This is a genomic window from Pseudomonas sp. B10, from assembly GCF_900156235.1.
Lineage (GTDB): Bacteria > Pseudomonadota > Gammaproteobacteria > Pseudomonadales > Pseudomonadaceae > Aquipseudomonas > Aquipseudomonas siliginis.
Genome location: NZ_LT707063.1, coordinates 3,460,649 through 3,518,319, shown reverse-complemented (window position 1 = coordinate 3,518,319; position 57,671 = coordinate 3,460,649). Strand labels below are relative to the sequence as shown.

The 57,671-nt window shown below is 60.7% G+C and carries 49 protein-coding genes (2 of these 49 running past the window's edge); 25 read left to right on the top strand and 24 right to left on the bottom strand.

Features of this window, described 5'->3' with window-relative positions; all coding sequences use genetic code 11:
• On the top strand, positions 1-577 hold the 3' portion of the coding sequence (locus BXA01_RS16005) for a LysR family transcriptional regulator (protein WP_041476539.1). 350 nt of this gene lie to the left of the window's left edge; only the last 577 of its 927 coding nucleotides appear in the window; its start codon lies off the left edge, out of view; its stop codon occupies positions 575-577.
• Between the two features lie 104 nt (positions 578-681).
• A complete protein-coding gene (locus BXA01_RS16000; RefSeq protein WP_076564722.1) occupies positions 682-1,308 on the top strand; it encodes a glutathione S-transferase family protein in 627 nt (208 codons plus the stop codon).
• Positions 1,309-1,318: 10 nt separating this feature from the next.
• On the opposite strand, the gene BXA01_RS15995 is transcribed toward BXA01_RS16000, so the two are convergent.
• From BXA01_RS15995 to BXA01_RS15960, 8 genes are read right to left on the bottom strand one after another with little or no spacing between them, the layout of a single operon-like run.
• A complete protein-coding gene (locus BXA01_RS15995; protein ID WP_076564720.1) occupies positions 1,319-2,449 on the bottom strand; it encodes a glycosyltransferase family 4 protein in 1,131 nt (376 codons plus the stop codon).
• Complete coding sequence (locus tag BXA01_RS15990; RefSeq protein WP_076564718.1) at positions 2,450-3,580, bottom strand: glycosyltransferase family 4 protein; 1,131 nt, start codon at positions 3,578-3,580, stop codon at positions 2,450-2,452.
• The gene (locus BXA01_RS15985; protein WP_076564715.1) at positions 3,564-4,928 is read right to left on the bottom strand and encodes a glycosyltransferase family 4 protein; all 1,365 of its coding nucleotides are present in this window, start codon (positions 4,926-4,928) and stop codon (positions 3,564-3,566) included. The genes BXA01_RS15990 and BXA01_RS15985 overlap by 17 nt, the downstream gene beginning before the upstream one ends.
• The gene (locus tag BXA01_RS15980) at positions 4,925-6,178 is read right to left on the bottom strand and encodes an ABC transporter ATP-binding protein (RefSeq protein WP_076564713.1); all 1,254 of its coding nucleotides are present in this window, start codon (positions 6,176-6,178) and stop codon (positions 4,925-4,927) included. The genes BXA01_RS15985 and BXA01_RS15980 overlap by 4 nt, the downstream gene beginning before the upstream one ends.
• Positions 6,178-6,975: an ABC transporter permease gene (locus tag BXA01_RS15975; protein ID WP_076564711.1), complete on the bottom strand. Its 798-nt coding sequence runs from the start codon at positions 6,973-6,975 to the stop codon at positions 6,178-6,180. The genes BXA01_RS15980 and BXA01_RS15975 overlap by 1 nt, the downstream gene beginning before the upstream one ends.
• Positions 6,976-8,418 (bottom strand): mannose-1-phosphate guanylyltransferase/mannose-6-phosphate isomerase, encoded by a 1,443-nt coding sequence (locus tag BXA01_RS15970; RefSeq protein ID WP_076564709.1) that lies wholly within the window; start codon positions 8,416-8,418, stop codon positions 6,976-6,978.
• A 3-nt stretch (positions 8,419-8,421) separates the two neighbouring features.
• Complete coding sequence (gene gmd / locus BXA01_RS15965; protein ID WP_076564707.1) at positions 8,422-9,393, bottom strand: GDP-mannose 4,6-dehydratase; 972 nt, start codon at positions 9,391-9,393, stop codon at positions 8,422-8,424.
• Complete coding sequence (locus tag BXA01_RS15960) at positions 9,390-10,304, bottom strand: GDP-mannose 4,6-dehydratase (RefSeq protein ID WP_076564706.1); 915 nt, start codon at positions 10,302-10,304, stop codon at positions 9,390-9,392. Before BXA01_RS15960 ends, gmd begins: the two co-directional genes overlap by 4 nt.
• Positions 10,305-10,731: 427 nt before the next feature.
• On the opposite strand from BXA01_RS15960, the gene BXA01_RS15955 reads away from it, so the two are divergent.
• Genes BXA01_RS15955 through BXA01_RS15930 form a run of 6 tightly spaced genes read left to right on the top strand, consistent with a single transcriptional unit; the run spans position 10,732 to position 18,939 of the window.
• Complete coding sequence (locus tag BXA01_RS15955; RefSeq protein ID WP_076564704.1) at positions 10,732-12,309, top strand: glycosyltransferase; 1,578 nt, start codon at positions 10,732-10,734, stop codon at positions 12,307-12,309.
• Positions 12,303-13,601, top strand: a complete 1,299-nt coding sequence (locus tag BXA01_RS15950) for a glycosyltransferase (RefSeq protein WP_076564702.1) — start codon at positions 12,303-12,305, stop codon at positions 13,599-13,601. The genes BXA01_RS15955 and BXA01_RS15950 overlap by 7 nt, the downstream gene beginning before the upstream one ends.
• On the top strand, positions 13,598-14,752 hold the full coding sequence (locus tag BXA01_RS15945; protein ID WP_076564700.1) for an acyltransferase family protein: 1,155 nt from the start codon (positions 13,598-13,600) through the stop codon (positions 14,750-14,752). The genes BXA01_RS15950 and BXA01_RS15945 overlap by 4 nt, the downstream gene beginning before the upstream one ends.
• Complete coding sequence (locus BXA01_RS15940) at positions 14,746-15,573, top strand: class I SAM-dependent methyltransferase (protein WP_076564698.1); 828 nt, start codon at positions 14,746-14,748, stop codon at positions 15,571-15,573. The genes BXA01_RS15945 and BXA01_RS15940 overlap by 7 nt, the downstream gene beginning before the upstream one ends.
• Positions 15,574-15,632: 59 nt before the next feature.
• On the top strand, positions 15,633-16,817 hold the full coding sequence (locus BXA01_RS15935; protein ID WP_076564696.1) for a DUF3142 domain-containing protein: 1,185 nt from the start codon (positions 15,633-15,635) through the stop codon (positions 16,815-16,817).
• On the top strand, positions 16,804-18,939 hold the full coding sequence (locus BXA01_RS15930) for a hypothetical protein (protein ID WP_076564694.1): 2,136 nt from the start codon (positions 16,804-16,806) through the stop codon (positions 18,937-18,939). Before BXA01_RS15935 ends, BXA01_RS15930 begins: the two co-directional genes overlap by 14 nt.
• Here BXA01_RS15930 and BXA01_RS15925 read toward each other — a convergent pair.
• Positions 18,936-19,565 carry a LysE family translocator gene (locus BXA01_RS15925; RefSeq protein ID WP_076564692.1) on the bottom strand — a complete coding sequence of 210 codons (630 nt, stop codon included), beginning with the start codon at positions 19,563-19,565 and terminating at the stop codon, positions 18,936-18,938. The genes BXA01_RS15930 and BXA01_RS15925 overlap by 4 nt on opposite strands.
• 146 nt (positions 19,566-19,711) lie before the next feature.
• Between BXA01_RS15925 and BXA01_RS15920 the strand changes: the two genes are divergently transcribed.
• Entirely contained in the window at positions 19,712-20,185 is a 474-nt protein-coding gene (locus tag BXA01_RS15920) for an Lrp/AsnC family transcriptional regulator (protein ID WP_041476556.1), read from the top strand.
• Between the two features lie 100 nt (positions 20,186-20,285).
• Here BXA01_RS15920 and lpdA read toward each other — a convergent pair whose 3' ends face one another.
• Positions 20,286-21,686 (bottom strand): dihydrolipoyl dehydrogenase, encoded by a 1,401-nt coding sequence (lpdA, locus tag BXA01_RS15915; RefSeq protein ID WP_076564690.1) that lies wholly within the window; start codon positions 21,684-21,686, stop codon positions 20,286-20,288.
• Between the two features lie 210 nt (positions 21,687-21,896).
• Between lpdA and hflK (BXA01_RS15910) the strand changes: the two genes are divergently transcribed.
• The 5 genes from hflK (BXA01_RS15910) (at position 21,897) to cfaB (ending at position 29,216) form a co-directional block, all read left to right on the top strand.
• Entirely contained in the window at positions 21,897-23,858 is a 1,962-nt protein-coding gene (gene hflK, locus BXA01_RS15910) for a protease modulator HflK (protein WP_076564688.1), read from the top strand.
• Positions 23,855-24,898, top strand: a complete 1,044-nt coding sequence (gene hflC, locus BXA01_RS15905; RefSeq protein WP_076564686.1) for a protease modulator HflC — start codon at positions 23,855-23,857, stop codon at positions 24,896-24,898. Before hflK (BXA01_RS15910) ends, hflC begins: the two co-directional genes overlap by 4 nt.
• On the top strand, positions 24,895-25,944 hold the full coding sequence (hflK, locus tag BXA01_RS15900; protein WP_076564684.1) for a protease modulator HflK: 1,050 nt from the start codon (positions 24,895-24,897) through the stop codon (positions 25,942-25,944). Before hflC ends, hflK (BXA01_RS15900) begins: the two co-directional genes overlap by 4 nt.
• On the top strand, positions 25,941-27,851 hold the full coding sequence (locus BXA01_RS15895) for a cation-translocating P-type ATPase (RefSeq protein ID WP_076564682.1): 1,911 nt from the start codon (positions 25,941-25,943) through the stop codon (positions 27,849-27,851). Before hflK (BXA01_RS15900) ends, BXA01_RS15895 begins: the two co-directional genes overlap by 4 nt.
• 177 nt (positions 27,852-28,028) lie before the next feature.
• The gene (gene cfaB, locus BXA01_RS15890; RefSeq protein WP_076564680.1) at positions 28,029-29,216 is read left to right on the top strand and encodes a C17 cyclopropane fatty acid synthase CfaB; all 1,188 of its coding nucleotides are present in this window, start codon (positions 28,029-28,031) and stop codon (positions 29,214-29,216) included.
• Positions 29,217-29,226: 10 nt separating this feature from the next.
• Here the strand turns inward: cfaB and cls are convergent, their stop codons facing one another.
• A complete protein-coding gene (gene cls, locus BXA01_RS15885) occupies positions 29,227-30,666 on the bottom strand; it encodes a cardiolipin synthase (protein WP_076564678.1) in 1,440 nt (479 codons plus the stop codon).
• A gap of 131 nt (positions 30,667-30,797) precedes the next feature.
• Between cls and BXA01_RS15880 the strand changes: the two genes are divergently transcribed.
• Positions 30,798-31,316 carry a DUF3617 domain-containing protein gene (locus BXA01_RS15880; RefSeq protein WP_076564676.1) on the top strand — a complete coding sequence of 173 codons (519 nt, stop codon included), beginning with the start codon at positions 30,798-30,800 and terminating at the stop codon, positions 31,314-31,316.
• A gap of 84 nt (positions 31,317-31,400) precedes the next feature.
• Here the strand turns inward: BXA01_RS15880 and BXA01_RS15875 are convergent, their stop codons facing one another.
• The 5 genes from BXA01_RS15875 to BXA01_RS15855 form a co-directional block, all read right to left on the bottom strand.
• A complete protein-coding gene (locus BXA01_RS15875; protein WP_076564674.1) occupies positions 31,401-32,276 on the bottom strand; it encodes a metal ABC transporter substrate-binding protein in 876 nt (291 codons plus the stop codon).
• An 11-nt stretch (positions 32,277-32,287) separates the two neighbouring features.
• Positions 32,288-33,157: a metal ABC transporter permease gene (locus BXA01_RS15870; RefSeq protein WP_076564672.1), complete on the bottom strand. Its 870-nt coding sequence runs from the start codon at positions 33,155-33,157 to the stop codon at positions 32,288-32,290.
• Positions 33,157-33,825, bottom strand: a complete 669-nt coding sequence (locus BXA01_RS15865; RefSeq protein ID WP_076564670.1) for a metal ABC transporter ATP-binding protein — start codon at positions 33,823-33,825, stop codon at positions 33,157-33,159. Before BXA01_RS15865 ends, BXA01_RS15870 begins: the two co-directional genes overlap by 1 nt.
• On the bottom strand, positions 33,822-34,718 hold the full coding sequence (gene folE2 / locus BXA01_RS15860) for a GTP cyclohydrolase FolE2 (protein WP_076564668.1): 897 nt from the start codon (positions 34,716-34,718) through the stop codon (positions 33,822-33,824). Before folE2 ends, BXA01_RS15865 begins: the two co-directional genes overlap by 4 nt.
• An 83-nt stretch (positions 34,719-34,801) precedes the next feature.
• Positions 34,802-35,179, bottom strand: coding sequence for a glutamine synthetase (locus tag BXA01_RS15855; protein ID WP_076564666.1), 378 nt, complete (start codon positions 35,177-35,179; stop codon positions 34,802-34,804).
• 208 nt (positions 35,180-35,387) lie between these two features.
• Here BXA01_RS15855 and zigA point away from each other — a divergent pair, with 208 nt between their 5' ends.
• Entirely contained in the window at positions 35,388-36,593 is a 1,206-nt protein-coding gene (gene zigA / locus BXA01_RS15850) for a zinc metallochaperone GTPase ZigA (protein WP_076564664.1), read from the top strand.
• Positions 36,593-37,243 (top strand): DUF1826 domain-containing protein, encoded by a 651-nt coding sequence (locus tag BXA01_RS15845; protein WP_076564662.1) that lies wholly within the window; start codon positions 36,593-36,595, stop codon positions 37,241-37,243. The genes zigA and BXA01_RS15845 overlap by 1 nt, the downstream gene beginning before the upstream one ends.
• Before the next feature lie 4 nt (positions 37,244-37,247).
• Here BXA01_RS15845 and BXA01_RS15840 read toward each other — a convergent pair whose 3' ends face one another.
• On the bottom strand, positions 37,248-37,604 hold the full coding sequence (locus tag BXA01_RS15840; RefSeq protein WP_016772443.1) for a hypothetical protein: 357 nt from the start codon (positions 37,602-37,604) through the stop codon (positions 37,248-37,250).
• A gap of 37 nt (positions 37,605-37,641) precedes the next feature.
• Between BXA01_RS15840 and BXA01_RS15835 the strand changes: the two genes are divergently transcribed.
• Complete coding sequence (locus BXA01_RS15835) at positions 37,642-38,613, top strand: CobW family GTP-binding protein (RefSeq protein WP_076564660.1); 972 nt, start codon at positions 37,642-37,644, stop codon at positions 38,611-38,613.
• Positions 38,614-38,619: 6 nt separating this feature from the next.
• On the opposite strand, the gene BXA01_RS15830 is transcribed toward BXA01_RS15835, so the two are convergent.
• Positions 38,620-39,033 carry a DUF3301 domain-containing protein gene (locus BXA01_RS15830; protein WP_076564658.1) on the bottom strand — a complete coding sequence of 138 codons (414 nt, stop codon included), beginning with the start codon at positions 39,031-39,033 and terminating at the stop codon, positions 38,620-38,622.
• A gap of 117 nt (positions 39,034-39,150) precedes the next feature.
• On the opposite strand from BXA01_RS15830, the gene pdxY reads away from it, so the two are divergent.
• Positions 39,151-40,023, top strand: coding sequence for a pyridoxal kinase PdxY (pdxY, locus tag BXA01_RS15825; protein WP_042608042.1), 873 nt, complete (start codon positions 39,151-39,153; stop codon positions 40,021-40,023).
• Positions 40,024-40,130: 107 nt separating this feature from the next.
• Here the strand turns inward: pdxY and BXA01_RS15820 are convergent, their stop codons facing one another.
• Positions 40,131-40,613 (bottom strand): acyl-CoA thioesterase, encoded by a 483-nt coding sequence (locus BXA01_RS15820; RefSeq protein WP_016772447.1) that lies wholly within the window; start codon positions 40,611-40,613, stop codon positions 40,131-40,133.
• Positions 40,614-40,891: 278 nt separating this feature from the next.
• Here BXA01_RS15820 and BXA01_RS15815 point away from each other — a divergent pair, with 278 nt between their 5' ends.
• Positions 40,892-42,655: a cation:proton antiporter gene (locus tag BXA01_RS15815; RefSeq protein WP_076564656.1), complete on the top strand. Its 1,764-nt coding sequence runs from the start codon at positions 40,892-40,894 to the stop codon at positions 42,653-42,655.
• Positions 42,656-42,676: 21 nt separating this feature from the next.
• Here BXA01_RS15815 and BXA01_RS15810 read toward each other — a convergent pair whose 3' ends face one another.
• From BXA01_RS15810 to uvrD, 3 genes are all read right to left on the bottom strand, one after another.
• A complete protein-coding gene (locus tag BXA01_RS15810) occupies positions 42,677-43,084 on the bottom strand; it encodes an SMI1/KNR4 family protein (RefSeq protein ID WP_076564654.1) in 408 nt (135 codons plus the stop codon).
• A 135-nt stretch (positions 43,085-43,219) separates the two neighbouring features.
• Positions 43,220-44,095 (bottom strand): Tim44 domain-containing protein, encoded by an 876-nt coding sequence (locus BXA01_RS15805; RefSeq protein WP_016772449.1) that lies wholly within the window; start codon positions 44,093-44,095, stop codon positions 43,220-43,222.
• Positions 44,096-44,334: 239 nt separating this feature from the next.
• A complete protein-coding gene (gene uvrD / locus BXA01_RS15800; RefSeq protein ID WP_016772450.1) occupies positions 44,335-46,518 on the bottom strand; it encodes a DNA helicase II in 2,184 nt (727 codons plus the stop codon).
• Positions 46,519-46,774: 256 nt separating this feature from the next.
• On the opposite strand from uvrD, the gene BXA01_RS15790 reads away from it, so the two are divergent.
• The 3 genes from BXA01_RS15790 to BXA01_RS15780 all read left to right on the top strand — a co-directional run bounded on the left by BXA01_RS15790 (position 46,775) and on the right by BXA01_RS15780 (position 51,076).
• Positions 46,775-49,648: a GGDEF domain-containing phosphodiesterase gene (locus BXA01_RS15790; RefSeq protein WP_076564652.1), complete on the top strand. Its 2,874-nt coding sequence runs from the start codon at positions 46,775-46,777 to the stop codon at positions 49,646-49,648.
• A 127-nt stretch (positions 49,649-49,775) separates the two neighbouring features.
• Positions 49,776-50,642 carry a transcriptional regulator HexR gene (hexR, locus tag BXA01_RS15785; RefSeq protein ID WP_007962240.1) on the top strand — a complete coding sequence of 289 codons (867 nt, stop codon included), beginning with the start codon at positions 49,776-49,778 and terminating at the stop codon, positions 50,640-50,642.
• 230 nt (positions 50,643-50,872) lie between these two features.
• Positions 50,873-51,076 carry a PA3496 family putative envelope integrity protein gene (locus tag BXA01_RS15780; protein ID WP_076564650.1) on the top strand — a complete coding sequence of 68 codons (204 nt, stop codon included), beginning with the start codon at positions 50,873-50,875 and terminating at the stop codon, positions 51,074-51,076.
• Here BXA01_RS15780 and BXA01_RS15775 read toward each other — a convergent pair.
• Positions 51,018-51,980: a LysR family transcriptional regulator gene (locus BXA01_RS15775; protein WP_076564647.1), complete on the bottom strand. Its 963-nt coding sequence runs from the start codon at positions 51,978-51,980 to the stop codon at positions 51,018-51,020. The two genes, BXA01_RS15780 and BXA01_RS15775, sit on opposite strands and share 59 nt — an antisense overlap.
• A 190-nt stretch (positions 51,981-52,170) precedes the next feature.
• On the opposite strand from BXA01_RS15775, the gene BXA01_RS15770 reads away from it, so the two are divergent.
• Together BXA01_RS15770 and oadA are read left to right on the top strand one after the other, a co-directional pair.
• Entirely contained in the window at positions 52,171-53,586 is a 1,416-nt protein-coding gene (locus tag BXA01_RS15770; protein ID WP_024014853.1) for an acetyl-CoA carboxylase biotin carboxylase subunit, read from the top strand.
• Between the two features lie 101 nt (positions 53,587-53,687).
• Positions 53,688-55,496, top strand: coding sequence for a sodium-extruding oxaloacetate decarboxylase subunit alpha (gene oadA, locus BXA01_RS15765; protein ID WP_076564645.1), 1,809 nt, complete (start codon positions 53,688-53,690; stop codon positions 55,494-55,496).
• A gap of 209 nt (positions 55,497-55,705) precedes the next feature.
• Here the strand turns inward: oadA and BXA01_RS15760 are convergent, their stop codons facing one another.
• Positions 55,706-57,671, bottom strand: partial view of an autotransporter family protein gene (locus tag BXA01_RS15760; protein ID WP_076564643.1) — the 3' portion only. 221 nt of this gene lie beyond the right edge of the window; only the last 1,966 of its 2,187 coding nucleotides appear in the window; its start codon lies beyond the right edge, outside the window — the gene reads right to left on this strand; the stop codon is at positions 55,706-55,708.

Genomic DNA, 57,671 nt, shown 5'->3' with positions numbered 1-57,671 from the left:
TTATCCGGATGTGTCGATCAACGCGCTGTTGCTGGACCGGGTCGTCAACATGGTCGAGGAGGGCATTGATGTCGCGGTACGCATTGGTGAGCTGCCGGACAGCAATCAACATGCGATCCGAGTTGGGGAAGTGCGGCGGGTAATCTGCGCTTCGCCGGGGTTTCTGGCTGAACATGGCCGCCCGGAGCATCCGCAGGCCTTGGCCGGGCTGCCGGTGGTGGCGACGTCGGCGATCGGTCAGCAACGCAACTGGCCGTTTCTCGACGGCGGTGAAGCACTCAGTGTGCGCACCGAACCGCGCCTTACCGTCACGGCCAATCAGTCGGCGATCACCGCTGCGCGCAAAGGCCTGGGCTTGACGCGAGTGCTGTCCTATCAAGTGGCGGACAAAGTTGCGGCGGGGGAGTTGGAAATCGTCCTCGCCGAGTTTGAATTGCCGCCGTTGCCGATCCATGTGGTGTATCAAGGCGGGCGCAAGGCACCGGCGCGGATCCGCAGTTTTGTCGACTTCGCCGTGAAGGCGCTGCGCGAGCATCCGGCCTTGAGCGCAGCGGCGTTATTGCACGAGATGAAATAATCGATTGCAGCGGCTGGTTATTCTGTTGTTCCGGCAACCCATAGATGATGACTCCATCGGCGCGCTCATCCCCGTAGCGACGTCACTTTCCAGCGGAGTCGACCATGCAAGCGATCAAACTCTACAACTTTCCCCGTTCCGGTCACGCCCACCGCGTCGAGTTGATGCTGTCGCTGCTGCAACTGCCGACCGAGCTGATCTTCGTCGATCTGGCCAAAGGTGAGCATAAGCAGCCGCAGTACCTGGCGATCAACAGCTTTGGCCAAGTGCCGGCGATTGATGACAACGGCGTGGTGCTGGCCGATTCCAACGCGATTCTGGTTTATCTGGCGCAGAAATATGGCAACGGACGCTGGCTGCCGGCCGACCCGGTGGGCGCAGCGCATGTGCAGCGCTGGCTGTCGGCAGCGGCGGGACCGATTGCATTTGGCCCGGCGGCGGCACGCCTGATCACGGTGTTTGGTGCGCAACTGAATGCCGAGGAAGTCATTGGCCGTGCGCACAACCTGCTCAAGGTCATGGAGCTGGAGTTGGGCAAAACGGCGTATCTGGCGGGCGAAGAGCCGACCATCGCTGACGTGTCTGCCTACAGCTACATTGCGCATGCCCCGGAGGGCAATGTCTCGCTGGACGACTACGCCAACGTTCGCGCCTGGCTGGCACGGATCGAAGCATTGCCGGGTTTTGTCGCTATGCCGCGCACGGTGGCCGGGTTGCAGAAGACGGCGTGATCTCCCGCCTTCAAGCGTAGGACAGCGCTTTTTCTGCCAACAGTTCTTGATACAACTCCGTCCACTTGCGGCCCATTTCATCGGCAGTGAATAACTGCCGATAGCGCGCTTCCGCTTTGACGCCCATCTCGGCGGCACGCTCAGGGTTGTCCCATAGCGTACGCATGGCTTCCCGAAAAGCCTGTGGATTGCTCGGCGGCACCACCAGTCCGGTTTCGTTGTGGATATTGATGAAACTGGTGCCGGTGCCGATTTCGCTGGAGATCATCGGTTTGCCGTACATCGCGCCTTCGAGCAACGAAATCCCGAAAGCCTCGGAGCGCAGGTGCGAAGGAAATACGATCGCGTAGCTCAACTGCAGCAACGCCACTTTGTCCTCGTCACTCAGGCGGCCGAGAAAGTGAATATTGCGCAGGCCCAGCGCGGCGGCCTGTGCATGCAGTTCCTGCTCCAGCGGACCGGCACCGACAATCACCACGGGATAATCGATGTCTTTGAGCGCGTCGAGCAGGATGTGCAGGCCCTTGTAATAACGCATCACCCCGACGAACAGAAAAAACTTATCCCCAAGTTGTTGGCGCCAGCGGTTCATGCGTTCGGTATCGGGCTGTGGATAACCTGCTTTATTCAGGCCGTAGGGGATAACGCGGGTCTTGTCCTGAAACTGCTGCAGGACATCGCTGGTGTGCAGATAGTTTGGCGATGCAGCAACGATGCGGTCGGCGCTGGCGAGGAAGCGATTCATCAGTGGCCGATAGAGCTTGAGCAAATGCTTCTGGCGAATGATGTCCGAGTGATAAGTAACTACGCTTGGCTTGTTCACGGCGCTGGCGAAATGCACCAGGTCCATGAACGGCCAGGGAAAGTGATAGTTGATCACGTCGGCTTCGGCGGCCAGTTCACGGAACTGCTTGAACACACTCCAGGAAAACCCGGTTGAGGCGAACTGGATATCCAGCTTCGCCCGATGTACTTCGTGCTGACCCAGTTGCACCACGGGCGGTGTCGGGTTTGTGCTCAAGGTCAGCACTTGCGCGTCGATGCCGTGTTGGGCACCGCTCTCGCACAGCTGGAAGATGACTTGTTCGATGCCGCCGACCGAATCGGGCAGGTAAGTCTTGAAGAAATGAAGAACGCGCATTCAACCTCCCATGGCCTGGCGGTAGGCACCAGCCGTAGCCTGTGCACAACGTTGCCAGGAAAAAAGTGCCGCCTGCTGCAATCCCGCTTCGCGGCAGGCCTGCCAATGCAGCGAGTCGTCGATCAGCCGGCCCATTGCATCACGCAGACCCTCGGCATCGTCCGCATCAATATAGTTGCCAGCCGCGCCAGCCACTTCCGGCATCGCCGAAGAACGAGTGGTCACCACCGGCGTGCCACTGGCCATGGCTTCCAGTACCGGCAAGCCAAAGCCCTCATACAACGACGGAAATATCAGCGCCCGGGCGCCGGCCAGCAGTTGCGCCAATTGCTCATCGGGCAGATAGCCGAGCAGGCACACGTGGCCGCTGGCCAGTGCCTGGCGTAGTGGCTCGTTGAACTGTTCGCGCTGCCATCCGGCCATGCCTGCAATCAACAAGGGAAAGCGCTGGCGCGCAGCGTCTGGCAACAGGGCGTGGGCCTGCAACGCCAGGCTCAGGTTCTTGCGCGGCTCCAGAGTCCCGACACATAGGAAATATTCCCGTGCCTGGACGGCGTGAGCCTTGAGCACACTGTCGATTTCCTCAAGTGGCCGGGGACGGAAGCGCTCGGACACACCCAACGGCGCCACAACGAATTGCTGTGCAGGGAGATTGAAGTAGGCCTGCGCCTCGTCAGCGATCGCCTGCGAATCGGTCAGAATGACCCGCGCCTGCTCCACACCGGCGGCCAGACGACGTTCGATTTCCCTCAAACGTGCTGGTGGCTGGGTTTCTGGAAAATGCAGGTGCGTCAGATCATGCAGGGTGATCACGGTCGGGCCGTCGAAGGCCAACGGCCACAGGCTCGGCTCGTGATAAAGATCGAGCCCTTGTGCACGCCCCTGATCAAAACGTTTCTGCTCCAGCCAGCGGCGTGCCTGATAGGCCCGGGGAATTTTTCGCAGCAATGGCGTCATGCGCGAGTAGCCGGGCATGGCTGCGGCCGGCAGGGCCGAACTCCAGCCCCAGCCATGAAAAAGGCTTACGTCCACATCGGGTTCGCTGCGCAACGCGTTGACCAGTTCGGCGACGTAGTGGCCAATCCCGGTGCGCGGCGCTTGCAGGATGCGGGCGTTAAGGGCAATGCGCATGCGACCTCGCTTGCACGCGCGGCGCCTGCTGGACATGGTCAAGGCTGCGTGTCGCCAATTGCTCGCTGGCCTCACGCCAGCCAATCCAGCGCCAGCCAGCGACGTCGCGGGCGGCGGGAAACTGTCCGCTGCGCTGATAGGTTTCGATCAGATCGGCAAGGCTTTGTGGATTCTGCAGATCGAAATAAGCCATGAACTCGCCACCGATTTCGCGGAATACCGCGATGTCGCTGCCCATCGCCGGCAAACCGCGCTGCATGGCTTCTACCAGTGGCAGGCCGAAGCCTTCGACGAACGAGGGGAAGACCAGCGCACTGGCCTGCGCGTATGCGTATTCAAGACTGGTGTCGCTCAGGTCATTGAACATGCATAGGCGCCGATTCAGTTCCGGATGATTGCGAATCCGCTCGAGCAGCGCCTCGCATTTCCAGCCGATACGCCCGGCGATGCACAAGCGTGCCGTCGAGCCGGCAGCCCATGCGCGTTCGAATGCGTCGAGCAGGTACCCATGGTTCTTGCGCGGCTCGATGGTGCTGACCATCAGAAATACCGGGCCGGATGCAGCGAACAGATCCTTGAGGCGTGGTTCGATCGTTGCCGCGCCGTGATGCAGGTCGAGCTCGGACCCTAGATAAAAGTAATCGAACCAGCGCTTTTCAGTCTGCTCCGCACCGATTCTGCGCTGCAATTCACGACGCACCTGATCACGCACCGTGGCGGAAATTGCCATGTAGCCATCGGCCGTGCGGGTGATCCAGTCGAACCACTCATTGAAAACTTCGACCAGTCGCGTGTCGTAAAACTGCGGATGAGTCAGCGGAATAAGGTCGTAGATCACCGCGATCATGCCGACGCCGTCGCGTTTGAGCTGCTCGACATGGGCGAAAAAGTCCGAGTGCCAGGATGAATCCAGCAGCACCAGTTGATCGCCCGGGTGATGTTGAAGCGGCGAGCAACGTTTCAGCAGCTGCCTGCGATTGATCCGTCTGACGAGCCGAATCGGCAGGCCGAGCACGGCAAACTGGGTCAACCGATAGCTGACGTAAAGGAGCCGCCGCGCCAGTTTCGAAGTGCATAGCGCATCGCGGCGCTGATGCCACTGCCAGAAACGATGGGCGAGGCGCTCCAGGCGTTCACCGAAGGTTTCGAGGCTGTTCCAGAACGGTGTATCGAGTGGCGCCAGTTGCAGCACGCGGTAGAGCTGGCCATTGATCACTACCACCGGCATGCACTCAACGCCTTCAGCGCTGGCGGGCAGCTGCTTGATGACGTTGCGCACCACGCGCTGGATCCCCGAATTGACCTTGGGGTGTTTGAATACGTGAGTGCATTCAACCAGCAGGGTCATGGCGCGCGCTCGACAGACAGGGCCTTGGTGTCGCGGGTGATAGTGGTTTTGGCGTCCAGCCAGGTACAGCCGACGAAGTCTTCCCGACGGCTGTTGATCACCTGGAACACCATCCCGTAGTCACGCCACTCGAAATTGCGATCCAGATGTGAGTCCAGACGCGACAGGCTCAGCGACACCGAATAATTGCCCTTGCCCAAGCCCATGATGAAGGCGAAGCGATAGGTGAAGCGTTCACCGGTGTGCAGATCGGTCAATGCCTTGTTCAGCCGGTGGGTATTGATGCCGTACATCATCTGGCCCAGTCGATCCTTGAGGATAAAGCCCAGCACCAGCTGTTCGATGTCCTTGCGCACTTCGACCTGCACTTCGAGCACCACCGGTTGGCCGACTTCGACAGCGTCAATGCTGCGCTGGTTTTCATCGAGCAGGCGTACGCTCAGAATCGCCGCCTCGCCGGTGCCGGAGACCGTTTGCACCTCGCCGCCGGCGAGCGTTTCCTGGCGTACGACCTGACCCTCACGTTCGGCCATCAGCGCATTGTAATAATCGAGGACCGGCTCCGGTTTGCCGCGCATGGCCACGCGCCCGTCCTTGAGCAGGATCGCCGAGTCGCAAATCGACTGAATCGCGAAGCGATCATGGGACACGATCAATAACGTCGTGCCGGATTTGCGAAAGCTGCGGATGCGTTCGAAGCTCTTGTGCTGGAAATAGGCATCGCCCACCGACAGCGCTTCGTCGACGATCAGGATGTCCGGGCGCCGGGCGGTGGCGACACTGAACGCCAGGCGCATCTGCATGCCACTGGAATAAGTGCGGACCGGGTGGTCGATCGCATCGCCAATTTCAGCGAAGTGCTCGATATCGGGCATCAGCGCTTCGATTTCCTCGAGCTGCATGCCCAGTAACTGACCCGCCATGATTGCGTTCTGCCGACCGGTAAAGTCCGGATGAAAACCCATCCCCAGCTCCAGCAGCGCTGCGACGCGACCCTGCAATTCAATCCTGCCCCGGGTGGGTTGAGTGGTGCCGGTGATCATTTTCAGCAAGGTGCTTTTGCCTGCACCGTTGGCGCCGACGATACCCACCGCTTCACCCGGAGCAATCTCGAATTCGACATCTTGCAGTACCCAGTGCTGTTGATGCCGAAGCGGCGAAAACGGAATCAGCCACTCGGCCAGCCGTGCCCAGCGGTTTGGGTATTGCTTATAGGCCTTGCCCAGGCCGGTGACACGAATATGTCCCATCAGAGTTCATCCACCATTTCGCCGACGCGCTGGCGAAACAGTCGCAGACCGATCAGACAGAACACCACGCCAGTAATGAAAACCGGCAGCAGCGAACTCCATACCGGCCACTGACCGTAGAGAAACAGGTTCTGGTAACTGCTGAACAGGTTGGTCAGCGGGTTGAGTTGCAGCAGGCGCTGCACCCATTCCGGCAGGATCGTGACCGGGTAGACGATCGGTGTCAGCCAGAACCAGAACTGCAGGCAGATGCCGAACAACTGGCCGACATCGCGAAAGAATACGTTCAATACGCCCAGGACCATGCCCAGCCCGGCGCAGAACATCATTTGCAGAGCAATCAGCGGAATCAGCGCCAGCAGAGCCATCCCTGGCCAGCGCCCGGTGATCAGCAGAAATCCGAGAAACAGGCTGATGATGATGGCGAAATTGATCCCGGCGTTGATTAGCACGATCACCGGCAGGCAGATCCTCGGGAAGCTGATTTTCTTCAGCAGATTGGCGTTTTCCAGAAACATGTTCTGACTGCGCAGGGTTATTTCGGAAAACAGCCCCCAGGCCAGCAGACCAGCGCACAGGTAGACGCTGTAGGCCATGCTGTCGTCCACACCCGGTAAACGCGCGCGCATGATCTGGGAAAAGATCACCGTGTAGACGATGATCATCGACAGCGGATTGAAGATCGGCCATAGCGCGCCGAACAGCGAATTGCGATAACGCGCTTGAAACTCGCGCTGCACGCTGCCGAGGATGAATCCACGGTAGCTGTACAGCGAGCGGTACAGGGAAAGCAGCATTCAGACCGTCCTGCCATATTGATCTTCGAAGCGAACGATATCGTCCTCGCCCAGATATTCGCCGCTTTGCACTTCAATGATGACCAGATCGATCACACCGGGGTTCTCCAGGCGATGCTTGTGGCCGGCGGCGATGAACGTTGATTCATTCTTGGCGACCAGGGTCGTGCCGGAGCCGTTGTTGGTGACCTTGGCCATGCCTTCGACCACTACCCAGTGTTCGTTGCGATGATGGTGCATCTGCAACGACAACTTGCCACCGGGTTTGACCACGATGCGCTTGATCTTGAAACGCGGGCCTTCCTCCAGAACGGTGTAGGTGCCCCACGGACGGCTGACCGTACGATGCAGGCGATAGGCTTCGTGGGACTTGTCCTTGAGTTGCTTCGCCACGCGGCGTACATCCTGCGCACGGTCGGCATGGGCCACCAGCACCGCGTCGGCGGTATCGACAATGATCAGGTTATCCACGCCGACGGTTGCCACCAGCCGGCCTTCGCTCTGCACGAAGTTGTTGTGGCTGTCGATGAAGATCGCTTCGCCGCTGGCGCGGTTGTTGTCGGCATCGGCGGGAATCAGCGCGGCGACCGCGCTCCACGAACCGATGTCGCTCCAGTCGAAACCGGCAGGTACCACCACTACTTTTTCCGAGCGCTCCATCAGCGCGTAGTCGATGGAGATGTCGGTGATTTCGGCAAACAGCGTCGGTGACAGCTCCTGTTGCAGGCAGCCGACCGTTTCGACCGGTGCGCTGACGGCCATGCAGGCGCGGGTCTGTTCCAGCAACTCGGGTGCGTGCAGTTGCAGTTCGGCAATGAGCGTCGCGGTGGTGAAGCAGAACATCCCCGAATTCCACAGGAAGTTGCCGCTCTCCAGGTAATGCGTGGCGGTATGCTGGTCGGGTTTCTCGACGAAGCGCTGCACCTTGGCCGCGCCTCTGGCGTCCAGCGGCGCACCGGTTTCGATATAGCCGAAGCCGGTTTCCGGGGCGGTCGGAACCACGCCAAAGGTCACCAGATAACCATCCTTCGCCAGATTCACTGCGTGCTCGACCGCACTCTTCAGGGCGTCCTGATTGACGATCAAGTGATCGGCCGGCATCACCACCATGACCGCGTCGTCACCATGCAGCGCCTGCAATGACAGTGCTGCCGCTGCGATCGCCGGTGCGGTGTTGCGCCCGCTCGGCTCCAGCAGAAAGTGCCCGCGATGGCGCGACACATGCGCCGCGCAGTAGTGATCCTTGCTCTGGAAGTAATACTCGCGGTTGGTCACGGTGACGATGTCGCCCCAGCCGTCCAGCAACGCCGCCGCACGCTGGTAGGTCTTGCCCAGCAGCGACTGGCCGTCGGGCAGGGTCATGAACGGCTTGGGGTGGCCCTCGCGGGACACCGGCCACAAACGGGTGCCGGCACCGCCGGACAGAATCACCGGAATCAGCATGGCCTACTCCTTGGCGACGCGTTTCATGTCCGCATCCATCATCATGCGGATCAAGGTATCCAGGTCGGTTTTCGGTTTCCAGCCCAGCACACGCTGGGCCTTGGCCGGGTTGCCGAGCAGCACTTCGACTTCGGCCGGGCGGAAGAACGCCGGGTCGATCTTCACGTAATCGCGGTAGTTCAGGCCGACGTGATCGAAGGCAATGCGGCACATCTCGCGCACCGTGGTGGTGACGCCCGTGGCGACCACGAAGTCGTCGGGCTTGTCCTGCTGCAGCATCAGCCACATGGCCTCGACGTAATCGCCGGCAAAGCCCCAATCGCGCTTGGCGTCGATGTTGCCCAGCGCCAACTCGTGCTGTTTGCCCTGCTTGATGCGCGCAGCGGCGTCAGTGACCTTGCGGGTAACGAATTCGATGCCGCGCAGCGGTGATTCATGGTTGAAGAGGATGCCGCTGCTGGCGTGCAGGTTGAAGCTTTCGCGGTAGTTGACGGTGATCCAGTGGCCGTAGAGCTTGGCCACGCCGTAAGGGCTGCGTGGATAGAACGGGGTGTTTTCGTCCTGCTGCTCTGCCTGGATCAGGCCGAACATTTCGCTGGTCGAGGCCTGATAGAAGCGCGTGTGCGGGCTGAACTGGCGAATCGCTTCGAGCAGGTGCGTCACGCCCAGCCCATCGACGATGCCGGTGGTCACCGGTTGATCCCAGGAGGCGGCGACAAAACTCTGTGCGGCGAGGTTGTAGACTTCGTCCGGTGCTGATTTGATTACCGCACGCTGCACCGAGCAGGCATCGGCCATGTCGCCGTCGAGGTAGACAATGTCGACTTCGACACCCATCTCGCGCAGGCGCCAGCGTGAATCGCTGCTGCGTCGAGCAACGAGGCCGTGAACCTTGTAACCCTTGTCCAGCAGCAGTTTGGCCAGATAGGCGCCATCCTGGCCCGTAATCCCGGTAATCAGTGCACTTTTTGTCATTGTTGTCGTACTCGCATCTCCCAGTCGGACAGGATCGCCCGCAGGGATTGTTGTGTGGTGGTGGCTGGCGCCCATCCTGTGGCGCTGGCCAGTTTTGCGTGGCTGCCGCAGACGCGGCGCTGGTCGGCGCGCCGCATGCGCGCCGGATCCTGCACAAGTTCTACGTCGACTTCGGCCAGATCGGCCAATTGCTCGATCAGGCTGCGAATGCTTTGCTCGCGGCCCGAGCAGATGTTGTAGACCTGCCCCGGTGTGCCGTTTTCCAGCAATGCGAAGTACGCTGCGATCACGTCGCCGACATCGAGGAAATCGCGGGTCGCGTCGATATCGCCGACTTGCAGTTGCGGTGCTTGCAGGCTCTGTTTGATGCGGCAGATCTGCCGGGCGGCACTGGCGATGACGAAGCTGTCTTTTTGCCCGGTGCCGATGTGGTTGAACGGGCGTGCGACCAGCACTGGCCAGCCTTCACTCAGGCCCCATTGCAAACTGAGGAACTCCGCTGAAAGTTTGCTTACCGCGTACGGATTGCGTGGCAGCGGTGGTTGTTGCTCGGTGATCGGCAGGTGCTGCTCGCCGACTTGCCCGTAGACGTCGCCGGAGCTGACGTACAAAAACGTCCCGGCAAAGCCGCGAGCCTTGAGCGCCTGCAACAGATTGAGGGTGCCGAAGAGATTGATGTCGAGGGTGCGGGCCGGGTCACGAAAGGCTTCCGGTACAAAGGTCTGGCCGGCCAGATGAATGACTGCATCCGGCAACTCCGGCCAAAGGTCGATGAGGCTGTCGGCGTTCGTAAGGTCGTAGGCCGATGCGGCAGGCAGCAGCGCCCACGACGATCCCGGCGAAGCCAGACGAGACTGAATGTGTTGTCCCACGAAGCCGCTGAGGCCCGTGACGAACAGACGGTTTTTCAAACAGCGACCCCTTGGTCATGACTTGCGCCGCCTTCCTTACACGCTTTGAGGAAAGCGCTGTCAGACCGGAGGAAATATCCGGGGAAACAGCAGGCGAAGCCTTTGTTGTAGTTGTTTGGTTGCCAATCTGTGCCAATTGCTCGGCAATTTCAACAGGGCAAACCGTGACTGGTCAGTTCTCGTCAGCATAGTCCGATTTATTCTCGTCCGGCGGTTCCCGGACTCGCGATGGATGTGTTTAGAATGGCCTTCGTCGCGAGTTGGCCGATTGTTTTCCGGACGCCGCGACGCGGGGTGAAACTGACCACTAAAACAAGAACAGAGACGTGCCCGATGATGACGGACGAGTGCCGGCCCTGCCGACCCGATCCGCCGCGCGGCCGTCATAGCATGAAGTCGCCGGGATGGCGCTTCATCGTGGGATGCCATGAATTTCATTCTCTACTCGGACGTCAACGACAGCTCCATCAGTGCCAGTCTGGGGCGTCCGGAATACAGCTATTACTTTGTCCTCAAAGCCTATCGCCCGGTGCTGGAAAGCCTGGGGCGCGTGCACGTGGCCGGATCTGTCGCCGACGTCGATGTGATTTACCGGCAATTGCTCGCCGCAGGTGAAGACACTGTGTTCCTGTCCTTCACCCCACCGCAGAAAACTCCGGTTGATCTGGAATGCCCGACGATTTGCGTGGTGGCCTGGGAGTTCGATTCGATCCCGAATGAACAATGGGACGACGATCCGCGTCAGGACTGGACACGCATGCTCGCGCGCCACGGCCGGGTCATCACCCTGTCGAGCCACACGGCAACGGCTATCCGCCGCGCCATGGGCGACGCGTTCCCGGTGCTGGTTTTGCCGACGCCGTTGTGGGACAGCTTCGCAACGATTCGTCAGCAACACCAACCCATGCCGGTCAATCCCGGGACTGCACTGGCGATCAAGGGCTGTATTTTCGATTCACGCACCCTCGGCCTGTCAGCCGATGCGCTGATCCCGACGCCAATCAGCCCTGAAGAGCAGGCTGCACTGGCCGCAGCAATTGAAGCCGCGCGCCCGCCACCGTTGACGTTCAAACGCCGACTGGTCATTGCTCGACATTATCTGCGCCTGTGGGCACTGGACTTGGGACGCGAACAGGCGGAACCGGTGCCGCGGGTGAAATTTCTGCACAACTGGTACTGGGAGGGCATTCGCGATCTGCTGCCGGACGCTTTGCATGGCTGGCTGCAACAGCGTTGGCCTGAGGTGTGCGGCGCTGCGCCGGTGCCCGTGATCGAACCGGCGCCACTCGATCTGCCGGACACCTCATCGGTGGTCGAAACCACAGTCGAGGGTGTGGTGTACGTCTCGGTATTCAACCCCAAGGATGGCCGCAAGAACTGGCATCGACTGATCAGCGCATTCTGCTGGGCGTTTCGCGAAACGCCCGACGCGACGCTGGTGCTCAAGATTACCCAGAATGATCTGGCGTCCTATTACAGCGAGTTGATGACCCTGCTGGCGCAACTCACGCCGTTCGCCTGTCGGGTCGTGGTGATGCACGGTTACCTCGACGACGCGCAGTACGCCAGGCTTTATCAGGCGGCCAGTTTCTACGTCAACGCGTCACGCTGCGAAGGGCTGTGCCTGCCCTTGATGGAGTTCATGTCCAGCGGTAAACCGGTGATCGCCCCCGATCACACGGCGATGGAAGATTACATCGATGACTCGGTGGCGCTCGTGGTCAGGTCCAGTGAAGAGCTGACGATCTGGCCGCAGGACACGCGGATCATCTACCGCACGCTGCGGCACCGCCCCGACTGGGGCTCGCTGAAAAACGCCTACGAAAACAGCTATCGAATGGCCACAGCGCAGCCGCAGGAGTATCAGCGGATGTCTGCCGCCGCCGTCGCGCGCATGCAGCAATACTGTGCCTTCGCGCCGGTGCGCAAACGCCTCGCGGAGTTTTTTGCGCTGACAGCAGGCCCCGCCGATGCTGCGCCTGTGACGGATAACGCCTCATGCTGATCATCATTCATTCGGAAACCAACCGGCACACCATTGCGCAGAACCTCGGGCGTTCGGAGTACAGCTATTACTTCGTGCTCAAGGAATATCGCCCGGTGCTCGAACGCATCGGTCGGGTCGTGGAAGTGGCCGATCCGCAGACGGAAGTCGATGCTCTGTATCTGGAGTGTCTGAGCCGTGGCGAGCCCTGCGTGTTTCTGTCGTTCTCGCCGCCGCATCGCACTCCCGTTCACCTGGCCTGTCCGACGCTGCCGGTGTTTGCGTGGGAGTTCAGCACGATCCCCAATGAAGCCTTTGCGGGCGAGCCGCGCAATGACTGGCGTAGCGTCTTGCATGCCTGTGGCGCAGCGATCACCCACTCCAGCTACACGGTCAATGCCGTGCATGAGGCGATGGGTGCCGAGTACCCGATCATCGCGGTGCCGGCGCCGGTCTGGGACCGCTTTGCTGCCCGTGGCGCAAAAATGCCCGAGCAAGCGCTGGCCGCCTACAGCCTGACGATAAAAGGACTGGTCGCGGACAGCCGCACCCTCAATCTGAATGCATTCGGGCCGGTGCACCTGCGCAGCGGCGACGGCATCGACTTCGCCGCGCCGGCCTCCGAGCAGACGCTGGTGCTTGACGGCGTGGTTTATACCTCGGTGTTCAATCCCGGTGACGGGCGCAAGAACTGGGAAGACATGCTCAGTGCTTTTTGCGTTAGTTTTCGCGATGTCGAAGACGCGACGCTGGTGCTCAAGCTCACTCACCACGACGCCGAAGAAGCGCTCAGCGATATCCTCCACCATTTGTACAAAAACCAGTCTTACCGCTGCCGCATCGTTCTGATCTACGGTTACCTCGCCGATCCGGACTACGAGCAACTGGTGCAGGCCACGCGGTACGTGGTCAATACCTCCTACGGCGAAGGTCAGTGCCTGCCGCTGATGGAATTCATGTCCTGCGGCAAGCCGGCGGTGGCGCCGCGTACCACGGCGATGATCGATTACCTGAGCACGGAAAATGCCTTTCTCATCGAGTCCACGGATGAGCTGACAGCCTGGCCCCACGACCCGCGCAAAGCCTTCCGAACCCTGCGTTATGTGACCAACTGGAGCTCATTGTGCGAGGCCTATCGGGCCAGTTACGACGTCGCGAAAAACCAGCCGCAGCGCTATGCCGAGATGTCGGCGCAGGCAGTCGTAAGTTTGCAGGCGTTCTGCAGCCAGACTGTGGCTGAACAGCGTTTGCGAGGGTTTCTGACGCAGTTGTTCGAGCATCGTGCGGCTGCCTTGGAAGCCCCCCAGGCATGAACGCCAAGCGCATCATGGACGTTGAAGTCCTGCGTGCGGTCGCGGTGCTCGCGGTGTTGTTCCACCATCTGGCGGACAATCTGTTCACTGACCCGGTGCCGTCGCTTGCCCGGATCCACGAATGGGCGCAGACGTGGTGGGGCGTTGACCTGTTTTTTGCGATCTCCGGTTTTGTCATCGCCCGCAGCTTGATCCCGGTGCTGCAAGGCTGCACGACGGGCCAGGAGCGCTGGCAACAGGTGCGCCATTTCTGGCTGCGCCGGGCTTTTCGCCTGTTGCCTTCGGCCTGGTTATGGCTGGCGGTGATCCTGCTGGCCTGCATGTTTTTCAACCGGTCCGGTGCGTTCGGTACGCTGTCCGCCAATCTTCAGGCGACCCTCGCCGGGGTACTGCAGTACGCCAATTTCCGCTTCGCCGACAGCTTTTTCCAATACGAATACGGCAGCAGTTTCGTCTACTGGAGCCTGGCGCTGGAGGAGCAGTTCTATCTGCTCTTTCCTTTGCTGATCCTGTTGGTTCGCCGACGCCTGGTCTGGGCATTGCTGGCGCTGGTCGCGGTGCAGATTCTGACCGTACGCACGCCGTTGCTGATGGTGGTACGCACCGATGCGCTGGCCCTTGGCGTGCTGTTGGCGATGTGGAGTGCGCAGCCGGGTTACCAGCGCTGGCAGCCGTCTTTCTTGCGCCGACCATGGCTTGGCATTTCAGCGTTGATGCTCATTGGAGCGCTGTTGAGCTTCATGGCCACCGACCGTTTTACCCTGGCCAATTATCGGATCGGTTCGATCGCCGTGCTCAGTGCGCTGCTGGTCTGGATCGCTTCGTACAACGGTGACTACCTGATGCCTGCCGGACGCTTGCAGCGGTTGCTGGCATGGATCGGCAGCCGCTCCTACGGCATCTACCTCATTCACATTCCGGCGTATCTATTGGTGCGTGAACTGATCTTTCGCTTGCAGAGCAGCGGTCTGCCGAGCCCGGCCGGACATCCCTTCCTTACGGTGCTGATTGCCTTCGGCCTGATCGCGCTGCTCAGCGAACTCAACTATCGCTTGATCGAAATGCCGATGCGCAATCGCGGTGCTGCACTGGTCAAGCGCCTCGACACCTCCCGAACCGCTATTACCTCACCCGGAGCCACCTCATGCTGAGCTTTTTGAAGAAACTCTCGGCGACAGCGCCTGCACAGCCTGCAGCAGAACCGGTCGCTGCGGTCGCCGACAAAGTCGACCCGTACATGCTCGGCCTTTACGATGCGAAGCTCAGCGGCTGGTTCAACCAGGAAACTCACGAGCTGTACACGGGGTTCGCCGTGAGCGCCGCCGACACGCTGCTTGATGTCGGCTGCGGTGATGGCGGCAACGTGCACTTCTGCGGTATGCGCGGGGCGAAGATCATTCTTGCCGATATCGATGCGGCCAAGGTCGAGGCCACGCGCCGGCGTCTGGGTGATACGCCGGCCCGGGACATCGAATGCCACGTTACCGACTGCAACCCGCTACCGATTGCCGAGGCAACTGCGACGCGCGTGGTCTGCACCGAAGTTATCGAACACGTTGACGATCCCGCGCAGTTTCTTGCCGAACTGGTGCGGGTTGGCAAACCGGGTGCGTTGTATCTGCTGAGCGTGCCGCATCCCAGCTCCGAGGACCTGCAAAAGGACATCGCCGCGCCGGAGTATTTCCAGAAACCCAACCACATACGCATCATCAGCGAAGACCAGTTCAAGGCCATGGTCAGCGAGGCCGGGCTGGAAATCATCAGCCACAGCCAATATGGCTTCTACTGGTCGATGTGGATGATGCTGTTCTGGGAAGCCAAGGTCGAGTTCAGCAACCCTGACCACCCGATGCTCGAGCACTGGGCCAATACCTGGCAAGCAGTGCTGGATTCCCCGCGCGGTGCACAGATCAAGCAGGCGCTGGATGCGGTGGTGGCCAAGAGTCAGGTGATCATCGCGCGCAAACCCTGATCGTCTGCGCAGGGTTTTGTGTAACCTTGCAGCCTTGTGGTTTCAGGGATTTTCAAGGTATGCGGTTGATTGTGTGTCTGTTCCTTGGCGTCTTGCTTGCGGGTTGCGAGCAACACGTCGCGCCGGCCCTCGACCAGCAACTCTACGTCTGGCAACGCCAGTGGATACCTGCGCACGAACCGGCATTGCGCGACAGTCGCACTGACTTCTCGACCCTGCGCGTACTGGCATTGCAGGCCTTTCCCGGCGAACGGTGGAGCAGGGCGCGGGTTGATCCGGCATTGTTGAAAGCCGATGGTCGCGCTCTGATCGCAGTGATTCGCCTCGATGGCCAGTTGCAGTCGCTGGACCAGCGGCAGGTCACCGCACAGATCCTGCAAGTCATCGCCGATTGGCAGGCGCAAGGCCTTACGGTGGACGGTGTCGAAATCGACCACGATGCCGGCAACGCGCGGCTGCCGGCGTACGCTGAATTCCTCAAACATTTGCGTGCGGCGTTGCCGCCTTCGTTGCCTTTGAGCATCACCGCGCTGCCGGCCTGGCTCGACAGCGTGCAGTTGCCAGCGCTGTTGCAAAGCGTCGACAGCAGCGTGTTGCAAGTCCACGCCGTGAGCGATCCGCGACTGGGTCTTTTCGACGCCAGGCAGGCGTTGAAGTGGGCCAAGGCCTGGGCACATGTCAGCGACAAACCGTTCTATCTGGCGCTGCCGGCCTACGGCGTTGCGCTGTTGAGCGATGACGGTGGCGCGCCGGTAGTGGAAAGCGAAGTGCAACTGGAGCGCGGCGGCCAGCGCCGGGAATTGCTCGCCGATCCGCAGCAACTCAGCCAATTGGCCAAAACCTTGCGCGAGGATCCGCCTGAGCATCTGGCCGGGTTGATCTGGTTTCGCTTGCCGCTGACCAACGATCGTCGCGCCTGGAGCCTCACCACTTTGCGCGCCGTGGCGCGGGGCGATGGGCTGAACAGTCGGTTGGATCTGTCATTCAAAGAGCAGGATGGACTCTATGACATCCAGCTCGAAAACCGCGGCAATCTCGACAGCCCGTGGCCCGCGAAAATTACCTTGAAGGCGCAGGATTGTGCAGGTGCCGATGCGCTCGCCGGTTACTCGTTGCAACAAAGTGCCAATCTGCTTACCTTCACCCGCCTGCGTGACGGTCGCTTGCCGGCGGGCGGGCAGCGCGCTGTCGGTTGGGCGCGTTGTGCACATATTGATCAAGGAGGTTCGCATGTTGACCCGTAACTGGCCCCGCCATCTGCTCTGCCTGAGCCTCAGCCTGCCGCTGGGTTCGGCGCTGGCCTGCGGCCCGGACTTCCCGATGCGCCTGCTCGACAATCGCGCGCAGACCCTCGCCGATCTGCCCGAAGGCAGTTTCAGCTTCGAAGTCAGTCGCCTGGGTAAAACCATTGCCGGGCTGAAAAATGTCACAGCGGCGACCCACAACCCCAACGATTATGCCGAAGACAACGCGTCAGAGCTGGCGCGCGAACAGGCTGAGCAGGTTGGCCTGAGCGCCGAGCAATACGCTGTGGTCAAGCGCCTGCGCGGGCTCAGCGATGCCCATCAGGCCGAGGAACAGGGCGCCGGTCTGCCGGCGGAAATCCGTTTGTATGTCGCCGGCGCCGTGGCCTTTGCCACCGGTGATCATCAATTGGCCAGTGAGTATTTCAACAAGGTGCTGGCGCTGCCGGCGGACCAGCGTCCTTTGCGCAGCACGTGGGCGGCGTATTCCCTCGGGCGCATCGCCTTCGCCATGAGCAACGAGGCGCACGATCGCATCGAAGCGCTGGAAGAAGCGCGCGATGCCTTCCGCCAGGCCCGGCAACTGAGCATCGACGGCTTCAGCGATCCGTTGGAACTGGGCGTTGCCAGCCTCGGTGAAGAGGCGCGGGTGCTGCGCAGTGCGGGCGACTGGAGCGGCGCCATCGAACTGTACGAAGCACAGAACCTGCACGGTTCGGCCGTCGGTTACACCTCGCTCAAGCAACTGATGAACGAGCTGGCCGAATTACCGGAATCTCAGCTGGCCAAACTGCTCCAGCAGCCAGCAGTGCAGCAACTGGTCACGGCGTCGCTGGTCAGTCGTCAAGGCTGGTCATTTGGTGAGCAGCCGCCAAACGAGAAGAAACTGGTGACGCTGTTGCAGAGCAGCACCCGTGGCAGCCTCGACAATGCCGATCGACTGGCGGCGATGAGTTATCAACAGGCTGACTACGCGTCTGCCAAGGCCTTTCTGGTAAATGCCGGGGACGGCGGGCTGGCCTGGTGGCTGCGGGCAAAACTCGCAGTGCGTGAGGGCGACACGACTGCCGCTGCCGCCGCTTATGCCAAAGCCGCCCAGGCCTTTCCGCAGAATGAAGACTGGGGTTATCGCCGCACGCCGGACTGGGCGTTTGAAACGGTACAGCCAAAATGCCGGGTGGAGGGCGAAAGCGCGATCCTGGCGCTGCATCGCGGCGAATACCTGCAAGCGTTCGTGCAGCTGTATCGCAGCAACAGCCTTTACTGGTTCGATGCCGCCACCGTTGCCGAGCGGGTGCTGACGGTCGATGAGCTCAAGCGGTACGTCGATGAGAACGTGCCGGCGCCGCCGCCATTGACGCAGCAGGAGCGCGATAACTATGTGCCGTTGTCGGTGGCCGCCAATCTGCGCAATCTGCTCGGTCGGCGCTTGCTGCGAGAAGGGCGATACGAGGACGCGGTCGGTTATTTCGCCAGTGACGATCTGCAGCACAAGGCCCGGCTCTATGGCGAGCAACGGCTCAAGGCCGAGTCGGCGTGGTGGCCGAGCAAACGCGCCAGTGCGTTGTACAACGCAGCGTGGACAGCCCGGGAGTGGGGCATGGACATCCTCGGTTATGAGATGGCCCCTGATTACGCCACCTTCGGTGGCAATTACACGCTGGAGAGCACGAAGCTGGATGTCGGCCCGCTGATTTCCACGGCGGAAGTGCAGCGCCAGCAGGCCAGCGCCGCGCAACCGGATCAGCGTTATCACTATCGTTTTGTCGCCACGGCACTGGCCAGACGCGCCGCCGATAACCTGCCGCACACCAGTCAGGCGTTTGCCGCCGTGTTGTGCAACGCGGCCGGCTGGAAGAGCAGCCTTGAGGACCAGAGTGCGCTGTATCAGCGCTACGTCAAGGAAGGCCCTTATGTGCCGTGGGCGCAAGACTTCGGCAATCAATGCCCGTACCCGGACTTCGAAAATGCCGACAAGCGTTACGTTACCCAAGTGACCGATGCCGTGCGGGGGACGCTGCGACCGTACAAGTGGCCGGTACAGATCGGCGCGATCGTCGTAGTCGCGGCCATCGCGTTATTGCTGATCACCCGTCGTCAGCGCAAGGTACGCAAGGCTTAAGTCTGCTGAAGGAAGCTCAGGCGTACGGCGAAGCCAATCAACAGGCTGCCGAACAACCATTGCTGAACGCGCTGGGCGGTTGGACTGTGTTGCAGCCAACGGCCCAGAGCCGCGCCTGTCAGGGCAACCACGCTGTCGAACAGCAGGCCGACGGCGACCAGCACCATGCCAAGCACGGCAAACTGGCTCAGCACCGGCGCGCCGTGACTGACGATGAATTGCGGCAGCAGCACTGAGCAGAACAGCAAAGCCTTGGGATTAAGCAGGTTGGTCAGCAAGCCTCGACGGATCGCATCGCGCCACTGGCCGGGAGCAGGTGCCTGCTCTTGGTTTTGCAGACTCGGTACCAGCGAGCTGCGCAAACACTGGATACCGATCCACAACAAATAGGCCGCGCCAGCGATACGCACCACGTCAAACGTCCACGGCGCCGTTTTGAACAGCGCCGCCAGCCCCAATGCCGCCAGTGCCACGTGGCTGGCGCGGGCGATGGCCAGGCCCAGCGCGGTGGCCAGCGCCGCCGCTCGACCTTGCCGCGCACCGGTTTGCAACAGCAGGATCATGTCCGGTCCCGGCAGTAGCAGAACCACAGCCAGCGTCAGAATAAACAGCCAAAGACTTGCCACATCACACCCCGTTTTCGATGTCGATTTTCTCGCGCCAGTCTAGAGCGAGACGGCAGGGCAGGTGCTTGCGTAGTCGGCTTCAATTGTTCACAGCTTTGGCATAACCTGCTGGTTTTCAACCGTCAGACTATCGGGATCTGCCAAAGATGAAACTCGATGCTTATGACCGCAAGATTCTCGCTGCGCTGCAGCGCAACGGGCGCCTGAGCAATGTCGAGCTGGCGGAAGAAATCGGACTGTCGGCTTCACCGTGCCTGCGCCGGGTGCGCATGCTGGAAGAGGCGGGGGTGATTCGAGGCTACCAGGCCAATCTGGATCGCGATGAAGTCGGGCTGGGGCTGACGGTGTTTGTCGGGGTCAAGGTCGAGCGGCACAACGAAGAACGCGCCGAGGCTTTTTATGCCGCTGTTACTGCGTTGCCTGAGGTGGTCTCAGCGTTTCTGGTGTCCGGCGAATCGGATTTTTTGTTGCAGGTAGTGGTGCCTGACTTGCGCGCTTATGACCGCTTTGTCAGCGGCCATCTGCTCAAGCTTCCGGGTGTGAGCGATATTCGCAGCAACTTTGCCATTCACACGGTGAAGGCGCCGGGCGCACTGCCGCTGGGGCATTTGCCGCTGTAGACCGGGTGGCGCCATTCGCGAGCAGGCTCGCTCCCACAGGGGGAACGCATTCCAAAGTGGGAGCGAGCCTGCTCGCGAAGACGGCGGCAAGGTTTGGAACCTACATCTGCGTCGCCATCCCCTCGACATTCATCGCTGCCTGCCGCAACGCTTCCGAACGCGTCGGGTGCGGATGGCAGGTCAGGGCAATGTCCTCGGCCGAGGCGCTGAACTCCATCGCCACACAGAACTCGCCGATCATCTCGCTCACGCTCGGCCCGACCAGATGCACGCCGAGCACTTCGTCCGTGCGCTCGTCGGCGAGGACTTTGGCAAAGCCTTCTGTTTCGTGATTGATCTTCGCCCGGCTGTTGGCAGTGAAGGGAAACTTGCCGACCTTGTAGGCACGGCCCTCGGCCTTGAGCTGTTCTTCGGTCTGGCCGACGCTGGCCAGTTCCGGTTGGGTGTAGATGACGTTAGGGATCAGCGCGTAATTGACCTCGCCGGCCTTGCCGTGGATCTGCTCGACGCAGGCCATGGCTTCGTCTTCAGCCTTGTGCGCAAGCATCGGCCCTGACGTGACGTCGCCGATCACCCAGACCCCGGCGGCTTCGGTGCGATGTTGCTTGTTGGCGAGCATGCCACGTTTGTCGGTACTCAGGCCGACGTTCTCCAGCCCCAGGCCTTGGGTGTACGGACGGCGCCCGATGGCCACCAGCACATAGTTGGCTTCGATCAGCTCAGCCGTACCACCAGCGGCAGGCTCGACGCTCAGCTGCACGCCTGTAGCTGAGCTAGTGGCGCTGGTGACCTTCGAGCTCAGTTTGAAGGCGATGCCTTGCTTGCTCAGCGCGCGCTGCAAGGTCTTGCCGGCCTCGCCATCGACGCCGGGGCAGATGCGATCAAGGTATTCGACCACGGTGACCTGCGCGCCGAGTCGGCGCCATACCGAACCCAGCTCCAGGCCGATCACCCCGGCACCAATGACCACCAGATGTTTGGGTACTTCACTCAACGACAGTGCGCCGGTGGAGTCGAGGATGCGCTGGTTGTCGATCTCGACGCCGGGCAGGGGAGTGGGTTCGGAGCCGGTGGCAATGATGATGTCCTTGGCGCTGAGCTCGCTCTTGTTGCCTTGGGCGTCGGTCACCGTCACTTTGCCCGGGCCGTCGATATGGCCCCAACCCTTGATCCAGTCGACTTTGTTCTTGCGAAACAGAAACTCGATGCCCTTGGTCAGGCCGGCGACGCTTTCGTCTTTCTGTTTCATCATCTGCGCAAGGTTCAGCGTCGGTTTGACCTCGATGCCGAGATTGGCGAACTCCGTGCCCACCGCAGCGGCGTACAGCTCCGACGCGTGCAGCAAGGCTTTGGACGGCATGCAACCGACGTTCAGGCAGGTGCCGCCGAGGGTTGCACGTCCTTCAACGCAAGCGGCCTTGAGCCCGAGCTGGCCGGCGCGGATCGCTGCGTTATAACCGCCAGGGCCGCCGCCCAGAATCACCACGTCATAGTTGCTCATGCGCTTGCTCCAGATTGCTCGATGGGGATAGCCAAGATTAGTCGCGATAAAAATTATGTGCGTAATATGAGCTTCGTCGAACATTTCGGTCAAGGCTTCAGGCAAGCGACAGCTGCGGCATCTTTGAATAAGCACAATTGTGTACGAATATTTCACAGTTTCCGTTATATCGTAACGCTATGAACGCAGGGCCTACATTTTCGGGGTGTTATGCAAGTCGATCTTGAGTTGGACGCCACGCCAGTCACCGGGCTGCCGCGCTTTCAGCAGGCAGCTGCGCAGTCACGCAAATTGCGTCGGTTGGCGTATGGACTCGGCGCAGTGGCCGCGTCGGGCTGGGCGCTGGCGTTTTTCGTCGGCCTGTTTGCGCCGCAGTCCCTGTGGTTACCGCTATTGGTCAATCAGAGCGCGGCGTTGCTGGTGCTCGTCTCCGGTCTGCAATCGGCGTGGTGGGTGGCGCAATGGCGCGCGCGGGTGATGCATCCGCCCGCTTCGCAATCGACCGTTGTGGAGGAGGGCGCTGCAGCCGAGGGCTGGTACGAAAGGCTGCTGGAGCGCTTGAGTCAGCAGAGCCGCCATCTGCTTGGACAAATCGGTGCGCCGACGTTGTGGCTCGGCGGCTGGGCGTTGCTGGTTCTGCTTGGTATTGAGCAGGGGTGGAATCTCACGTTGCCTGCGGCGGCCTTGGGGCTGTCGGCGAGCATCGGTGCGGCATTGGCGTTGTTGCTGGCGTTTGCCCTGCTGGTGCTGGAGCGGCAACTGACGCAGGAGCCGCCGGAGCAATGGCCGGAAGCGGCTGCGCTGGCACAACTGACCCGGGTGCTGATCATCACCCTGTTGATCGGTGCGCTGTGTCTGTTGTTTGCCAGCGAAGACGCAGTCTGGCCGGCGCGTGTTGCGGTATTCAGCGCAATCCTGCCGATGTTGGTTGCCATCGAACTGTTATTGCGCGCGGTGCTGTCTGTTTTCAGCCCGCGCCGCGAACAACTCGAACCGACCCTGCTGGCGCGCAGTTTTATCGCCGATATGCTGCGTTGGCCGCCGCAGCCGTGGCTGGCGTTACAGCATGAAATGCACAACCGTTTCGGCATCGATTTGCGCCAGATCTGGGCCTTCAGTTACATGCGCCGGGCGTTGTTGCCGGTGTTGGCAGTGGTCGCCCTTAGCGGTTGGCTGCTGACAGGGGTACATGAAATTCCCCTGCAAGGTCGCGGCATCTATGAGCGCTTCGGTAAACCGGTACAGGTTTTCGGCCCGGGTTTGCATAGCGGGTTGCCTTGGCCATTGGGGCGTGTGATCTCCGTTGAAAACGGCGTGGTCCATGAGCTGGCAACCAGTGTTGGCGACAAGCCAATCGCTGTGCAGTCCGACTCCGCTGAAGGCCCGGCGCCGCTGACCGCCAACCGTTTGTGGGACGCCAGCCACGTCAATGACAAATCCCAGGTCATCGCCAGCAGCCGCGGCGCGCAACAGGGCCTGCAAATCGTCAACATGGACGTGCGCTTCGTTTATCGCATCGGTTTGAACGACGAGGCGGCGCTCGCCGCGACCTATAACAGCGCCGATGTACCGACGTTGATTCGCAGCACCGCCAGCCGCATCCTGGTTCACGATTTTGCCTCGCGCACCCTCGACGGTCTGCTCGGCAACGACAGGGCAGGGCTGGCCGAGGAAATCGGTCGCGCAGTGCAAAGGGATCTGAACAGATTGAACAGTGGCGTGGAGATCCTTGCCACAGTCGTCGAAGCGATTCATCCACCGGCCGGCGCGGCGAATGCCTATCACAGTGTGCAAGCGGCGCAGATCGGCGCGCGGGCGTTGATCGCTCGCGAACGCGGGGCGGCTGCGCAGGCCACTAACGAGGCGCAGTTGCAGGCGAGTACGGCGTGGGATCAGGCAACGGCAAACGCGCGGGAGATCAACGCCGCTGCGCAAACCGCCGACCTGAAATTCAGCGCCGAACAGAAAGCCTTCGCCAGTGCTGGCCAGGCTTTTGTGCTGGAGCAATATCTCAGCCAGCTCAGTCAGGGCTTGAGTAAAGCCAGGTTGCTGGTGCTCGACCATCGATTTGGCGGCAGCGCAAATGCGCCAACCATCGATCTCCGCACTTTCACGCTGCCGACTGATCCGTCGCCCGCCCGTACCACCGCTCAACCTGGAGCCACCCATTGAGCCAGTCGCCTGTTCATGACGTTCACGACCACAGCGGCCACGATCACGGCCACGGCGGGCATCACCATCATCATGGTCATCACCACCATCACGGCGAGGTGCCAGAAGTCGGACCATTTCCGTGGCGGCGTATGAGCTGGGCTGCGTTGCTGGTGGCGTTTGCCATTGCCGCCGCGAGTCTGGTGCAAGTGCGCTCCGGTGAAGCCACGGTCATCACCCGTTTCGGTAATCCTTCGCGGGTATTGCTTGAACCCGGTTTGAGCTGGCGCTGGCCTGCACCGTTCGAAGTGGCGATCCCGGTGGACTTGCGTCTACGTACCACCTCAAGTGGTTTGCAGGACGTCGGCACCAAGGATGGTTTGCGCATCATCGTTCAGGCCTACGTGGCGTGGCAGGTGCAGGGTGATCCCGAACACGTGCAGCGTTTCATGCGTGCCGTGCAGAATCAGCCGGACGAAGCGGCGCGGCAGATTCGCACCTTTGTCGGCTCGGCACTGGAGACCACGGCCAGCAGTTTCGATCTGGCCAATCTGGTCAACACTGATGCCAAACAAGTGCGCATCGGCGATTTTGAAGCGCAGTTGCGTCAGCAGATCGACCAACAGTTGCTCGCTACTTATGGCGTGCGCGTGGTGCAGGTCGGTATCGAGCGGCTGACTTTGCCCTCGGTCACGCTCAGCGCCACGGTCGACCGCATGCGCGCCGAGCGTGAAACCATTGCTACGGAACGTACAGCGATCGGCAAACGCGAAGCGGCGCAAATTCGCTCCGCCGCCGAGCGCGATGCGCGAATCGTCCAGGCTGATGCAACGGTGAAAGCCGCTGACATTGAAGCGCAATCGCGAGTCGAGGCTGCGCAGATTTATGGGCGCGCCTACGCCAGCTCGCCGCAGCTCTATAACCTGCTGCGCTCCCTCGATACCCTCGGCACCATCGTTACGCCGGATACCAAATTGATTCTGCGCACCGATGCTGCGCCGTTCCGTGTGTTGGTCGACGGCCCACCGACTCTCGACAAAAAAGTCGGATCGCAGCCATGAGCGAAGAAGTTCCACGTGGAACACATGCGTTGAACAGTCCGTGGATCCAGGCCGGACGTCTGACCTTCATCGCCCTGTATGCGATCACCGTGTTGGCGGCACTGGCATGGGCGTTCTCGAATGTTCGGCAGATTGATCCGCAGAACCGCGCCGTGGTGCTGCACTTCGGCGCGCTTGATCGCGTTCAGAATGCCGGGCTGTTATGGGCGTGGCCGCAACCCTTTGAGCAGGTGGTTCTGTTGCCGGCGGCTGACCGGGTGATCGAGCGTCGAGTGGAAAATCTGTTGCGCAGTGACGAGGCGTTGAAGGCTGACCGGGTAGCGTCCTTCGCCACGCCATTGAGCGATGCACTCGCCGGGTCTGGTTATTTATTGACCGGCGATGCCGGCGCAGTGCAACTGGACGTGCGAGTGTTTTACCAAGTCTCCGATCCCTATGCGTTCGTGTTGCAGGGCGAACATGTGCTGCCAGCACTCGATCGGCTGGTGACGCGCAGCGCCGTGGCCCTGACCGCCGCGCGAGACCTCGACACCATTCTGGTCGCTCGACCGGAACTGATCGGCGCCGACAATCAGGCGGCCGAGCGTCGTGAGCGATTGCGCGGTGATCTGGTGCAAGGCATCAACGCGCGTCTCGCTGAACTGAAGGCGAGCGGGCAGGGCATCGGTATCGAGGTGTCGCGGGTCGATGTGCAATCGAGTCTGCCGGAGCCAGCGATCAGTGCTTTCAATGCGGTTCTGACCGCCAGTCAGCAGGCTGACAAAGCAGTGGCTAACGCGCGCACCGATGCCGAGAAACTTACCCAGTCCGCCAACGAACAGGCAGACCGCACGCTCCAAGTGGCTCACGCGCAGGCGGGCGAGCGTCTTGCAAAAGCCTCGACCGATACCGCAACCGTCTCGAGTCTGGCCACGTCCAGCGACCCGCAAATGCTCCTGCGTCTGTATCGCGAACGCCTGCCGAAAATTCTCGGTCAGGCCGGGTCGGTCACCACCGTCAACCCGAAAGACGATTCCCGGTTGATCATTCAAGGAGCCAGTCAATGACGGCGACCACCGCTGCCCCAGGCCTGTTGTCCTCGGCCGAACAACGTCGCGCCGCGCGCCAGTTGACCCTGGCGATGCTTGCGCTCGGGCTGCTGGGTCTGGGGCTGGTCTGGCGCCGGACACTCCCGGAGCAAACCGGTGTCAGCCAACTGCTGCTCGGTTTCGCCTCGTTGCTGGTAGCGGTTCCGGTGATGCGTTCGGCCTGGTACAGCCTGCGTTACCCGAGCCTGCACGGCATCACCGATCAGTTGATCGCGCTGGCCATGCTCGGTGCCTGGGCAACCGGTGATCTGCTCACTGCGGCGTTGTTGCCGATCATCATGATCTTCGGCCATGTGCTTGAGGAGCGCAGCGTGATCGGCTCCCAGGAAGCGATTAATGCGCTTGGCCAGTTGACCCGCAGCCATGCGCGCAAGCTGCAAGCAGACGGTTCGATCATCGAAGTGGACAACGGCACGCTCAGCGCTGGCGATGTTGTCGAGGTGCGGGCCGGTGATCGGGTGCCGGCGGACGGTCGGGTATTGTCCGGCCAGGCGAGTCTCGATACGGCGTCGATTACCGGTGAGTCGGTACCGGTGGAAGCTGGCGTCGGCATGCTGGTGTTCGGCGGCGCGATCAACCTCGATGGATTGCTGCGCGTCGAAGTCACCCGTACCGGCGACGAATCCACCCTGGGCAAAGTCATCGCTCTGATGCAAAACGCCGAGCGCTCGAAACCGCCGATCACGCGTTTGCTCGAACGCTATGCCGGCAGCTACATGGTGCTGGTCTTGTTGCTGGCGGCGGTGACCTGGTTCGTCACCCATGATGCACAGGCGATGCTCGCGGTGTTGGTGGCGGCGTGTCCGTGTGCGTTGGTGCTGTCGGCGCCGGCCACGGCGATTGCCGGTGTCGCCGTCGCCGCGCGTCACGGGATTCTGATTCGCAGCTCGGCGTTCCTCGAAGAACTCGCCGATCTGACCTCGCTGGTGGTCGACAAGACCGGCACGCTGACGTACGGCACGTTGCGTTTGCAGTCGATCGACAGCCTCAGTGTGGACACCAAAGAAGTGCAGGTGCTGGCCGCCAGTCTTGGCGCGGCAAGCAGTCATCCGGTGAGCCGGGCACTCGCTGGGCTGGTTGATCAGGAAGCGTATTGGCCTCTGAGCAACATCCATGAGCGCCAAGGCCTGGGCGTAGTGGCGACGACAGAGCAGGGCGAAGCTGCGCTCGGTCGTCCAGAGTTGTTCGCGCAACTGGGCATCACAACCACCCTCGTTCCTGAGCACGATGGCCCGATTGCCGGCCTGGCTTTGAACGGTGAATTCCTCGGCTGGCTGCTGCTAGCAGACAGCATCAAACCCGAAGCGCGCTTTGCCTTGAGCGAATTGCGTGAACTGGGGCTGGGACGCCAACTCCTGCTGACGGGGGATCGCCAGAGCGTCGCGCGAACCCTGGCGCAGGAAGTCGGGCTGAACGAAGTGCAGGCGCAAGCGCTCCCGGAGGACAAACTCAATCGCGTGCTCGAGGAAATCGGTCACGGCTTCCGCCCGATGGTGGTAGGCGACGGCATCAACGATTCACTCGCGCTCAAGGCCGGCGTGGTCGGTGTGGCGATGGGCGCTGGCGGGGCCGACATTGCTCTGGCGTCAGCCGACATCGTGTTGATCGGCAGCGATCTGCGTCGCCTCGGTACTTGCGTGCGCTTGAGTCGTCAGTGCCGGCGTACTTTGCAGGTCAACGTGATTATCGGCCTCGGCTGGACGCTGGCCATCGTAGTCTTCGCGGCGTTCGGTTGGCTGGGTGCCGCCGGGGCGATGATCGCGGCGCTGCTGCATAACCTGAGTACCTTGTTGGTGTTGGGCAACGCCGGACGTTTGCTGCGCTTTCAGGAGCCATTGCTCAGGCTCGACGCTCAGGCTAAATGAAAGAAAATTCATCGAACCGCCGAGTGCACAGGCAGTCATCTGTCGTAAGGCGCGTCGTCTGGGGCGTTCAGCCGATGTGCCGATCACGATAGACAAGGCCGACCGAATCGATAGCCTGCTATTTTTCCAGGTTGGTCTACCCTCAGATCAGACGTCTGAAACAAGGGGGGATTTTCCATGCTCGCGCAACTTCCACCGGCCTTACAGAATCTGCAGTTACCGCTTCGCCTGCGACTCTGGGACGGCCACGAGTTCAATCTGGGCCCGACGCCCAGCGTAACCATCGTCGTCAAGGACCCGCAGATGGTTACTCAATTCACCCACCCAAGCCTGGATGCGCTGGGTGCGGCGTTCGTCGAAGGCAAGCTGGAACTGGAGGGCTCGATCAGCGAGGTCATCCGGGTTTGCGATGAGTTGAGCAATGCGCTGCTCGACCAGGACGAAGACAGTCAGCCGGTGCGTGCGCATCACGACAAGGACACTGACGCCAAGGCCATTTCCTACCACTACGACCTGTCGAATGCGTTCTACCAGCTCTGGCTGGATAGCGACATGGCGTATTCCTGTGCCTATTTCGAAACCGGTAGCGAAACCCTCGAACAGGCGCAGCAAGCCAAATTCCGCCATCTGTGCCGCAAGCTGCGCTTGCAGCCGGGCGAGTATTTGCTGGATGTCGGCTGCGGTTGGGGCGGTTTGGCACGGTATGCGGCGCGAGAGTTCGGCGTAAAGGTGTTCGGTATTACTTTGAGCAAGGAACAGTTGGCGCTGGCGCAGGAGCGGGTCAAGGCCGAGGGTCTGGAAGATCAGGTCGAACTGCAATTGCTCGACTATCGCGATCTGCCGCAGGACGGCCGCTTCGACAAGGTTGTCAGCGTCGGTATGTTCGAACATGTTGGTCATGCCAATCTCGCCGAGTATTGCGCAACGCTGTTTGGCGCGGTGAAGGAGGGCGGCTTGGTGATGAACCACGGCATCACCGCCAAACACACCGATGGCCGCCCGGTTGGACGCGGTGCTGGAGACTTCATCGAAAAATACGTGTTCCCCAACGGCGAGCTACCGCATCTGGCGATGATCTCTACCGAGATCAGTGACGCCGGGCTGGAGATCGTCGATGTCGAAAGCCTGCGTCTGCATTACGCGCGCACGCTCGATCATTGGAGCGAACGATTGGAAGACAATCTCGAAACGGCGGCGAAACTGGTGCCTGAGCAGGCACTGCGTATCTGGCGTCTGTATCTGGCCGGTTGCGCGTATGCCTTTGCCCGGGGCTGGATCAATCTGCATCAGATCCTCGCTGTGAAAGCGCATCCGGATGGCAGCCACGAACTGCCTTGGACCCGCGACGACATCTACCACCCCTGAGACGGGGCGCTCAGAGTATCGGCGAAATCAGCCGGGCGATCCGCATGCCGACCTGTTGCAGGCGGTGGATCTCCCGGCTTTCTTCTTTGGCCACTTCATCGGCCAGGGCGAAATCGTCATTGAGCATTTGTTCCACGGCGGCGGCGAACTCACTGTCGACGGTCAGCAACATCACTTCGAAATTCAGGCGGAACGAGCGATTGTCCAGATTGGCGCTGCCGATGGCGCTGATTTCGCTGTCGATCAACACCACTTTCTGATGCAGGAAACCCGGTCGATAGCGGAACACCCGAACGCCGGCACGCACCGCCTCAAAGGCATACAGGCTGGACGCCGCATAGACGATGCGATGATCAGGCCGCGACGGCAACAGCAGGCGCACATCGACACCACGCAAAACTGCCAGCCTCAATGCCGCGAACACCGCTTCGTCCGGGACAAAGTAAGGGCTGGTGATCCATACGCGTTGCGTTGCTGCGTGAATGGCTTCGACGAAAAACAGCGAGCAGGTTTCGTAGGCATCCGCCGGGCCGCTGGCGAGCAATTGGCAAAGCACGCCATCCTCCGGGTACGTATCCGGAAGGATCAACGGCGGCAGAGTGCGAGCAGCCCAGAACCAGTCTTCCGCGAACGATTCCTGCATGCAGGCCACCACCGGCCCGCGGACTTTGACGTGGGTGTCACGCCACGGCGCCAATGGTGGCTTCTCACCCATGTATTCATCGCCGACGTTATGCCCGCCGACAAAGCCGACTACGCCATCGACTACAACGATTTTGCGGTGGTTGCGAAAGTTGACCTGAAAGCGGTTGAGCCAGCCGCTGCGCGTGGCAAAGGCTTTGACCTCGACGCCGGCATCACGCAACGCCTGCACGTAATGATGGGGCAGGGCATGGCTGCCGATGCGGTCGTAGAGCAAATGAATTGATACGCCTTCGGCGGCTTTCTGAAAAAGCAAATCACGCAAGCGCTGGCCGAGCCGATCGTCGTGGATGATGAAGAACTGGATCAGCACGGCTTCCTTCGCTTGTGCGATCGCCTGGAAAATCGCATCGAAGGTCGCGGTGCCGTTCACCAGCAGTTGCACCTCGTTGTTCGCCAGGCACGGCATGCGCCCCAGTTTCGGCATCGCGCGCAATGAGGCATAGGCACTCGAAGCGCGAGCGGCGAGGGCTTCTTCCACCCACGGGCGCCAGTTCAATTCGGAAATGGCCAGGCGCATCTGCTCGTTGGCCTGGCGCCGCGCCTTGATGTAGCCATCGAAGGTACTGCGACCAAATACCAGATACGGAATAAGCGTGAAGTAGGGAATGAAGATCAACGACAATGCCCAGGCGATCGAGCCTTGCGCTGTGCGCACGGTGAGCACCGCATGGATCGCAGCGATCGAACCGAGTGTGTGCAACAGGGCGATCAGGTAGCCGAAAATGTGCGGTCCGAAAAAATTCATGGGGCAGCCTTGCTCCGCGAGATGCAATGCTTAACAGACCATGTTCTGCGGCGAATGTCTCTATTTAATCGGTGCATGAACCGACGCAACCGGCCGGCGTCTAACGGCCACAACTGATCAGGAGTTTCTCGATGAACGTTCGTCTGCTGGGTTTGGCGCTGGGCCTGAGTTTGGCATTGCCGGTGGTTGCGCAGGCGCAAATGCTGCAGCCGGGGTTGTGGGAAATGTCCTCGAGTAATCTGAAGGTCGATGATCAGGCCATGGACGTGCAATCGATCCTTGGCCAGATCCAAGGCCAGATCACCCCGCAGCAGCGGGCGGCGCTGGAGAAGAACGGCATCAACATCGGCGGGAAGGGCATCCGCGCCTGCCTGACGCCGCAGCAGGTGGCAACCAACGATATCCCGCTGGCCGATCCGCAATCGGGCTGCAAGCAGCAGATCACCGAGCGCACCGGCAACCAATGGAAATTCCGCTTCAGCTGCCCGAAAGCCCAGGGCACAGGCGTGGCGACATTCCTCAGTGACCGCGAATTCACCACCGTTGCCAATGGCACCTTCAACGCCATCGGCATCAACCAGAAGGGCAGCCTGGAAACCCGTGCGGTGTGGCTGGGTCAGGATTGCGGCACGGTAAAACCCCGCGCTTAAAACCTTCGCAGCGCTCCACAGTTGGAACCCATTCCAACTGTGGGAGCGAGCCTGCTCGCGATTAGATCGGAAGTTCGCCTCAAGTCATGGCTGACTCAACGCCTTGTACAACGTATTGAGGTTGTATTCGAACAGCCCGGTAAAGGTGCTCGCCGGTCCACTCGCCGCCAGCGCATCCGAGTACAGCGTGCCGCCAATGTGCGCGCCGCTTTCATCCGCGATCTGCTTTAGCAGGCGCGCGTCCTTGATGTTTTCCATGAACACCGCTTTGACCTTGGCCTGGCGAATCTGCCTGATCAACGCAGCGACTTCGGCGGCGGAGGGTTCGCGTTCGGTGGACAAACCCTGTGGCGCGATAAAGTCGATGCCATAGGCCTGACCTAAATAGCCGAAGGCATCATGGCTGGTAACAATCTTGCGATTACCCGGCGGCAGCGCGCCGAGTTTGTTTTTGGCTTCGGCGAGCAGGGCATAGATCTGCTTGAGGTAGGTCTGGCTGTTGCGCTCGTAGTCAGCCTTGTTGGCCGGGTCGGCTGCGATCAGCGCCTTGGTAATGTTGGCGACGTACAACTCGGCGTTCGCTAGATTGTGCCAGGCGTGTGGATCCGCAACGGTCTCGCCGTCTTCATCGAGCGAGCGTGGAATCACCCCGCGACTGGCACTGATCACCGTTGCCTTACTGTCGGTGCTGGTCACCAGGCGATCCAGCCAAGGTTCGAAACCGAGGCCGTTCTTGATGATCACTTTGGCTTTGAGCAGCGCCTTGGCGTCATCCGGGGTCGGCTCGTAGGTGTGCGCATCGGCATCCGCGCCGACCATGTTGGTGATCTCAACGTGCTCGCCGCCGACCTGATGAACCATGTCGGCGAGGATGCTGAAGCTGGTGACCACCGGCAATTTTTCGGCGGCCGACAAGGACATCGACAGCATCAGGCTGAACAGCACGAATAGCGCGCGCATCGGGAAACACCTCATTGGGATGTGAGCAAAGGCGGGCGGCGCAGCAAACCGTGAACCGGTCCCAACACCACCGACAGCAGATAACCGACCCCCGCGACCAGCACGATGGCCGGGCCGCTGGGCAGCGAGTAGTAAAACGACAGCAGCAAACCGAGCCACACCGACACGCAGCCCATGACGGCGGCGACGGCAATCAGTATCGGCAGACGACGACTCCAGAATCTCGACGCGGCAGCCGGAAGCATCATCAGTCCCACTACCATCAGCGCGCCGATGGCCTGAAAACCGATCACCAGATTCAGTACGACGAGGGTAAGAAACACACCGTGGGCCAGAGGCCCGAGACGGCTGACGGTGCGCAAGAACAATGGGTCAAGTGTGTCCAGCAAGAGTGGTTTGTAGATTGCCGTCATGGCCATGAGGCTGATGGCCGAGACCCAAAGCATGCCGGTCAGTGTCGGCCCGTCTACGGCCAACGCTGAGCCGAACAGCAAGTGCAGAAGGTCGAGGCGCTTGCCGGCGATGCCAAGGATCAAAACGCCGCTGGCCAGTGAGATCGGATAGATCGCGGCGAGGCTGGCATCTTCTCGCAACCCCGTTCGCCGGGTGATCCAGGCCGCAAGTCCGGCCATGCTCAGCCCGGCGCCGAGGCCGCCGAGCGTCAGGGCAGGAAGGCTCAAACCGGCAAACCAGAATCCCAGCGCTGCACCAGGGAGAATGCCGTGGGCGACAGCGTCGCCGATCAGGCTCATCCGTCTGAGAATCAGAAACACGCCCAAGGGCGCCGTGCTGCACGCCAGCACCAGACCACCGAGCAGGGCCCGGCGCATGAACACAAACTCGCTGAACGGCTGCCAGAAATGGCTGACGGTGGCGAGCATCAGGCGACCTGCATGTGCGGCGTAGGCTGGATCAGTTCTCGGCTGGTTCCGTACACGCAGTGGCCGTTTTTGATCAGCAGCGTATGCGGGACGTGTTCTCGCACCGCCGCCAGGTCATGGCAGACCACAAGTAGTGTCCGGCCTTCGGCGTGCCAGTGGTGAATGTGCTGCCAGAGCAATTGCTGGCCGAGTTCGTCGAGTGCGGCGTGCGGTTCATCGAGCAACAGCACCGGGGCGTCAGCAAGGCTCAGTCGCGCGAGCAGGGCACGTTGTAGCTCACCGCCGGACAGGGCCATCAACGGACGCTGTTCGAGTCCACTCAAGTGCCAATCTTCCAATGCGTTTTTCAGTCGCTGCGTGCGCAGTTGCGTCGACAGCCGACGGCCCCAGAAACCTGCGGCGATGAGTTCTTCCAGGCTGATTGGGAACTGGCGATCAAGGTGCTGTTGTTGCGGCAGGAAGGAAATTCCGCTTTGGCGTGGAACAGCCATTTCCACTTTGCCAGCGAGGGGCTTCTGCAATCCGGCGATGACCTTTAGCAGGCTGCTTTTGCCGCAGCCGTTGGCGCCGATGATGGCGGTCAGGCTGGCGCTCTCGAACTCAAGACTCAGAGGCGTCGTCAGCGATTGACCGGGAGCGCCCCAGGCCAGTGATTGGCAGCGGATCATATTTGCTCCCGCTGCCAGCTGCTTTCGGCAACGGCATCATGGGCATGCAGGCTTTCGGCGTGGATCACGCGGATATGCAATCGGTTGATGCCGGGCGTGTGCCGCAGTGCCAGATTGAGGCGGCGCGCGGCGTCTTCGCAGAACATCAGGTTTTGCCCATTGGCGAGTGCGAAGGCTTGCTCGTCGGGGCGCTTTACTGCGGTCTGCACGGCGGTGCCCAGCACTGCTTCAGCGTCATCGATGATCGCGGTCAGCGGTAGCTCGTCGATGAAATTGTCGAGATGCAGGTGCAGTTGCGCATAGCTGCGCTGGCTATGCGGTGTCGCTACGATCCCTTTGGTTGAGCCAAGCCATGCCAAAACATCTGCGTGTTGCAGAGCCTTGTTGGCGAAATCGTCGACGAATTGCTGTTGGATCAATTGCCTTGCCAAGGCTGCCGAGCAGGGGCATGTCGAGGCATAGGGCAGTTCGATTTTTAGTTCCACGTGGAACATTTGCTGTTTCAAGCTTGCTGAAATCGTCGCCGAATAGGATTTCCACCCGGTCAGGGGGCTGACTAACGCCGGCCGTTTCAGCAATAAGTCGCTGTGAATGTTCAGATATGCGCAGGCGGATAGACCTTCGTGACTTACCAGAAAACCCTTGAGTACCTGATGCAGCAGAGCGGGAGAAAGGCTTCGCTGTTCGAGGGCTTCGAGTGCCAGATACAAGCGCGACATGTGAATACCACGCGCTTCACCATCATCGAGACTGACGCCAGCGTCGACTCTGGCGCTGAGGCGTTGGCTTTCGAGCACAACGGGTAGGGCAATCCCACGCATGCCTACCCAATCGAGTGGCAGTGCCTGGCGCGCAGATTGGGCGGCGATATCCGGGAGAGTAAGAGCATTCATGTTTGAGACCGTCGTATTGATCTCTATTTACGTTACATTATAACAATCCATTCGGCGATGCTTTTTTCATGAAAAGGTTTTCACTAGCAGCCCGTCATCTGGCTGCAAGTGAACCTTGCGCTGCTACCGCCCGAGCTGGAGAAGCGGTTGATGGTTGTCCAGCCGACACGACGGGTGTAGCCAACCCAAGCCTCGCCATCGGAGGCGATGCCGGTAAAAAAGGTTAATTGGCCGAAGCGGCTGTTGGTCTGCGCCCAATAGCGATGGCCGTTCTTCTCGAATCCGCGCAGGTAAAGCGTGGTGCCTACCGTATTCACGCTATAGGCATTGCCGTCGGCGTCTACACACGCCAGCAGATTAGCGCTGCGTGTGCAGTGCGCCGGCCCCGGCATGTGCGCCTGTGCTTGGCTGGCCAGCGACATAGCAAAGCTCAAAAGCAGGCATTTCAACCCCTTGTTCATTGCGAGTGTCCACGATCGGTGGTGCAGCAATTTGCGAAATCTCCTCTGTCGGACTGGCAAACTCAAGTTGTTATGCTATAACATAAATCGGAACCAGCCTGAGCTGCCGATACAATCATTTGCCTTCGTTGACCCGAGTAAATGAAGCGCAACGCGCCAAGCGCACACCTCAAAGCGCAAATCGGCTGCCATTTATGAGGATTATCCAATGTCAGCCAAATTGCCCGTCACCGTACTTTCAGGATTTCTCGGCGCCGGAAAAAGTACACTTTTGAATTACGTACTACGTAACCGAGACGGCTTGCGCGTTGCGGTGATCGTCAACGATATGAGCGAGATCAACATCGATGGCAGTGAAGTCCAGCGCGATGTCAGCCTGAACCGCGCTGAGGAAAAACTCATCGAAATGAGCAATGGCTGTATCTGCTGTACGTTACGTGAAGATTTACTGGAAGAAGTCAGCAAACTCGCCCGCGAGGATCGTTTCGATTACCTGCTGATCGAATCCACCGGCATTTCCGAACCGCTTCCGGTCGCTGAAACCTTCACCTTCCGCGATGAACAGGGGCAAAGCCTCGCCGACATTGCTCGCCTCGATACCATGGTCACCGTGGTCGACGGTGTGAATTTCCTGATCGATTACCAGGCGGCCGAAAGCCTCGCCTCTCGCGGCGAGATTCTCGGTGAAGATGACGAGCGCTCCATCACCGATCTGTTGATCGAGCAGATCGAGTTCGCCGACGTCCTGCTGATCAGCAAAATCGACCTGATCAGCCAGCACGAGCGTGAAGAACTCACCGCCATCCTCAAGCGCCTCAATGCCCAGGCTGAAATCATTCCAATGGTGATGGGCGAAATCCCCCTGGAGAAAATCCTCAGCACCGGTCGTTTCGATTTCGATCAGGCCGCACAAGCGCCCGGATGGCTAAAGGAATTGCGCGGTGAGCACGTCCCGGAAACACAGGAATACGGCATCGCGTCGACGGCCTACCGCGCCCGCCGGCCATTCCACCCGCAACGCTTCTTCAGCTTCATTGATCGGCCTTGGCTGAACGGCAAGCTGCTGCGCTCCAAAGGCTTCTTCTGGCTCGCCAGCAAACCCACCGATGCCGGTAGCTGGTCGCAGGCCGGCGGCTTGATGCGGCATGGATTCGCCGGGCGCTGGTGGCGTTTTGTGCCAAAGAATCAATGGCCGCAGGATCAGGAAAGTGTCCAGGCGATCATGGGAAACTGGATTCCAAGCGTAGGAGATTGCCGCCAGGAGCTGGTTTTCATCGGTCAGAACATAGATTTCCTACAGCTCTCCGCCGAACTCGATGCCTGTCTGCTGACCGACGAAGAAATGGCCATGGGTGTAGAAGGCTGGCGTTCGCTGCCTGATCCATTCGGCCCTTGGCACGAAGAGGCCGCCTGATGCTCGCACTCCAAGATCAGCCGCTTCTTACCCTTCAGCAGCACCAGGGTGTGACACCGCAAACGTTGACGCGAATCCTGGACGACCAGACCAATCTCGCCGTCTGGCAACGTCAGCTGCCCGTGCACATTGCCGACTTTGCGCAATTGGTGCTGTCGCTCAACGAGCCCTTGGCCGAGTCGCTATGTGTGGAATTGCCCGACGAAGATGCCGAACCGGATCTCGCCGGTCTGGCTGCAGGGCTGCGTGATCTGCACGGTTTCGAAGGTTTCATCAGCGATCTTAAATGGCTGATCAGTGCCTTCGCCTGCCTGCTCGGTGCGCGGCGTATCGGCGTGCGTTTGCGTGTGCTGGACAAGGCCATGTGTCCGCGTTTCCACGTCGATCACGTGCCGGTGCGCCTGATCACGACCTACGCTGGCATCGGCAGCCAATGGCTTGAGGAGGGTGCGATGGACCGCGCGCAACTTGGCCAGGCCGATGCCGAACCGCAAGATCCAGCGTCGATTCGCCAGCTCAACAGCGGCGATGTCGCGCTGCTCAAAGGCGAAAAGTGGCACGGCAATGAAGGCTTCGGCCTGATCCATCGTTCGCCGCAACCGGCACCCGGTGAACGCCGCCTGTTGCTGACCCTCGACTGGCTCGGCTGACACATCAGGGCTTGCGCCAGGCGCCCTGACTCTGGCCTTCGCAATATGGCTTGAGATACGCCGCATCAGTGGCCACGCCGTAATAGTGGATATCCTGGCGATAGGGCATATTGGCGACTTGCGCGTTGCTGCACACGCCGAAAGCGCCGCTGGGGCACTGGTCGACGTATTGCACCTCGACCTTCTGCCCGGCCAGCGTCGGTTGGCAGAAGCCGTCATTGAACAATTTCTGCGGAATCGTCCGGTTCTGCTGACAGACTTTGACGTCGAGCCGTTCGCCCTGTGTGTGCACCACGCAGGCCTGAGCCCACGCTTCACTCGACAGCAGCGCCAACAGCAACGACCATCCCGACCAGCGCATCTTCGATCTCCTCAACTGTCCGCAGAAAGTACCCGCCATGTTGCAGAACATTCCGACCCACGTCATCGCCGGCCCGTTGGGCGCCGGCAAGACCAGCCTGATTCGCCAGTTGCTGGCGCAACGGCCTGCGGACGAGCGCTGGGCGGTGCTGATCAACGAGTTCGGCCAGATCGGTCTGGATGCTGCATTGCTGACGAATGACGCCGATGGTATCGCACTGGGTGAGGTGGCCGGGGGCTGCCTGTGTTGCGTCAATGGCGCGCCATTCCAGATCGGCCTCGGCCGCCTGCTGCGCAAGGCCAGGCCGGATCGACTGTTTATCGAGCCATCCGGGCTGGGCCATCCGGCGCAGTTGCTCAAGCAACTTAACGAGGCGCCGTGGCTGAGCGTGCTGGCGGTCCAACCATGTGTTCTGGTTCTGGACGCTCAGGCATTGCACGCGGGTAGGGACTTGCTGGACGCCCAGCAGCAAGCGTTGGCCAGCGCGGGTTTGCTGTTGTTGAACAAGGCCGAAGATCTCGATGAAGCGGTTCGAGAGAAAATCGCCAGCCAGTTGCCGCCCGTCAGGCTGATCTGGACGCAGCAAGCGCAACTGCCTCTGAGCGAGCTTCCGGGGCTGAAAGCAAAAGCAAAAGCGAACGAAGGCGCAGGGCATCTGCCGCTGCCCACTGGATTGGCACAGCTGCCAGCGGTCTGGAGCGATCCGGCCGAACCGATTTGCCTGAGTCAGGCGCAGGAGGGTGGGTGGAGTATCGGTTGGCGCTGGCATCCGGGGCAGGTATTTGATCAAGCACGCATCGCCGATTGGCTGAGCGCGCTCGACTGGAAGCGGGCGAAACTGGTTATCCACAGCACGGATGGCTGGGTTTCGGGCAATGCGCTGGAGCATGCCGAGCTGAGTTGGCAAGCCAGCGAATGGCGAAAAGACTCAAGAATCGAGCTGATCTTCGCTGAACCGCAGAATATCGAACAGCTGCAAGCCGGTTTGGCTGAATGCCGGATTCAGTGAGTCAGCTCAGGGCTTCCACTTGGTATGTTCCTGGCGCCACTGGCTCAACTCGATGACTTCGGCGCGAGGCTTGTGCACTTCGACCACCGGCGGCGTATCGTCGAACGGCGCCGGGTAGGGCGCCAGTTCAATCTGCGCACTGTGCGCGCCGAACTGGGTGACGGTGCCGTTGTGGCGGCTCTCGCCGGTCACGGTGAACTCGAAGTTGTAGACCCGCGCCAGCCGACGGCGACCATTGGCATCCTTGATCAAACCGATCTTTTTCAGCGCGACGTTACCGTCCAGCAGTTCAACGCCAACATTGGTGCAATGCTGTTTGACCCGCTCCAGCGCGCGCTCGCGCAAGCCGTGATTGTGCCATAGCCAGGCACCAGCGGCGGCGAACAGCATCAGCACGAAGATGTTTTCCAGGGTCAGCATCTACATCGAACTCCAAATGATGGCGTCAGCTTAACTGTCTCGCCGGTCTGTCGTACAGGCTGTGTTTCGTCGCATACTGCGCGGCTTGAATTTCAATCGTTTTACGGAATGACCCGAATGAAACGTACGCCTCATCTGCTCGCCATCCAGTCCCACGTGGTGTTTGGCCACGCCGGCAACAGCGCTGCGGTTTTTCCGATGCAGCGGGTCGGGGTCAACGTCTGGCCGCTCAACACCGTGCAGTTTTCCAACCACACCCAGTATGGTCAGTGGGCCGGTGAGGTGCTGGCGCCGCAGCAGATCCCCGAGCTGATCGAAGGCATCGCCGCAATTGGCGAGTTGGGCAATTGCGACGCGGTGCTGTCCGGCTATCTCGGCAGCGCCGCACAGGGCCGGGCGATTCTCAGCGGTGTGGCGCGGATCAAAGCGGTCAATCCGAAGATGCTGTATCTGTGTGATCCGGTGATGGGCCATCCGGAGAAAGGCTGCAGCGTGCCCACCGAGGTCAGCGACTTCCTCCTGGATGAGGCCGCGGCCGTGGCGGACATCATGTGCCCGAATCAACTGGAGCTGGACAGTTTTTCCGGGCGCAAGCCGCAGTCGCTGTTCGATTGCCTGGCGATGGCGCGAGCGCTGCTGGCGCGCGGTCCGAAAGCGGTACTGGTCAAGCATCTGGATTATCCGGGCAAACCGGCGGATGGCTTCGAAATGTTGTTGGTGACGGCTGAGGGCAGTTGGCATTTGCGCCGTCCGTTGCTGGCGTTTCCGCGTCAGCCGGTGGGGGTGGGCGACCTGACGTCCGGTCTGTTCCTGGCGCGAGTGCTGCTGGGCGACAGCCTGCTGGCGGCATTCGAATTCACCGCAGCGGCAGTGCATGAGGTGTTGCTGGAAACCCAGGCGTGCGCCAGTTATGAGCTGCAACTGGTGCGGGCGCAGGATCGCATTGCGCATCCGCGGGTGAAGTTCGAGGCTACAGCGATCAGTCTCTGAGACCGAGTCGTCTTTATTCGCGAGCAGGCTCGCTCCCACAGGAAGAATGCATTCCAGATGTGGGAGCGAGCCTGCTCGCGAAAGCGATCAATTGAGCGCTACCCGTTTCAGGCGTCGCCCTTGATCTCCTGATAACGCTTCTCCAGTTCCTGACGAATCTGCCGGCGCTGCTGCGCCTGCATGAAGCGGCGTTTGTCTTCGCTGTTCTGCGGTTGCAGCGGTGGCACGGCGGCCGGTTTGCGCTGATCATCCACCGCGACCATGGTGAAGAAACAGCTGTTGGTGTGGCGCACCGAGCGTTCGCGGATGTTTTCGGTGACTACTTTGATGCCAACTTCCATCGAGGTGTTGCCGGTGTAGTTGACCGAGGCCAGGAACGTCACCAGTTCGCCGACATGAATCGGCTCGCGGAAAATCACCTGATCGACCGACAGGGTCACCACGTAGCGCCCGGCATAACGGCTGGCGCAGGCGTAGGCCACTTCGTCGAGGTATTTGAGCAGGGTGCCGCCGTGGACATTGCCAGAGAAGTTGGCCATGTCGGGGGTCATCAGTACCGTCATCGACAGCTGGGCGTTTCCGGGTTCCATAACGTTCTCACGGATCAAGGCTGATTGCAGGAAGCGCCTCTGCGGGCACCTGGTGGCTTTTCAAAAAGCACCGTTATCGGGACGCCGCGCGGCGGGCCGCCGTCACGCCGGTAGCGATCTGTTTCCATATATTGCACCGGCTTCCAGAGCGAAGTCGCGGTGTTAACCTGCAAAAGCCCTGCCCAAGGGCAATTCCTACATTAAAAGCGGATTTTTACCCTGCTCGCGCAGAACGTCTGACGTCTGTCCGCGCGCCTCGTCATCAAGGAGCCCACGCCATGCATGCCATCAGTTTTATTCAGGATCTGGCAGTGATCATGCTGGTCGCGGGCGTGGTAACCGTACTGTTTCATCGTTTCAAACAACCGGTGGTACTCGGCTATATCGTCGCCGGCTTCATCATCGGCCCGCACACGCCACCGTTCGGCCTGATTCACGACGAAGAAACCATCAAGACCCTGGCCGAACTCGGGGTGATCTTCCTGATGTTCTGCCTCGGCCTGGAGTTCAGTCTGCGCAAGTTGTTCAAGGTTGGGGCAACGGCGTTCATTGCCGCATTTCTCGAAATCATCCTGATGATCTGGATCGGTTACGAAATCGGTCGCTGGTTCGACTGGAACACTATGGATTCGTTGTTCCTCGGCGCGATTCTGGCGATCTCCTCAACCACCATCATCGTCAAAGCGCTGAACGATCTGAAGATGAAGAACGAGCGCTTTGCGCAGTTGATCTTCGGTGTGCTGATTGTCGAGGACATCCTTGGCATCGGCATCATCGCGCTGCTGTCGAGCATCGCCGTCAGCGGCACGGTGAGCTCGGGTGAAGTGTTTTCCACGGTCGGCAAGCTGTCGCTGTTCATGATCGTCGCGCTGGTCATCGGCATTCTGTTGGTGCCGCGTCTGCTGGCTTATGTGGCGAAATTCGAAAGCAACGAGATGCTGTTGATCACCGTGCTCGGCCTGTGTTTCGGCTTCTGCCTGCTGGTGGTCAAGCTTGAATACAGCATGGTTCTGGGCGCTTTCCTGATCGGCGCGATCATGGCCGAGTCCCGGCAATTGCTGAAAATCGAACGGCTGGTCGAGCCGGTTCGCGATCTGTTCAGCGCAATTTTTTTCGTCGCCATCGGGCTGATGCTCGACCCGCTGATTCTCATCGAATACGCCTGGCCGATTGCGGTAATCACCGTGGCCGTGGTGCTGGGCAAGATGTTGTCCTGCGGCCTCGGCGCGTTTATCGCCGGCAATGACGGACGGACCTCGCTGCGAGTCGGCATGGGTCTGTCACAGATTGGCGAATTTTCCTTCATCATCGCCGCGCTGGGCATGACCTTGCAGGTCACCAGCAACTTCCTCTACCCGGTCGCTGTAGCCGTGTCGGTGATCACCACGCTGCTGACGCCGTACCTGATTCGCGCGGCGGATCCGTTGTCGATCAAGCTCTCGGCCGCTGTGCCCAAGCGGCTCGGGCGGGTGCTCGGCATGTATGGCGAATGGTTGCGCAGTATTCAGCCGCAGGGCGAGGGTGCGCTGCTGGCGTCGATGATCCGGCGGATCCTGTTGCAAGTCGGGGTCAATCTGGCGCTGGTGATTGCGATCTTCTTTGCCGGCGCATACTTCGCCGAGCGCATGTCGTTGTGGCTGCAGGACTGGATCAGCGATCCGAGCTGGCAGAAGGCACTGATCTGGGGCGGGGCGTTGCTGGTCTCGCTACCGTTCCTGATTGCGGCTTATCGCAAGCTCAAGGCGCTGTCGATGCTGCTGGCGGAGATGGGCGTCAAGCCGGAGATGGCCGGGCGTCACACGCAGCGAGTGCGCCGGGTGATCGCCGAAGTCATCCCGATCCTCTCGCTGCTGGTGATTTTCCTGCTGTTGGCAGCCTTGTCGGCCAGTATCCTGCCGACCAACAAGCTGCTGATGCTGATCGCCGTCGTGGCGGCCGCCGTAGCGGCACTGCTGTGGCGCTGGTTCATCCGCGTGCATACGCGGATGCAGGTGGCCTTGCTGGAAACCCTCGACAACCACAAGGAGTCGTCGGGGCATTGACCACCCGGGGCGTGTGGCGGATCAGCTTTCCAGCCAGACGTCCCGCGCCCAGTGCCACACCGATTCCCAGGTTTCTTCAGCAATCAGTTCTTCTTCGGCCTGCCACAGCACCACGGTGCCGTCTTCTTCGACACAGTAGTAGTTATCGCCGTGCTGGCAGATCGGGATCAAGCTGCGATCAACACCCACGTCCCATGCATTGGCCGCAACGTCCGGCAGATAGGTGTGCGATTGCGGGTCAGTGACGGTCACCGGCTCAAGGCTGCCATAGACCACATCGCTGACGGTCAGCAAAAATTCTTTGAAGACGAACGGAATGTCGATGAACAGTTGTTCTTCGATTTCCACCAGCAGGTCTTCGTCAGGCAATTCCAAAGGAACCGGTACGGGTTCGTTGGCTTCGCGCAGTTGTTCGATGATTTCTTCCACGTCCGGGATCCTCTTGCTGAATGGCGCGGTTTATATGGGCCGGTTTATACAGTAGCTCGCCATAGATGCAACCGTGAAATGAAAAACCCCGGCCGAGGCCGGGGTTCTGTTACCGCAAGTGAAGCGCAGCAGGGATCAGCCGTTCTGGCGGATACCGGCGACCAGCCAAGGCTGGTTGTCGCCCTGCGGACGTTCCATGTTCCAGCTTTCGCTGAACACTTCGCCCTGGTCGAAACGCGAGGTTTTCGACACGCCGGTGAAGGTCAGGGTGGCGATGGTCTTGTCGGCACGATCGTCGACGCCGTCCAGTTGCACCTGCAGGTTGTCGATGTAGGTCGACTGGAAGCCATCGCCCAGATCCGCACGCTCACGCTTGAGGAACTCGAGCATTTGCGGGGTCACGAACTCGGCGATCTTGTCCATTTCGTTGGCGTCCCAGTGCTGCTGCAGCGACTGGAAGTGGCTACGCGCGGCTTCAAGGAAGCGCTCTTCGTTGAACCAGGCCGGTGCGTTGATCACTGGACGGGCGGCAGCCGGAGCAGCCGAACCACCGAAGATCGAACCCATGGCGGCAGGCTTCTGCTCGAACACTTCACGCTGCATCGGCGCGCCGGCCGGAGCGAATTGCTCCTGCTGCTTGCGACGACGGGCGGCGATGAAGCGGAAGATCACGAACGCGATCAGGGCCATGATCAGGATGTCGAAGATCTGCATGCCCTGGAAACCGTCGCCCATGAACATCGACGCGAGCAGGCCACCGGCGGCGATGCCCGCCAATGGGCCGAGCCAGCGCGACGCACCGCCGGCCTTGGCCGCGGCGCCAGCAGCACCGGCAGCGCCAGCGGTCGCTGCTGCGCCGCCCACGCCTGGAGAAGAGGGAGCCATCTGGCTGGTCTGGTGCGTCGGCGCAGCGCCGGCGCTTTTGCCACCACCAAAGCGCTTGGCGTTGGCGTCGAGGCTCATCGTCAGGCCGATGCACAACGCCATGGCGATGCTAAGAAAACGTTTCATAAAGGGTATTCCCGTTTTGTGGAGACACGCGCGCCATGTTGCACAGCTGAAGTGTTACTGGCTAGCGAGAGAGTGTTTCGGGCTTTTGCCTGACAGGTTGCGTTCAGCTTGGCGAGGCAATCAGCCGATGTACTTTTGTCTGTAGGAAAAGGCGATAGGTTCAGAGGGATTGATGCACTTGCGCCGCATAACCTGTGGGAGCGAGCAGGCTCGCTCCCACATGGGTTCAGTGCCGGTGGTTAGATCGCTTCCAGCTTGGCATAGCCGAGCATCAGCCACTTGCTGCCTTCGCTGAAGTTCACCTGCACCCGGGCCTGGGCGCCGGAACCTTCGAAGTTGAGGATCACCCCTTCGCCGAAGATCGAGTGACGTACAGCCTGACCGAGCACAAAACCGGTTTCCGGAATCTCGCTGCCGCTGAACAGGCTGCTGCCGCTCATCGACTGGTTGCCGCCGAACGGTCGGCTGACGCTGTTGGACAGGCGCACTTCCTGAATCAGGCCTTTGGGCACTTCGCGGACGAAACGCGACACCTTGTTGTAGGTCTCGCTGCCGTACAGGCGCCGGGTTTCCGCGTAGGTCATCACCAGATTCTGCATCGCCCGGGTGATACCGACGTAAGCCAGACGCCGTTCCTCTTCAAGACGCCCCGGTTCTTCCAGGCTCATCTTGTGCGGGAACAGGCCTTCTTCCATGCCCACGAGGAACACGTAAGGGAATTCCAGGCCTTTGGCGCTGTGCAGGGTCATCAGCTGAACGCTGTCTTCGTGCTCGTCGGCCTGAGTGTCGCCGGCCTCCAGCGAAGCGTGGCCGAGGAACGCCGCCAGTGGCGTCAGTTCTTCGTCTTCTTCGGTGTTCTCGAAGTTGCGTGCGGCGCTGACCAATTCCTCAAGGTTTTCTACCCGGGCCTGGCCTTTCTCACCTTTTTCCGCTTCGTGATAAGCGATCAGGCCGGACTGCTCGATGACGGTTTGCGTCATCAGGTGCAGCGGCATCTCGGCGCACTTGGCGGCAAGATTTTCGATCAGTTCGATAAACGCACCGAGCGCGCTCGCTGCACGGCCGGTCAGGCCTTTGTTGGCCACCAGTAGGCGCATCGCTTCCCACATCGACACGTCGCTGTGCCGCGCATGCTCGCGAATCGCTTCGACGGTCTTCTCGCCGATGCCGCGGGCGGGCACGTTGATCACCCGCTCCAGCGCCGCGTCGTTGCCGCGACCTTCAAGCAAACGCAGGTAGGCCATGGCGTTCTTGATTTCCGCGCGTTCGAAGAAGCGCTGCCCGCCATAGATGCGGTACGGGATGCGCTCGCGCAGCAGGGCTTCTTCAAGCACCCGCGACTGGGCGTTGGAGCGGTACAGAATCGCGATATCGCTACGGGCCAGACCGGTTTTCAGCGCACTTTCGATGGTTTCCACCACGTAGCGCGCTTCGTCGTGCTCGTTGAACGCGGCGTACAGGTTGATCGCTTCGCCGTCGCCGCCGTCGGTCCACAGCTCTTTACCGAGACGCCCGGTGTTGTTGGCGATCAGCGCGTTGGCGGCTTTGAGAATGCCGGCGGTGGAGCGGTAGTTCTGCTCCAGACGAATCGTCTCGGAGTCCGGGAAGTCCGAAGAGTACTGATGGATGTTCTCGATCTTCGCCCCGCGCCAGCCGTAAATCGACTGGTCGTCGTCGCCGACCACCATCAGGCTGTCGCCGCCCTTGCCGAGCAGGCGCAACCAGGCGTACTGCACGGCGTTGGTGTCCTGGAACTCGTCGACCAGAATATGGCGGAAGCGCTTTTGGTAGTGCGCCAGCAGGCCCGGGTGATCGCGCCACAGATCGAGGGCGCGCAGCAGCAATTCGGAGAAGTCGATCACGCCAGCCCGCAGGCACGCCGCCTCGTAGGCTTCGTAGATGCCGCGCATGGTGGCGAGGAACAGGTCGCCGCTGGCCTGAATGTGTTGCGGTCGCAGACCTTCGTCTTTCTGGCCGTTGATGAACCACTGCGCCTGACGCGCCGGCCAGCGTTGCTCGTCCAGACCGAGCTCGCGGATCACCCGCTTGACCAGTCGTTGCTGGTCATCGCTGTCGAGAATCTGGAAGGTCTGGCTCAGGCCCGCTTCCTGCCAGTGCGCCCGCAGCAAGCGGTGCGCGAGGCCGTGGAAGGTGCCGACCCACATGCCGGCCGGGTTGATGCCCAGCAACTGCTCGATGCGATGGCGCATCTCCGCAGCGGCCTTGTTGGTGAAGGTCACCGACAGGATGGAGTGAGGCGAGGCGTTTTCGACCTGGATCAACCAGGCGATACGGTGCACCAGCACTCGGGTTTTACCGGAACCGGCGCCGGCCAGGACCAACTGACGGCCAACGGGGGCTGCTACGGCCTGGCGTTGGGCATCGTTGAGGGAGTTCAGCAGAAGGGAGAGATCATCGCGCATCGGGGCATTCTAGGGTGCGCCGCAGGCCCGGGCAAACCGTGCGTTGCATTAGCCGATGAAAGTGCTGCCGATGACGACCGGTCGGTCACTGGCTGCAGGCTTCGGCCCGTCTCGCCTGAGGGGTTGCAGCGGTGCGCAAGCGGCGGAAAATTTCCCCGCAATTGTGATCGGCAGCAGTTTGGCATCGGGATCGGCTTGTGTATGCTCCGTCCACGTTTCGGGCGCACGCCCTCCTATAAGAACAAGAACGTTGCCCATGATCCTCAGCGCCGAACTGTCGGGGCCCTCCGTGGACCCCCGGGTGATCCGCAAGCACTATGCCGTCGAAATGGCGGTGGAGCGCACGCGTCTGCTGTATCAGGGCTCTTTGTTGCCCACGCTGTTCATGTTGATCAATGGTCTGGTCTGCGCCGCTTTGCTCTGGAGCCCGCAGCGCTACTTCGTGGTCAGCGTCTGGCTGGTGTGGCTGCTGTCGCTGGTCGCGCTGCGGGTGATTCAGGTGGCCGCGTTCGATTCGGCGATTCCCGATCGCCAGGCCCGGCCGATCTGGTTCCGCATGTTCCTGCTCGGTTCGACCATGACCGGCCTGACGCTGGCCGGAGCCGGCATCGCTCTGGTACCCGCTGACAACTTCATGCAGCAAGCTTGGGTGTTCGGCCTGATCGGCGCGGCAACGCTGTCGGCCAGTGTCGCCTACGCGGTGAGCCTGCCGGCGTTCCTGTCGTTTACTTTGCCGTGCCTGCTGCCAGCGATCGGCTACCTGTTCTGGGGCGGCGACGATCAGGCCCGGGGCTGGGGCTGGCTGGGTCTGATCCTGCTCGGTTCGCTGAGTGTGGTGGCGTGGCAGGTCAATCGGCTGATCGACCGTGGATTGCTTCGGCGCTTCCAGAATCAGCACCTGATCGAGCATTTGCAGCAAGCGCAGACGCGCAGCGAACAACTCAATCAGGAGCTGGGCAAAGAGATCGAACAGCGCCGCTGTGCCGAAGCGCAATTGCGTGAAGCGCAGGTCGATCTCGAAGATCGCGTGGCCCAGCGCAGCCGCGAACTGGATGCCGCCAATCAGGCCCTGAGCAAAAGCGAAGCGCGCCTGGCGCTGGCGCTCAAGGCCAGTGAGCTCGGATTGTGGGACTGGAATCTGCAGACCGACGAGGTCCATCACACGCAGATTCAGGAACTGTTCGGCCTCGCCCCGGAGTACGTCACGGCGCTGCTGCGCGACCTCAAGCCGCGATTGCATCCTGAAGATGTGCCGTCACTCAAGTTCGCTCTGGTCGAGCATCTGAAGGGGCGCACCGAGGATTATCAGGTCGAATATCGCCTGCGCCACGGCGACGGTCACTGGGTGTGGATCGAGGACCGTGGCCGTGCCGTGGAGCGCAGCGCCAGCGGCCGGGTGATCCGCATGGTCGGTACTCGCCGCGATATCAGCGCCAGCAAAAGCCTCGAAGAGCAGCAGCGGCTGGCGGCCACGGTGTTCGAAGCGGCCAGCGAGGGCATCGTGATTCTCGACCCGAACTACGCGCTGATTGCGATCAACCAGGCGTTTAGCCGGGTCACCGGTTACGAGATCGACGACATGCTCGGGCGCAACGTCGTCGAGTTGCCTTGCAGCCGCGATGCCCATCGCCACTATGTGGCGATCCGTCATGCACTGGAGCAGCACGGCAGTTGGCAGGGTGAGTTGGTGGAAACCCGCAAGAACGGCGAGTTGTACCCGCAGTGGTTGCAGCTCAATGCGGTGCGCGACAGCCGGGGCAATGTCAGCCATATTGTCGGCTTCTTCGCCGATCTCTCGGCGCGGCGTGCGTCGGAAGAACGCCTGCGCTATCTGACCCATTACGACGAGCTCACCGGCCTGGCCAACCGTTCACTGTTCCGCGAACGCCTGCACGAAGCCCATCAGCGCGTGCGGCAGGGCGGGCGCCGCAGTCTCGCATTGCTGCACATCAATCTGGATCGCTTCAAATTGCTCAATGACAGCCTCGGCCATGAAGTCGCCGATCAGCTGCTGCAAAAAATGGCGCGGCGGCTGGTCAATGCCTTGCCTGAGGCCGACACCATTGCGCGCTTGTCCGGAGACGAGTTTGCCGTGCTGTTCGATGCCTACGGCAATCTGTCGAGCCTGGCACGGGTAGCGACGCGGTTGTCGGCCAAGCTGCGTTTGCCGCTGAGCGTCGACGGGCATGAACTGGTGGTCAGCGCTTCGATGGGCATCAGCCTGTTGCCGGACAATGCGCGGGAAATTTCAGCGCTGGTCAGCCAGTCGAACATGGCCATGCAGCATGCCAAGCATCTGGGCGGCAACAATTTCCAGTTCTTCACCGACAGCCTGCAAGCCAGCACACTCGAACGCTTGCAGCTGGAAAACCACTTGCGCCGAGCCATTGAAGAACAGCAACTTACAGTGTTCTACCAACCCAAACTGTGCCTGCAAACTGGCCGCATGAATGCCGCTGAAGCGCTGGTGCGCTGGGATCATCCGAGCATGGGCCAGGTGCCGCCGGCGGACTTCATTGGCCTGGCCGAAGAGACCGGTCTGATCGGGCCGATCGGCGAATTCGTTTTGCGTCAGGCGTGCTGGCAGGCGTGCGAATGGCAACGGCAGGGCCTGGCGCCGATCCGCGTGTCGGTGAACCTGTCGGTGCATCAGCTGCGCCAAGGCAAGCTGGTCAGTCTGGTGCGGCAAGTGCTGGAAGAAACCGGGCTGGCGCCGCACTACCTCGAGCTGGAGCTGACCGAAAGTCATTTGCTCGACAGCGTCGAACACATCATTGCGACGTTCCAGCAACTGCGCGATCTGGGAGTGAAATTGGCTATCGATGATTTCGGTACCGGTTATTCCTCGTTGAGTTACCTCAAGCGCATTCCGGTGGATTACGTGAAGATCGATCAGGCGTTCATTCGCGGCTTGAGCGAGGGCAGTGCGGACGCAGCGATCACTCGCGCGATCATCGCCATGGCCCACGGACTGGCCCTCAAAGTCGTGGCCGAAGGCGTCGAGCGGCAGGATCAGCTGGAATTTCTGCGCATGGAACGCTGCGACGAAGTGCAAGGTTATCTGATCAGCCGGCCGGTGGACGCTGCCCGTCTGGCCGGGCTTTTGCGTGATCAGGCAAATCCGCAGTAAGGGCTACATGCACCGCAGCGTGCCTGATGCCGGGACATCGAGTTACGCATTGAGCAGGCAAAATGCCCATTCATGTAGTATAACTACAAGCTTGCTACATCCTTGCCCACAAGAAGAGTCCAGCCCCTTGAATCTGCTGCAACACATCGCCCAGTCACGTCACCTGTTACGCAAGTCGGAGCTCAAGGTCGCCGACCACGTGCTGCTTGACCCTGCGGCGGTGATGCACAGTTCCATGGCCGACCTGGCTCACAGCGTCGGCATCAGCGAGCCGACCATCGTGCGCTTCTGCCGCGCCATCGGTTGTTCCGGCTTTCAGGATCTCAAACTGAAACTGGCTCAGAGCCTCGCCGCCGGCGCCAGCTTCGGCCAGTTCGCGATCCACGAAGATGACTCCGTCGCCGACTACAGCCTGAAGATTTTCGACACCACGCTGCACACTTTGATGGAAGTGCGCGAGAAGCTCGACCCGGTCGAATTGCAGCGCGCAGTGACGCTGATGTCGCAGGCGCAGCGTGTCGAGTTCTACGGCTTCGGTGCTTCCGGTGCGGTGGCCGCGGATGCACAGCACAAGTTCTTCCGGTTGCTGCTGACCGCGGCGGCGTACTCCGACCCGCACATGCAGGCCATGTCAGCCGTTACTTTGAAACCGACTGATGTGGCGATCTGTATTTCCCAGTCGGGGCGCTCCAAGGATCTGCTGATCACAGCTAACCTCGTTCGCGAGAGCGGGGCGTCCTTGATCACCCTGTGCCCGAGCCAGACGCCGTTGGCCGAACTGTCGACCGTCAATCTGGCGATCGATGTGCATGAAGACACCGAGATCTACACGCCGCTGACCTCGCGAATCGCCCACCTGGTGGTGATCGACGTGCTGGCGATGGGCGTGGCCATGGCGCGCGGGCCGAGCCTGGTCAATCACCTCAAGAGCGTCAAGCGCAGTCTGCGCAGTCTGCGTTTGTCTCCAAAAGCCGTGAAAGCCCTGGATGATTGAGCAAGGTCGTTCCGACCTTGTTCGCGAGCAGGCTCGCTCCCACTGGGGATCTCCCGAGAGCACAAATTCCGGATCATAACGGGATCAAATGTGGGAGCGAGCCTGCTCGCGAAAGCGTCCCCATACACGCCGCACATTGAAATTTTCATCAGTCTGTAACCCGGACGCAGCCAAACCGTCATCCCCCACGCCTATCGTGAAACTCCCGTACTCGCCCTGGGAGACTCGAAATGGCTCAGCCCTACGAAGAACGCAACAGCGCCGCGAAAACCCGTCGTCAGCAGGAAGATCAGCGCCGCATGGAGTTTCGCCGCGCCATCGAGGATCGCTTCGAACTTCGCCAGCTTCAGGCCGAGATCGGCGATTTTCCCGAAATCACGCACTGGCAGGCGACGCCCGCAGCTTCCCGTCGAAACGTTCAACCAACGCAATAATATGCGCCCGCTCGCTGCGGATGAACGCCAGGAAGGCGTGCGCCACCGGTGACAGCCGCTTGGCTTTGGCTTGCACCACACACCAGCTGCGCAGCAGCGGCAACTCTTCGACCGGCAGCTCGACCAGACCGCCGGTCGCCAGCTCCAGGTTCAGGGCGTGGCGCGTCAACAGCGCCAGGCCCAGACCCGCCACCACGCATTCGCGCTGGGCTTCGGCCGAGGCTACTTCCTGGGTCTGGGTGAAGTGCACGCGCTTTTCCTTGAAATATTCTTCGCAGGCCAGACGTGTGCCCGAGCCCGGCTCGCGGATCAGCAGCGTATACGGCTCCAGATCCTGCAAGCGCAACGGGCCCATGTGCGCCAGCGGGTGATCCGGGCGCGCCACGGCGACGATCGGATTGTTGAGGAACGGCAAAAATTCCAGGCCCATGTCCTGCGGCACCATCGACATGATCACCAGATCATCGCGGTTGTCCGAGAGGCGGCGGATGACCTGGCCACGGTTGACCACGGTCAGCTGCAAATTGACTTCCGGATGCTGGCGCTTGAACGCAGCAAACAGATGCGGCACGAAATATTTGGCGCTGGATTCCACCGCCAGTTTCAGCTGACCCTGCAGTGAACCCTGCATGTCCGACAGTTGCATGTCGAGGTTTTCCAGTCGTCCGAAAATGTCGCGGCTGGCGCGCTGAAGAGCTTCCGCCGCCTCGGTCATGTAGAGTTTTTTGCCGACATAGTCGAACAGCGGCTGGCCAATCAGCTCTTCCAGCTGACGAATCTGTAGGCTCACGGCCGGTTGTGTGAGGGACATTTCCTCGGCGGCGCGACTGTACGAGCGTAAATCACAGACCTCATTGAAGATCTGCAATTGACGCAATGTCATACGCATCAATGACTTACGCATACTTTTCAGGCTCGGTCAGCGGTCAGTTGCTTTAACTATAAGTGTTTGCTTATGCCTGACCCAATTTTTATTAATTTTTGTTAATCCCTCAGCAGCGCTAGTGTGGACCTGCGACTGAATTGAAACATTTGGTCACGCGTCGACCTGGGTCTAGCAGGTCGTGGTGCCACCGGCTCAAGGGAACCTCCAAGTGATAAAAAAGATCCTGATCGCCAACCGTGGTGAGATTGCCGTACGCATCGTACGAGCCTGCGCCGAAATGGGCATTCGCTCGGTTGCGATTTTCTCCGACGCCGATCGCCATGCCTTGCATGTGAAGCGTGCGGACGAGGCCCACAGCGTGGGTGCCGAGCCACTGGCCGGCTATCTGAACCCGCGCAAGCTGGTGAACCTGGCGGTGGAAACCGGCTGTGATGCGCTGCACCCCGGCTACGGCTTCCTTTCGGAAAACGCCGAGCTGGCGGAAATCTGCGCTGAGCGCGGCATCAAATTCATCGGCCCGTCGGCGGAAGTCATCCGGCGCATGGGCGACAAGACCGAAGCGCGCCGCAGCATGATCAAGGCCGGCGTACCGGTGACGCCCGGTACCGAGGGCAACGTCTCCGGCATCGAAGAAGCCTTGGTCGAAGGCGACCGCATCGGTTACCCGGTAATGCTCAAGGCCACCTCCGGTGGTGGCGGTCGCGGTATCCGTCGCTGCAACAGCCGCGAAGAACTCGAACAGAACTTCCCCCGGGTCATATCAGAAGCCACCAAGGCCTTCGGTTCGGCGGAAGTGTTCTTGGAAAAATGCATCGTCAATCCCAAGCACATCGAAGCGCAGATCCTTGGCGACAGCTTCGGCAACGTCGTGCACCTGTTCGAGCGTGACTGCTCGATCCAGCGCCGCAATCAGAAGCTGATCGAGATCGCGCCCAGTCCGCAGCTGACCCCGGAACAACGCGCCTACATCGGCGACCTGTCGGTGCGTGCGGCCAAGGCTGTGGGTTACGAGAACGCCGGTACCGTGGAGTTCCTGCTCGCCGAGGGTGAGGTGTACTTCATGGAAATGAACACGCGGGTGCAGGTGGAACACACCATCACCGAAGAAATCACCGGCATCGACATCGTCCGCGAGCAGATTCGCATCGCTTCCGGCCTGCCGCTGTCGGTGAAGCAGGAAGACATTCAGCACCGTGGCTTTGCGTTGCAGTTCCGTATCAACGCCGAGGATCCGAAGAACAACTTCCTGCCGAGTTTCGGCAAGATCACCCGTTACTACGCCCCCGGCGGCCCGGGCGTGCGCACCGACACGGCGATCTACACCGGTTACACCATTCCACCGTTCTACGACTCGATGTGCCTGAAACTGGTGGTTTGGGCACTGACGTGGGAAGAGGCGATGGACCGTGGCCTGCGCGCCCTCGACGACATGCGTCTGCAGGGCGTGAAGACCACCGCCGCGTACTACCAGGAAATCCTGCGCAACCCGGAATTCCGTAGCGGCCAGTTCAACACCAGCTTCGTTGAAAGCCACCCGGAACTGACCAACTACTCGATCAAGCGCAAACCCGAAGAGCTGGCCCTGGCCATCGCCGCCGCCATTGCCGCCCACGCAGGCCTATGAATGAAGCAGCTGCGAGCTTTCAGCTGCAAGCGGCAAGTAAAAGCAGATTGGCTTTTTCTTGCTGCTCGTAGCTTGAAGCTTGCCGCTATGAGGAGATACCAATGACTAAGAAGATCTTCGTTACCGATACCATCCTGCGCGACGCTCACCAATCGCTGCTCGCCACCCGCATGCGCACCGAAGACATGCTGCCTATCTGCGACAAGCTCGACAAGGTCGGCTACTGGTCGCTGGAATGCTGGGGCGGCGCGACGTTCGACGCCTGTGTGCGCTTTCTCAAGGAAGACCCGTGGGAGCGCCTGCGCCAACTGCGTGCGGCATTGCCCAACACCCGTTTGCAAATGCTCCTGCGCGGGCAGAATCTGCTTGGCTATCGCCACTACAGCGATGACGTGGTCAAAGCCTTCGTCGCCAAGGCAGCGGTGAACGGCATCGACGTGTTCCGCATCTTCGATGCGATGAACGATGTGCGTAACCTGCGCGTTGCCATTGAAGCGGTGAAAGCTGCCGGCAAACATGCGCAAGGCACCATCGCCTATACCACCAGCCCGGTGCACACCATCGACGCTTTCGTCACCCAGGCCAAGCAAATGGAGTCCATGGGTTGCGACTCGGTGGCGATCAAGGACATGGCCGGTCTGCTCACGCCATACGCCACCGGTGAACTGGTGCGCGCGTTGAAAGCCGAGCAGTCGCTGCCGGTGTTCATCCACTCCCACGACACCGCCGGTCTGGCCGCCATGTGCCAGCTCAAGGCGATCGAAAACGGCGCCGATCACATCGACACCGCGATCTCCAGCTTCGCCTCGGGCACCAGCCACCCGGGCACCGAATCAATGGTCGCGGCGCTCAAGGGCACCGAGTACGACACCGGCCTGAATCTGGAGCTGCTCCAGGAAATCGGCCTGTACTTCTATGCCGTGCGCAAGAAGTACCACCAGTTCGAAAGCGAATTCACCGCCGTCGACACCCGTGTGCAGGTCAACCAAGTGCCGGGCGGGATGATCTCCAACCTCGCCAACCAGTTGAAAGAGCAGGGCGCTCTGAACCGCATGGGCGAAGTGCTCGCAGAAATCCCGCGCGTACGTGAAGACCTCGGCTTCCCGCCGCTGGTGACCCCGACCTCGCAAATCGTCGGCACCCAGGCGTTCTTCAACGTACTGGCCGGCGAGCGCTACAAGACCATCACCAACGAAGTGAAGCTGTATCTGCAGGGCGGCTACGGCAAGGCGCCGGGCGTGGTCAATGAAAAGCTGCGGCGTCAGGCGATCGGCAGCGAAGACGTCATCGACGTGCGCCCGGCCGATCTGCTCAAGCCGGAAATGACCAAGCTGCGTGCCGATATCGGTGCACTGGCCAAGTCCGAAGAAGACGTACTGACCTTCGCCATGTTCCCGGACATCGGCCGCAAATTCCTCGAAGAGCGCGCCGCCGGCACCCTTACCCCTGAAGTGCTGCTGCCTATCCCGGAAGCGGGCGCCGTTGCCTCGGCGGGTGGCGAAGGCGTGCCGACCGAGTTCGTCATCGACGTCCACGGCGAGACTTACCGCGTCGACATCACCGGTGTCGGCGTCAAGGCCGAAGGCAAGCGCCACTTCTATCTGTCCATCGACGGCATGCCGGAAGAAGTGGTGTTCGAACCGCTCAACGAATTCGTCGGTGGTGGCAGCAGCAAACGCAAACAGGCCTCGGCACCAGGCCACGTGAGCACCACCATGCCCGGCAACATCGTCGATGTGCTGGTCAAGGAGGGCGACACCGTCAAGGCTGGCCAGGCGGTACTGATCACCGAAGCGATGAAGATGGAAACCGAAGTCCAGGCTGCCATCGGCGGCAAGGTCTCCGCTATTCATGTGGCCAAGGGCGACCGGGTCAACCCGGGCGAAATCCTCATCGAGATCGAAGGCTGAGATAACAGTCGCGATCCAACGCTTTAAACCTCGGGGGGCATGTGCTCCCCTTTTTTTGCCTGTGATTTTCCGACCTTGTCAGGTCATTGCCAGGGATCACATGTGGGAGCGAGCCTGCTCGCGAATGCGCCAGGTCAGCCAATAGCATCTTTGCATGATCCACCGCTTTCGCGAGCAGGCTCGCTCCCACAGGAGGCGTGCTTAATCCATCAGAACGCCATGCGCCATTGACCCGCCACGCCATACGTTCGGCTGTCATTACCCAGCTCACCCGTTAAGCCCACGCCCAGTGTGTGCGCCGCCGAAAGACCAAGATCGAGCCCCGCATCCAGCGACAGACTGTTCCGATCCAGTGCCGCGCCGGTCACTTCGAAGCGCTTGCCGCCCTTGCGCAGTTGCTGGCGGGTGTCACTGTCGATGTCACCGTAGGTATGTTTCCAGCCTGCGCTCAATCGCGGGGTTAAATGCATGCCGTTATCCAGCGTATTGACCCGCGCAACACGCAGACCGAAGGTGCTGCTGAAGTTGTCGCGGGTCTGGCCGTAGACTTTCAACGCCGCGTCGCCGCCCTTTTCGTTGTAGCTGTCGCGCTGATAGCGCTGATAGCCGAGGCTGGCGAAGGGTTCGAGGGTCACGTTGTTGCGGCCCAGGTTGAACCCGGCCTCGGCAAATGCTTGCTGAGTATTGGCGTCGTAATTGCCCTTGAGACGATCGCTGAAACCCTTGAACGCTACCCGCCGTGTGCTGCTGCCGTCATGGCTGGCGTAGGTCGCACCTAGGCGCAAAGACAGCGGGCCGTCCTGACGCACGGCATAGGCACCGAGGTGCCAGCTGTCGAGGTCGCCGTCGTACTGGCGGGCATCGAGTTTCGTCTGCGATTTGCCGCCAAGCAGGCCGACATGCCAGTGCTCATCGAGTCGCCAGTCAGCACCCACGACCAGCCCTTGCGTGGCATGTTGGAGGATGCCGTCAGCGTCGCGGTCAACCTTGCCGCCGTGGCCCAGCGCCTGAACCCACACCCGTCCGGAGTCTTCGTTGCCTGCGGCCTGACGCGGTGAACTGCGCGAGCCGTAGGTCGAGGCGGAATGATTGTCCAGCTGCCGCATCGCCGAAAGCATGCTCGCACTGACGGGTGTGACACTGCTCAGCGTGGCTTTGGCGAGGTTGGCGTTGCTGCCGGCGGCAAGTTGATCGAGGGCGATGGGCGCGGTGGTTTTATCGCTGGTCAGCAGTGCGGCGACGGCGGTGTTAATGGGCTTTGCAGGCTCCAACGCGGGCTGTGCGGTGGTTTGTGCAGTTACGATTTCGTCGGGTATCGATGATTCCACCGATGCGGAGTCTTCAATCAAGGTCGCAACTGAGGTCAGGGCGGGGGCTGGAGTTGCGATCCCCGCTGTCATTGAAGCTGGAGCGGGCGTTGTTGCGATCGGTACAGCGGGAGAAGTCGGCTGCTCTGGCTCTATAATACTTCCTGCAAGTGCGCCCGCATTTTCTGTAGGAGCGAGGCTTTCAAGCGGTTCACCATTGCGAGCGTAAGTCAGCCCAACCGACTTCTTGTTGTATTGAGCCGTGGCCGTCATATACGCCAGATCGTTCTCGATCCGGCCAAACTCGCCTTTCACCTCACGGGCTTCGATGATTTTGTATTGGCTGCTCTGCGGATATTCACCCGCCGCGACGACTTTCAGGGTCGCGCCGTCAAGCTGAGCTGTACCATCGACCTTGATCGTCTGACCACCAGCGGGAGTGACCTCGTAAGCAAGTTCGGCACCGGGCGCCAAGTGCAAATTACCCTTCACTCGCGGTGCGCCAAGCGCTGCATTGACGGTGAGCAGCCCACCCACCTCAAGATTTCCCACCGTGCCTTTACCGGCGAAACTGCCACCATTCTGGACATACACATCGCCCTTGATGCTGCCGAGGTTGGTCAACGCTCCACCGCTGTTGACCATAACGCCTTCATGGAAATCGCCTTTTGAGCTCAGCGTCCAGTTTCCTTGGGCGACGAATAACCCATTGAAGTTGCGCGTGTCGTTCAACGTGCCGCCATCCGCAGCATTCAGGAACAACACGTTATCGCCCTTGCCGCCATCCAGCCGGCCAGTGAAGCTTGCCCCGTCTGCAAGGGTGATCAAGTCGTTGACGTCAGTCCCTTTGAACACGGTTTCCGGTGTC

Excerpts from the sequence above, each read along its gene's own strand:
- BXA01_RS16000 (WP_076564722.1), top strand. The coding sequence starts at position 682 with ATGCAAGCGATCAAACTCTACAACTTTCCCCGTTCCGGTCACGCCCAC.
- BXA01_RS15995 (WP_076564720.1), bottom strand. The coding sequence starts at position 2,449 with ATGCGCGTTCTTCATTTCTTCAAGACTTACCTGCCCGATTCGGTCGGC.
- BXA01_RS15990 (WP_076564718.1), bottom strand. The coding sequence starts at position 3,580 with ATGCGCATTGCCCTTAACGCCCGCATCCTGCAAGCGCCGCGCACCGGG.
- BXA01_RS15985 (WP_076564715.1), bottom strand. The coding sequence starts at position 4,928 with ATGACCCTGCTGGTTGAATGCACTCACGTATTCAAACACCCCAAGGTC.
- BXA01_RS15980 (WP_076564713.1), bottom strand. The coding sequence starts at position 6,178 with ATGGGACATATTCGTGTCACCGGCCTGGGCAAGGCCTATAAGCAATAC.
- BXA01_RS15975 (WP_076564711.1), bottom strand. The coding sequence starts at position 6,975 with ATGCTGCTTTCCCTGTACCGCTCGCTGTACAGCTACCGTGGATTCATC.
- BXA01_RS15970 (WP_076564709.1), bottom strand. The coding sequence starts at position 8,418 with ATGCTGATTCCGGTGATTCTGTCCGGCGGTGCCGGCACCCGTTTGTGG.
- gmd (WP_076564707.1), bottom strand. The coding sequence starts at position 9,393 with ATGACAAAAAGTGCACTGATTACCGGGATTACGGGCCAGGATGGCGCC.
- BXA01_RS15955 (WP_076564704.1), top strand. The coding sequence starts at position 10,732 with ATGAATTTCATTCTCTACTCGGACGTCAACGACAGCTCCATCAGTGCC.
- BXA01_RS15950 (WP_076564702.1), top strand. The coding sequence starts at position 12,303 with ATGCTGATCATCATTCATTCGGAAACCAACCGGCACACCATTGCGCAG.
- BXA01_RS15945 (WP_076564700.1), top strand. The coding sequence starts at position 13,598 with ATGAACGCCAAGCGCATCATGGACGTTGAAGTCCTGCGTGCGGTCGCG.
- BXA01_RS15940 (WP_076564698.1), top strand. The coding sequence starts at position 14,746 with ATGCTGAGCTTTTTGAAGAAACTCTCGGCGACAGCGCCTGCACAGCCT.
- BXA01_RS15935 (WP_076564696.1), top strand. The coding sequence starts at position 15,633 with ATGCGGTTGATTGTGTGTCTGTTCCTTGGCGTCTTGCTTGCGGGTTGC.
- BXA01_RS15930 (WP_076564694.1), top strand. The coding sequence starts at position 16,804 with ATGTTGACCCGTAACTGGCCCCGCCATCTGCTCTGCCTGAGCCTCAGC.
- BXA01_RS15920 (WP_041476556.1), top strand. The coding sequence starts at position 19,712 with ATGAAACTCGATGCTTATGACCGCAAGATTCTCGCTGCGCTGCAGCGC.
- lpdA (WP_076564690.1), bottom strand. The coding sequence starts at position 21,686 with ATGAGCAACTATGACGTGGTGATTCTGGGCGGCGGCCCTGGCGGTTAT.
- hflK (WP_076564688.1), top strand. The coding sequence starts at position 21,897 with ATGCAAGTCGATCTTGAGTTGGACGCCACGCCAGTCACCGGGCTGCCG.
- hflK (WP_076564684.1), top strand. The coding sequence starts at position 24,895 with ATGAGCGAAGAAGTTCCACGTGGAACACATGCGTTGAACAGTCCGTGG.
- BXA01_RS15895 (WP_076564682.1), top strand. The coding sequence starts at position 25,941 with ATGACGGCGACCACCGCTGCCCCAGGCCTGTTGTCCTCGGCCGAACAA.
- cfaB (WP_076564680.1), top strand. The coding sequence starts at position 28,029 with ATGCTCGCGCAACTTCCACCGGCCTTACAGAATCTGCAGTTACCGCTT.
- cls (WP_076564678.1), bottom strand. The coding sequence starts at position 30,666 with ATGAATTTTTTCGGACCGCACATTTTCGGCTACCTGATCGCCCTGTTG.
- BXA01_RS15880 (WP_076564676.1), top strand. The coding sequence starts at position 30,798 with ATGAACGTTCGTCTGCTGGGTTTGGCGCTGGGCCTGAGTTTGGCATTG.
- BXA01_RS15875 (WP_076564674.1), bottom strand. The coding sequence starts at position 32,276 with ATGCGCGCGCTATTCGTGCTGTTCAGCCTGATGCTGTCGATGTCCTTG.
- BXA01_RS15870 (WP_076564672.1), bottom strand. The coding sequence starts at position 33,157 with ATGCTCGCCACCGTCAGCCATTTCTGGCAGCCGTTCAGCGAGTTTGTG.
- BXA01_RS15865 (WP_076564670.1), bottom strand. The coding sequence starts at position 33,825 with ATGATCCGCTGCCAATCACTGGCCTGGGGCGCTCCCGGTCAATCGCTG.
- folE2 (WP_076564668.1), bottom strand. The coding sequence starts at position 34,718 with ATGAATGCTCTTACTCTCCCGGATATCGCCGCCCAATCTGCGCGCCAG.
- BXA01_RS15855 (WP_076564666.1), bottom strand. The coding sequence starts at position 35,179 with ATGAACAAGGGGTTGAAATGCCTGCTTTTGAGCTTTGCTATGTCGCTG.
- zigA (WP_076564664.1), top strand. The coding sequence starts at position 35,388 with ATGTCAGCCAAATTGCCCGTCACCGTACTTTCAGGATTTCTCGGCGCC.
- BXA01_RS15845 (WP_076564662.1), top strand. The coding sequence starts at position 36,593 with ATGCTCGCACTCCAAGATCAGCCGCTTCTTACCCTTCAGCAGCACCAG.
- BXA01_RS15840 (WP_016772443.1), bottom strand. The coding sequence starts at position 37,604 with ATGCGCTGGTCGGGATGGTCGTTGCTGTTGGCGCTGCTGTCGAGTGAA.
- BXA01_RS15835 (WP_076564660.1), top strand. The coding sequence starts at position 37,642 with ATGTTGCAGAACATTCCGACCCACGTCATCGCCGGCCCGTTGGGCGCC.
- BXA01_RS15830 (WP_076564658.1), bottom strand. The coding sequence starts at position 39,033 with ATGCTGACCCTGGAAAACATCTTCGTGCTGATGCTGTTCGCCGCCGCT.
- pdxY (WP_042608042.1), top strand. The coding sequence starts at position 39,151 with ATGAAACGTACGCCTCATCTGCTCGCCATCCAGTCCCACGTGGTGTTT.
- BXA01_RS15820 (WP_016772447.1), bottom strand. The coding sequence starts at position 40,613 with ATGGAACCCGGAAACGCCCAGCTGTCGATGACGGTACTGATGACCCCC.
- BXA01_RS15815 (WP_076564656.1), top strand. The coding sequence starts at position 40,892 with ATGCATGCCATCAGTTTTATTCAGGATCTGGCAGTGATCATGCTGGTC.
- BXA01_RS15805 (WP_016772449.1), bottom strand. The coding sequence starts at position 44,095 with ATGAAACGTTTTCTTAGCATCGCCATGGCGTTGTGCATCGGCCTGACG.
- uvrD (WP_016772450.1), bottom strand. The coding sequence starts at position 46,518 with ATGCGCGATGATCTCTCCCTTCTGCTGAACTCCCTCAACGATGCCCAA.
- BXA01_RS15790 (WP_076564652.1), top strand. The coding sequence starts at position 46,775 with ATGATCCTCAGCGCCGAACTGTCGGGGCCCTCCGTGGACCCCCGGGTG.
- BXA01_RS15780 (WP_076564650.1), top strand. The coding sequence starts at position 50,873 with ATGGCTCAGCCCTACGAAGAACGCAACAGCGCCGCGAAAACCCGTCGT.
- BXA01_RS15775 (WP_076564647.1), bottom strand. The coding sequence starts at position 51,980 with ATGCGTAAGTCATTGATGCGTATGACATTGCGTCAATTGCAGATCTTC.
- oadA (WP_076564645.1), top strand. The coding sequence starts at position 53,688 with ATGACTAAGAAGATCTTCGTTACCGATACCATCCTGCGCGACGCTCAC.